This window comes from Thermomonospora catenispora, from assembly GCF_006363815.1.
In the GTDB taxonomy this organism is placed as follows: domain Bacteria; phylum Actinomycetota; class Actinomycetes; order Streptosporangiales; family Streptosporangiaceae; genus Thermomonospora; species Thermomonospora catenispora.
Genome location: NZ_RRYT01000002.1, coordinates 55486 through 113156, shown reverse-complemented (window position 1 = coordinate 113156; position 57671 = coordinate 55486). Strand labels below are relative to the sequence as shown.

Annotated in this window: 47 protein-coding genes (2 of these 47 only partly in view); 28 read left to right on the top strand and 19 right to left on the bottom strand. The window is 73.5% G+C overall.

Annotated features, from left to right (window positions below; translation table 11 throughout):
- The 3 genes in view from EIO00_RS02295 to EIO00_RS02285 are tightly spaced (at most 3 nt apart) and all read left to right on the top strand, a layout consistent with a single transcriptional unit that may run on beyond the window.
- A protein-coding gene (locus tag EIO00_RS02295) for an ATP-grasp domain-containing protein (RefSeq protein WP_140175211.1) crosses the window boundary here: on the top strand, positions 1-917 show its 3' portion. 247 nt of this gene lie to the left of the window's left edge; only the last 917 of its 1164 coding nucleotides appear in the window; its start codon lies beyond the left edge, outside the window; it ends in the stop codon at positions 915-917.
- A complete protein-coding gene (locus EIO00_RS02290; RefSeq protein ID WP_241661062.1) occupies positions 914-2572 on the top strand; it encodes an IucA/IucC family protein in 1659 nt (552 codons plus the stop codon). The genes EIO00_RS02295 and EIO00_RS02290 overlap by 4 nt, the downstream gene beginning before the upstream one ends.
- Before the next feature lie 3 nt (positions 2573-2575).
- Positions 2576-4240, top strand: coding sequence for an IucA/IucC family protein (locus EIO00_RS02285; RefSeq protein WP_140175210.1), 1665 nt, complete (start codon positions 2576-2578; stop codon positions 4238-4240).
- 90 nt (positions 4241-4330) lie between these two features.
- Here EIO00_RS02285 and EIO00_RS02280 read toward each other — a convergent pair whose 3' ends face one another.
- The 7 genes from EIO00_RS02280 to EIO00_RS02250 all read right to left on the bottom strand — a co-directional run bounded on the left by EIO00_RS02280 (position 4331) and on the right by EIO00_RS02250 (position 15331).
- Complete coding sequence (locus EIO00_RS02280; RefSeq protein WP_140175209.1) at positions 4331-5068, bottom strand: class I SAM-dependent methyltransferase; 738 nt, start codon at positions 5066-5068, stop codon at positions 4331-4333.
- A 141-nt stretch (positions 5069-5209) separates the two neighbouring features.
- A complete protein-coding gene (locus EIO00_RS02275) occupies positions 5210-8566 on the bottom strand; it encodes an ATP-dependent helicase (RefSeq protein ID WP_140175208.1) in 3357 nt (1118 codons plus the stop codon).
- Entirely contained in the window at positions 8563-11730 is a 3168-nt protein-coding gene (locus EIO00_RS02270; RefSeq protein WP_140175207.1) for an ATP-dependent helicase, read from the bottom strand. The genes EIO00_RS02275 and EIO00_RS02270 overlap by 4 nt, the downstream gene beginning before the upstream one ends.
- 157 nt (positions 11731-11887) lie before the next feature.
- Entirely contained in the window at positions 11888-12196 is a 309-nt protein-coding gene (locus EIO00_RS02265) for an MGMT family protein (RefSeq protein WP_140175206.1), read from the bottom strand.
- A gap of 99 nt (positions 12197-12295) precedes the next feature.
- On the bottom strand, positions 12296-13867 hold the full coding sequence (locus tag EIO00_RS02260) for a S8 family serine peptidase (RefSeq protein ID WP_140175205.1): 1572 nt from the start codon (positions 13865-13867) through the stop codon (positions 12296-12298).
- Complete coding sequence (locus EIO00_RS02255; protein WP_140175204.1) at positions 13861-14646, bottom strand: vWA domain-containing protein; 786 nt, start codon at positions 14644-14646, stop codon at positions 13861-13863. Before EIO00_RS02255 ends, EIO00_RS02260 begins: the two co-directional genes overlap by 7 nt.
- A gap of 493 nt (positions 14647-15139) precedes the next feature.
- A complete protein-coding gene (locus EIO00_RS02250) occupies positions 15140-15331 on the bottom strand; it encodes a CsbD family protein (protein ID WP_140175203.1) in 192 nt (63 codons plus the stop codon).
- Between the two features lie 395 nt (positions 15332-15726).
- Here EIO00_RS02250 and moeZ point away from each other — a divergent pair, with 395 nt between their 5' ends.
- Positions 15727-16908 carry an adenylyltransferase/sulfurtransferase MoeZ gene (gene moeZ, locus EIO00_RS02245; RefSeq protein WP_140175202.1) on the top strand — a complete coding sequence of 394 codons (1182 nt, stop codon included), beginning with the start codon at positions 15727-15729 and terminating at the stop codon, positions 16906-16908.
- A gap of 265 nt (positions 16909-17173) precedes the next feature.
- On the opposite strand, the gene EIO00_RS02240 is transcribed toward moeZ, so the two are convergent.
- Positions 17174-17887: a TetR/AcrR family transcriptional regulator gene (locus EIO00_RS02240; protein ID WP_140175201.1), complete on the bottom strand. Its 714-nt coding sequence runs from the start codon at positions 17885-17887 to the stop codon at positions 17174-17176.
- A gap of 161 nt (positions 17888-18048) precedes the next feature.
- Between EIO00_RS02240 and EIO00_RS02235 the strand changes: the two genes are divergently transcribed.
- Complete coding sequence (locus EIO00_RS02235; protein ID WP_140175200.1) at positions 18049-20199, top strand: MMPL family transporter; 2151 nt, start codon at positions 18049-18051, stop codon at positions 20197-20199.
- Positions 20200-20298: 99 nt separating this feature from the next.
- On the opposite strand, the gene EIO00_RS02230 is transcribed toward EIO00_RS02235, so the two are convergent.
- On the bottom strand, positions 20299-20439 hold the full coding sequence (locus EIO00_RS02230; RefSeq protein ID WP_206664012.1) for a hypothetical protein: 141 nt from the start codon (positions 20437-20439) through the stop codon (positions 20299-20301).
- Positions 20440-20663: 224 nt separating this feature from the next.
- Here EIO00_RS02230 and EIO00_RS02225 point away from each other — a divergent pair, with 224 nt between their 5' ends.
- From EIO00_RS02225 to EIO00_RS02215, 3 genes are all read left to right on the top strand, one after another.
- Entirely contained in the window at positions 20664-21428 is a 765-nt protein-coding gene (locus tag EIO00_RS02225) for an SDR family oxidoreductase (protein ID WP_140175199.1), read from the top strand.
- 318 nt (positions 21429-21746) lie between these two features.
- Positions 21747-23003, top strand: a complete 1257-nt coding sequence (locus tag EIO00_RS02220) for a cytochrome P450 (protein ID WP_140175198.1) — start codon at positions 21747-21749, stop codon at positions 23001-23003.
- Between the two features lie 446 nt (positions 23004-23449).
- On the top strand, positions 23450-23713 hold the full coding sequence (locus EIO00_RS02215; protein ID WP_175596097.1) for a DUF397 domain-containing protein: 264 nt from the start codon (positions 23450-23452) through the stop codon (positions 23711-23713).
- Positions 23714-23761: 48 nt separating this feature from the next.
- On the opposite strand, the gene EIO00_RS02210 is transcribed toward EIO00_RS02215, so the two are convergent.
- The gene (locus EIO00_RS02210; protein WP_140175196.1) at positions 23762-25465 is read right to left on the bottom strand and encodes a proline--tRNA ligase; all 1704 of its coding nucleotides are present in this window, start codon (positions 25463-25465) and stop codon (positions 23762-23764) included.
- A gap of 129 nt (positions 25466-25594) precedes the next feature.
- Here EIO00_RS02210 and fdh point away from each other — a divergent pair, with 129 nt between their 5' ends.
- The 3 genes from fdh to nrfD are packed head-to-tail and all read left to right on the top strand — an operon-like array spanning position 25595 to position 30710.
- The gene (gene fdh / locus EIO00_RS02200; protein ID WP_175596096.1) at positions 25595-28876 is read left to right on the top strand and encodes a formate dehydrogenase; all 3282 of its coding nucleotides are present in this window, start codon (positions 25595-25597) and stop codon (positions 28874-28876) included.
- 44 nt (positions 28877-28920) lie between these two features.
- Entirely contained in the window at positions 28921-29745 is an 825-nt protein-coding gene (locus EIO00_RS02195) for a 4Fe-4S dicluster domain-containing protein (RefSeq protein ID WP_140175399.1), read from the top strand.
- Complete coding sequence (gene nrfD / locus EIO00_RS02190) at positions 29742-30710, top strand: NrfD/PsrC family molybdoenzyme membrane anchor subunit (RefSeq protein ID WP_140175193.1); 969 nt, start codon at positions 29742-29744, stop codon at positions 30708-30710. Before EIO00_RS02195 ends, nrfD begins: the two co-directional genes overlap by 4 nt.
- Before the next feature lie 82 nt (positions 30711-30792).
- On the opposite strand, the gene EIO00_RS02185 is transcribed toward nrfD, so the two are convergent.
- The 3 genes from EIO00_RS02185 to EIO00_RS02175 are packed head-to-tail and all read right to left on the bottom strand — an operon-like array spanning position 30793 to position 32825.
- On the bottom strand, positions 30793-31347 hold the full coding sequence (locus tag EIO00_RS02185) for a TIGR03086 family metal-binding protein (RefSeq protein WP_140175192.1): 555 nt from the start codon (positions 31345-31347) through the stop codon (positions 30793-30795).
- Positions 31344-32345, bottom strand: coding sequence for a sigma-70 family RNA polymerase sigma factor (locus EIO00_RS02180; RefSeq protein WP_140175191.1), 1002 nt, complete (start codon positions 32343-32345; stop codon positions 31344-31346). The genes EIO00_RS02185 and EIO00_RS02180 overlap by 4 nt, the downstream gene beginning before the upstream one ends.
- Positions 32346-32381: 36 nt before the next feature.
- Positions 32382-32825 carry a helix-hairpin-helix domain-containing protein gene (locus EIO00_RS02175; RefSeq protein ID WP_140175190.1) on the bottom strand — a complete coding sequence of 148 codons (444 nt, stop codon included), beginning with the start codon at positions 32823-32825 and terminating at the stop codon, positions 32382-32384.
- Between the two features lie 254 nt (positions 32826-33079).
- Here EIO00_RS02175 and EIO00_RS02170 point away from each other — a divergent pair, with 254 nt between their 5' ends.
- A complete protein-coding gene (locus EIO00_RS02170; RefSeq protein ID WP_140175189.1) occupies positions 33080-34291 on the top strand; it encodes a PucR-like N-terminal domain-containing protein in 1212 nt (403 codons plus the stop codon).
- A 38-nt stretch (positions 34292-34329) separates the two neighbouring features.
- On the opposite strand, the gene EIO00_RS02165 is transcribed toward EIO00_RS02170, so the two are convergent.
- From EIO00_RS02165 to EIO00_RS02155, 3 genes are all read right to left on the bottom strand, one after another.
- Positions 34330-34863 carry a hypothetical protein gene (locus EIO00_RS02165; RefSeq protein WP_140175188.1) on the bottom strand — a complete coding sequence of 178 codons (534 nt, stop codon included), beginning with the start codon at positions 34861-34863 and terminating at the stop codon, positions 34330-34332.
- 95 nt (positions 34864-34958) lie between these two features.
- Positions 34959-35828 carry an LLM class flavin-dependent oxidoreductase gene (locus EIO00_RS02160; RefSeq protein ID WP_140175187.1) on the bottom strand — a complete coding sequence of 290 codons (870 nt, stop codon included), beginning with the start codon at positions 35826-35828 and terminating at the stop codon, positions 34959-34961.
- A 10-nt stretch (positions 35829-35838) separates the two neighbouring features.
- Positions 35839-36420: a dihydrofolate reductase family protein gene (locus EIO00_RS02155; RefSeq protein WP_140175186.1), complete on the bottom strand. Its 582-nt coding sequence runs from the start codon at positions 36418-36420 to the stop codon at positions 35839-35841.
- 93 nt (positions 36421-36513) lie between these two features.
- Between EIO00_RS02155 and EIO00_RS02150 the strand changes: the two genes are divergently transcribed.
- A complete protein-coding gene (locus EIO00_RS02150; RefSeq protein ID WP_140175185.1) occupies positions 36514-37098 on the top strand; it encodes a TetR/AcrR family transcriptional regulator in 585 nt (194 codons plus the stop codon).
- Positions 37099-37171: 73 nt separating this feature from the next.
- Here the strand turns inward: EIO00_RS02150 and EIO00_RS02145 are convergent, their stop codons facing one another.
- The gene (locus tag EIO00_RS02145; protein ID WP_140175184.1) at positions 37172-38506 is read right to left on the bottom strand and encodes a tetratricopeptide repeat protein; all 1335 of its coding nucleotides are present in this window, start codon (positions 38504-38506) and stop codon (positions 37172-37174) included.
- Between the two features lie 129 nt (positions 38507-38635).
- Here EIO00_RS02145 and EIO00_RS02140 point away from each other — a divergent pair, with 129 nt between their 5' ends.
- From EIO00_RS02140 to EIO00_RS02100, 9 genes are all read left to right on the top strand, one after another.
- Positions 38636-39448, top strand: coding sequence for a DUF4253 domain-containing protein (locus EIO00_RS02140; protein WP_140175183.1), 813 nt, complete (start codon positions 38636-38638; stop codon positions 39446-39448).
- 94 nt (positions 39449-39542) lie between these two features.
- Complete coding sequence (locus EIO00_RS02135) at positions 39543-40118, top strand: TerD family protein (RefSeq protein WP_140175182.1); 576 nt, start codon at positions 39543-39545, stop codon at positions 40116-40118.
- Between the two features lie 941 nt (positions 40119-41059).
- Entirely contained in the window at positions 41060-42415 is a 1356-nt protein-coding gene (locus tag EIO00_RS02130) for a cytochrome P450 (protein ID WP_140175181.1), read from the top strand.
- Positions 42416-42431: 16 nt separating this feature from the next.
- Positions 42432-43331 (top strand): terpene synthase family protein, encoded by a 900-nt coding sequence (locus tag EIO00_RS02125; protein WP_140175180.1) that lies wholly within the window; start codon positions 42432-42434, stop codon positions 43329-43331.
- A complete protein-coding gene (locus EIO00_RS02120) occupies positions 43328-44923 on the top strand; it encodes a prenyltransferase/squalene oxidase repeat-containing protein (protein WP_206664011.1) in 1596 nt (531 codons plus the stop codon). The genes EIO00_RS02125 and EIO00_RS02120 overlap by 4 nt, the downstream gene beginning before the upstream one ends.
- Positions 44924-45192: 269 nt before the next feature.
- Positions 45193-47628: a sensor histidine kinase gene (locus tag EIO00_RS02115; protein ID WP_241661060.1), complete on the top strand. Its 2436-nt coding sequence runs from the start codon at positions 45193-45195 to the stop codon at positions 47626-47628.
- Positions 47629-47678: 50 nt separating this feature from the next.
- A complete protein-coding gene (locus EIO00_RS02110; RefSeq protein WP_140175178.1) occupies positions 47679-48101 on the top strand; it encodes a roadblock/LC7 domain-containing protein in 423 nt (140 codons plus the stop codon).
- A complete protein-coding gene (locus tag EIO00_RS02105; protein ID WP_140175177.1) occupies positions 48098-48481 on the top strand; it encodes a DUF742 domain-containing protein in 384 nt (127 codons plus the stop codon). The genes EIO00_RS02110 and EIO00_RS02105 overlap by 4 nt, the downstream gene beginning before the upstream one ends.
- A complete protein-coding gene (locus EIO00_RS02100; protein ID WP_140175176.1) occupies positions 48462-49058 on the top strand; it encodes a GTP-binding protein in 597 nt (198 codons plus the stop codon). The genes EIO00_RS02105 and EIO00_RS02100 overlap by 20 nt, the downstream gene beginning before the upstream one ends.
- A 132-nt stretch (positions 49059-49190) precedes the next feature.
- On the opposite strand, the gene EIO00_RS02095 is transcribed toward EIO00_RS02100, so the two are convergent.
- Positions 49191-49547, bottom strand: coding sequence for a hypothetical protein (locus EIO00_RS02095; protein ID WP_140175175.1), 357 nt, complete (start codon positions 49545-49547; stop codon positions 49191-49193).
- A gap of 272 nt (positions 49548-49819) precedes the next feature.
- On the opposite strand from EIO00_RS02095, the gene ddaH reads away from it, so the two are divergent.
- From ddaH to EIO00_RS02080, 3 genes are all read left to right on the top strand, one after another.
- Complete coding sequence (gene ddaH / locus EIO00_RS02090) at positions 49820-50698, top strand: dimethylargininase (protein ID WP_140175174.1); 879 nt, start codon at positions 49820-49822, stop codon at positions 50696-50698.
- Positions 50699-50772: 74 nt separating this feature from the next.
- Positions 50773-52179 carry a dihydrolipoyl dehydrogenase gene (lpdA, locus tag EIO00_RS02085; RefSeq protein WP_140175173.1) on the top strand — a complete coding sequence of 469 codons (1407 nt, stop codon included), beginning with the start codon at positions 50773-50775 and terminating at the stop codon, positions 52177-52179.
- Between the two features lie 290 nt (positions 52180-52469).
- Positions 52470-53510 carry a transcriptional regulator gene (locus tag EIO00_RS02080; RefSeq protein ID WP_140175172.1) on the top strand — a complete coding sequence of 347 codons (1041 nt, stop codon included), beginning with the start codon at positions 52470-52472 and terminating at the stop codon, positions 53508-53510.
- On the opposite strand, the gene EIO00_RS02075 is transcribed toward EIO00_RS02080, so the two are convergent.
- A complete protein-coding gene (locus EIO00_RS02075) occupies positions 53479-54927 on the bottom strand; it encodes a WS/DGAT/MGAT family O-acyltransferase (protein WP_140175171.1) in 1449 nt (482 codons plus the stop codon). The two genes, EIO00_RS02080 and EIO00_RS02075, sit on opposite strands and share 32 nt — an antisense overlap.
- A gap of 225 nt (positions 54928-55152) precedes the next feature.
- Between EIO00_RS02075 and EIO00_RS02070 the strand changes: the two genes are divergently transcribed.
- The 3 genes from EIO00_RS02070 to EIO00_RS02060 all read left to right on the top strand — a co-directional run.
- A complete protein-coding gene (locus EIO00_RS02070; RefSeq protein WP_140175170.1) occupies positions 55153-55830 on the top strand; it encodes a uracil-DNA glycosylase in 678 nt (225 codons plus the stop codon).
- A gap of 65 nt (positions 55831-55895) precedes the next feature.
- Positions 55896-57050, top strand: a complete 1155-nt coding sequence (locus EIO00_RS02065; RefSeq protein WP_338325900.1) for a DUF5925 domain-containing protein — start codon at positions 55896-55898, stop codon at positions 57048-57050.
- A gap of 88 nt (positions 57051-57138) precedes the next feature.
- Positions 57139-57671, top strand: the beginning of a protein-coding gene (locus tag EIO00_RS02060) for a trans-sulfuration enzyme family protein (protein ID WP_140175169.1). 655 nt of this gene lie beyond the right edge of the window; only the first 533 of its 1188 coding nucleotides appear in the window; the start codon lies at positions 57139-57141; its stop codon lies off the right edge, out of view.

Genomic DNA, 57671 nt, shown 5'->3' with positions numbered 1-57671 from the left:
TCCTGCAGGCCTCGACCGCGCTCGCCGCGGCGTACTTCGGGCTGCCCGGAAAGGACTGGCGGGCGGCCGTGCGGGCCAAGAACAAGGCGCTGCTGCGGCGGCACCTGGCCGGCATCGACCCGGTGTTCAGCGTGCAGGTCACCGAGGACGGGGTGCCGGAGGGCCCCTATCCGCTGGTGCTCAAGCCCCGGGAGGGGGTGGCCAGCGAGGACGTGTTCCTGGTGCACGACCCGGAGGAGCTGGCCGCTCGTTACAAGGAGATCCGGGAGCGGCGGTCGGACCCGCTGGTGGCCGAGGAGTATCTGCCGGGGCCGCTGCACACGCTGGAGACGCTGGGGGACGGCGAGCGGCTGCACGTGCTGGGGTCGTTCCGCACCCGCGTGGCGCCGCCGCGGTTCGTGGAGGAGCGGCTGGACTGGGCCCCTCCCCCGCCCGAGGCCCGGCAGGTGCTGGAGCAGCTGCGGGCGCTGGGGGTGGGCTTCGGGGCCTGCCACACCGAGTTCGTGGTGCAGCGGGGCCGGGCCCGGATCATCGAGGTCAACTACCGGATCATCGGGGACCACTGCGACTTCCTGCTGGCGGACCTGCTGGGCGTCCCGCTGTTCGAGCAGGTGCTGCGGGTGCATCTGGGCGAGCCGCTGGGACCGCCGCCGCCGCGGCCCGCCGGGCACGCGGCGGTCGACTCGGTGATCGCCGACCGGTCGGGGGTGCTGCGGTCGGCACCCAAGCCCATGGAGCGGAGCCACGGCGGGGTGCGGCTGACCTACCGGCCGGTCCGGCGGGTGGGCGAGACCGTGACGCTGACCGGGACCAACCGCGACTACCTGGGCACCGTGCAGGCCATCGGTCCGGACGAGGAGTCCGTCGACGCCGCGTTGGCCCGCTTCCGCGCCGAGCATCGCTGGGAGATCTCGTGACGACCGGCGCTCCCCCGCCTCCTCGCCGCCCCGCCGACGACCTCGTCGCCGCGGGCCCGCGCCGCCGGGCGCCGTCCCCCCGGCCGCCCGGTCCTCCTCCGGACCCGGAGCCCGCCCTGGCCGCCCGGGTGCTGGACGCCCTGCTCCGCGAGGACTACGCCGGGCTGCGCCGCCGCCTCGAGGGCGACGGGCTGCGCCTGCCCGACGGCCGCCTCGTCCCGCTGCTCCGCGGACGGGACGAGGGGCGGGGCGCGTGGCCGCCGCCGGGGTTCCTGGCCGAGTGGTCGGTGGATCCGGCGGCGGGGCTGCGGCTGGAGGAGGTGTTCGCGACGGTCCGCGCCATCGCCGACCCCCGCGACGACGTGGCGGCGTTCGAACGCGAATGCCGGGAGTGCCTGGCGACGCTGCGGCTCCACCGGGACGCCTGGCCGGCCGTGGCCGAACGGCTGGCGGACGTGCCGGTGACGGGCGCGGGCGTCTTCTACGACACGCTCGCCGCCCACACCGATCATCCGGTGTATCCGACCGGGCGGTGCCGGATCGGGTTGAGCGCCGAGGACCTGCGCCGGTACGCGCCCGAGTTCGCCCCGGTCTTCGCGCTGCGGTGGACGGCCGTGCCGCGGGAGCGGGTGACGCTGGCCGGGCGGCGGCCCGACTGGTGGCCGCGCCCGGCCGACGCGGGCGTGGACGACCGGTACGAGCTGCTGCCCGTGCATCCGCTGAACACCGGCGTCGACGCGCTCCCCTCCCCTCGCGTGCCGGTCCGGCCGACGCTGTCGATGCGGACGCTGGCCGTGGACGGGCGCACCCATCTGAAGGTGCCGCTGCCGACGAGCACCCTCGGGCTGCGCAACCGGCGGACGATCGCGCCCCGCACCCTCCACGACGGGGCGCTGGCCGAACGGATCCTGCGGCGGGTCCTCGCCCGCGAGCCCGGTCTGCCGCTGCTGCTCGCCGACGAGCAGACCTACGGGCATGCGGGCGATCCGCTGCTGGCCTACCTGGTGCGGCGATTCCCGGCCGAGGTCGACGGCGCGCACGTCGTCCCGGTGGCGGCGCTGCTGGCCGACCACCCCGACGGCGGAACGGTCATCGAACGCTGGGACGTGCCGGCGCTGTTCGACGAGTACCTGTCGGCGCTGTTGACGATCGGCGTGACGCTGTTCCGGTACGGGATCGCGCTGGAGGCCCACCAGCAGAACGTGTCGCTGGTCCTCGGCAACGGCCCGGTGCGGCTGCTGATCAAGGACAACGACGGGATGCTGGTGGATCCGCGGCGGCTGGCGGAGACGCTGGGTCCGCTCCGGGAGACGTTCCAGGACCCGCGGATGGCCGAGGGGGACCCCGAGTCGCTGGCGCGGGTCTTCGTCACCATCACCGTGCACCTGTGCGCGGGGGCGCTCGCGTTCGGGCTGGCCGAACGCGGGCTGCTGCCGCTGCGCACCGGGCTGGCGATGGTGCGGGAACGGCTGGAGACGACGCTCGGGCCGGGCGACGGATTCCTCCGCTCGCGGACGGTGGAGGCCGACGCCCTGCCGACCAAGGCGATGCTCACCGCCGGGACCCTCGTCGACAAGGCCCGCACCGGAGCGCGCGACATCAACAAGCACTACGGCCCGGACGGGCCCAACTACCTCGACCGCTTCCGGGACTGACCCGTGCCGCTCACCGGCTCCGCCCATCGCGTCCTGTCCGCCGACGACGCCACCGTCACCGCCCTGCTCAACTGCCTGGTCCGGGAGGTGTGCGCCCCCGAGGACCAGGTGCGGCCGCAGGGGCGGCATCTGCTGATCCGGCTGCCCAGGCTGGGCGTGCTGCTGCGCGCCCGGCTGGCCCGACCGCCGGTGGCGTTCGCCTTCCGGCTGAGGACGCCGTGCGAGGAACGCCGCGACGGCGCGTGGATCGAGGTCGGCTGGCGCCGGCTGGCCGACCTGGTCGCCGGGGAGCTGGAGCTGGCCACCGGCCTGCCCAACCCGGAGTTCTGCGCGCAGGTGGCCGACAGCCGCGCCGCGCTGTCGGCGCTGCTGGCGGCCCGGCGGGACCCGCCGGCGCACGCGACCGGGGTCGAGGGGTACCTGGCCTCGGAGCAGTCGCTGATCGCCGGCCACCGTTTCCACCCGGCCCCCAAGGCCCGGCAGGGACGGCCGCCGGAGTGGCTGCCGTACGCTCCGGAGGCCGGGGCGCGGTTCCGGCTGCGGTGGCTGGGGGTGCGCGCCGACCTGGTGGCCGAGGGCGGCGAGGCGGGGGCGTTCGCGGCGCTGGAGTCGCTGGGACCGGCGCCCCCGCCCGGGCACCGGCTGCTGCCGGTGCACCCCTGGCAGCTCGGGCTGCTGGCCGACCGTCCGGTGCTGCGCCGCGCGCTGGCGTCCGGGCTGGTGACGGATCTGGGGACGGCCGGGCCGCCGGTGGCGCCCACCTCCTCGGTGCGCACCGTGTACGTGCCGGGCGCGGACGTGTTCTGCAAGTTCAGCCTGGATGTGCGGATCACCAACTGCGTCCGCAAGAACTCCTGGTACGAGCTGGTCGGGGCGGTGACGCTGGACCGGCTGCTGCGGCCGGTGTTCGCGAGGCTGGCCGACCGGTTCGACGGGTGCCGGCTGCTGCCGGAGCCCGCCTACCGCAGCGTCCATCTGGCCGACCGGAGGCTGCACGAGGGGCTGGGGGTGATCCTGCGCGGCGGGATCGCGGACCTGCCGGGCACGCCGCTGCTGGCCGCCGCCCTCGCCGACCCCTACGGCGCCGGTCCGGGCTCCCTGGCGGGGCTGGCGTGCATGAGGGGCCCGGACGGGGCGCTGGAGTGGTGGCGGCGGTACGTCCGCCTGGTCGCGCCCCCGGTGCTGGAGGCGTACCTGTCCCACGGGGTGGTGCTGGAGCCGCACCTGCAGAACGTGCTGGTCTCCGTGGACGGGGAGGGCATGCCGCTGCGGGCGGCGTTCCGCGACCTGGAGGGCACCAAGCTGGTCGGCGACCGCTGGGAGGCGGAGCTGGCCGGGCTGCCCGGCCGGGTGCGCGAGGCCCTGACCTACGACGCCGACCGGGGCTGGAACCGCGTCGTGTACTGCCTGCTGGTCAACCATCTGGCCGAGATCGCCGCCGCCGTGGCCGACCTGTACCCGCGGCACGAGGCCGAGCTGTGGCGGATCCTGCGGGACCGCATCGCCGGATACGCCCGCGAGCACGGCGGCGACCCCCGGCTGCGGGCGCTGCTGGCGGGCGCGCCGCTGCCGGCCAAGGCCAATCTGCGGACCCGCTGGTCGCGGTCGCCCGACCGGGCCGCCGGCTACGTGCCCGTCCCCAACCCGCTGCGCTTCCTCCCCGGCTGAGGCCCTCGGGCCCCGGGCTGCCGCCGCCCGCGACAGGCGCCCGCGGCCCCGGGGGGGCGAGGGCCGCCCCCACGGCGTGCCCGGGCGCGTTCAGGAGGCGACGGCGCCCAGATGCGCGACCGGCAGGGTGACGCACAGCTCGTCGGCGGACAGCACCGGCCGCAGCCCGGTGGCGGGCCCGCCGTCCAGCTCGGCGCGCAGCTCGGCGCGGATCCGCTCGGCGGCCTCGGCCGGAGCGTCGGCCAGCCAGGCGTCCACCGGCCGGATCAGGTCGAACCGCTCCGCACGCCGCACATCGGCGCCCGCCTCGGTGATCAGCTCGGCGATCCGCTCGGCGCCGAGCAGGGCCCGGTGGCCGGGGTCGCGCAGCCGCAGCAGCCGGTCCGGCTCGCCGCCGAGCTCGGCGTCCAGCACCAGATCGGCGATCACCAGCCCGGCGCCGGGCCGGCTGACCCGCACCAGCTCGCGCAGCACCGTCGCCGGGTCCTCCTCCCGATGCAGCCCGAACCGGGAGATCAGCAGGGTGAACGAGCGGTCGGCGAAGGACAGGTCGGCGGCGTCCCCTCGGGCGAACGTGACGTTCATGATCGCGTCCTGGTCGGCCTCGCGCTTGCCGCGCCGCAGCGCCTCCCACGACCGGTCCAGCGCGGTGACATGACGTACTCGGCCGGCGATCGCGCGCGATATCCGGCCGGTCCCCGCGCCCACCTCCAGCACCACGTCCTCCAGGTCGAGCTCCGGCTCGATGAAGTCCACCAGCCGCGCCAGACCGGCCGCCTCGGTCACCGCTCCGTCGCGGGTCGCCTTCTCCTCACGCGTCACCGTCACACCGACCTCCTCGTCCGTTGCGGGGATCATCTCCCGGAACCTCGCGCGAAGGCCATAGGGAGTCCCTCACATATCGGACCAAGGTGACGTTCCACCAGGGATCACCCGGGGACGGCGACGCCCGTCCCCGGTCCAAGGCGGTCAGTCCACCGCGCGGACGGACCGGATCAGCGCGGTCAGGCCCTCGGCGTCCAGCAGGTCGGCGGGGCGGATGGTGCGGCCCTCCCGGACGTAGTGGAAGGCGGCGCTGACCTTCTCCAGCGGAACGCCCGCGAGCTCCGCCCAGGCCAGCCGGTAGGCGGCGAGCTGGACGGCGGCGTGACGGGCCTCCTCGTCGGTGGGCGGACGGCCGGTCTTCCAGTCGACGACCTCATAGCCGCCGTCCGGGCGGGCGAACACGGCGTCCATCCGGCCGCGGACGACGCGGTCGGCGATCACGGTCTCGAAGGAGACCTCCACCTCGACGGGTTCGCGCGCGGCCCACTCGGACCGCTCGAAGCACTCCTGCAGGGCGGCCAGCAGGGAATCGTCGGCGGCGTCCTCGTCGGCCGCGCCGGGCAGGTCGTCGGGCCCCAGCAGGGGCTGCTGGCCCCAGCGCGCCTCCAGCCAGCGGTGGAAGGCGGTCCCGCGCCGGGCGTAGGGGGCGGGCGGACGGGGCATGGGACGGCGGATCGCCCGGGCCAGCGCCTCCGGGTCGCGGGACAGCGCGACCAAGGTGGAGACGGTGAGCTTGCCGGGCAGCTCGACCAGCGTGCCGTCGCCGCCGCGGCTGCGGTCGCGCTCGGCGAGCAGCAGCTCCACATCGCGGGCCCAGGCGGTCATGCGGCGCCGGTCGGCCTCGGTCAGCCCCTCGTCCCCGGCCCACCGCCCGGTCCGGCCGGACATGGCGTCGCGGACCATGCGGGCCCCTTCGACGACGGCCTCGTACCGCCGCCCCTGGGGGGCGGTGGGCCACTGGGCCTGGGGCGGGTCGGCGAGCAGGGGGTTGGTCGCGCCCTTCGGCGGCGGGTCGGCCCACGCCGTCACCGGGCCCGCCCCCGCCAGGCACGCCTCGCGGATCTCCGTCAGGAACGGGGAGGGGCCGAGCGGACGGCTGGAGGCGCCCCACCAGTAGCCGGTGGCGACGAGCAGATGGGAGGCGCGGGTCACCGCGACATAGGCCAGGCGGCGCTCCTCGCGCAGCTCCCGATCGTCGCAGGCCTTCTCGAACGCGGCCAGGTCCTCTGCGGCCAGGCTGCGCAGCACCGGCAGGTCGGCGCGGTCGCCGCGGAGCGGGAACGGCAGCAGCCGGGGATTGTCGGTCCAGCGGGTGGGGCTCTGCGGCGGGGCGGGGAAGATCGAGCCCTTGGCGGGACGGCGGCCGTCCTTGAGCGGCGCGCACGACAGGCCGGGGACGAACACCACCGGCCACTCCAGGCCCTTGGCGGCGTGGACGGTGAGCAGCTTGACGCTGTCGCTCTCCCCCACCCGGCCGGTCTCCAGCCCGAACTCCTCGCTCTCGGCGGCCTTGAGGTAGGCCAGGAACGCCCCCAGGGTGGGGTCCTCGGCGTCGCCGGCGAAGGAGGCGGCGGCGTCGATGAAGGCGTCCAGGTCGGCGCGGGCGGTCACCGGGTCCAGCCCGGACCGGGCGGCGACCTCGATGTCCAGATTGAGGGTCCGTTCCACCTCGGCGACCAGCTCGGGCAGCGGCAGCCCGGCCTGGGCGCGCAGCGACCGCAGCTCGGCGGCCAGCCGCCGCAGCCGCTGATAGCCCTCCGGGGAGTAGGCGGACGGGTCGCCCAGGTCGTCGAGGGCGTCGATGAGGCTGCCGGTCTCCTCGTTCAGCTCGATGAGCACCTGCCGCAGCGGGTCGTCGTCCCCGGCCGGGGCGGACGAGGCGTCCGGGTCGGGCGGCCGCCCGTCCTCGGGCGGGACGGCGTCCTCGGGCGGGGTGATGTCGCGCCGCGCCTCCCGGGCCAGCTCACGTGCCCGACGGCCGAGGGCGAGCAGGTCGTGCGGACCGATCCGCCAGCGGGGGCCGGTCAGCAGCCGGGCCAGCGACGCCCCGGCGGTGGGGTCGTGCATCACCCGCAGGGTGGCGACCACGTCCTGCACCTCGGGCACGGTGAGCAGCCCGCCCAGCCCGACGACCTCGACGGGTACGCCGCGCTCCTCCAGGGCGCGGCGCAGCAGCGGGAACTGGGACCGTTTGCGGGCCAGCACCGCGATGTCGGAGTACCGCAGCGGCCCCTCGCCGTCCCACGGCCCCCCGTCGGGGGCGGTCTCGGCGGCCGTCAGCCTCAGGATCCGCTCGGCGATCCGGTCGGCCTCCTCCTCCACGGTGGCGTACAGGGCGCACTCGACCCGGCCCCGGCCACGGCGGCCCTCCCCCGCGCGCAGCCGCGGCACGACCTCGGCCTCGGCGCGCAGCTCGGCCTGGACCCGGGCGGCGGCGTCCAGGATCCGCTCGCCGTTGCGCCAGCTCACCGAGAGCTGGACGACGGGCGCGGGCGTCGCGGGGCGACCGCCGGCGGGCGGATGCAGGGGGAAGTCGTGGGCGAACCGCAGCAGGTTGCCCGCGCTCGCCCCGCGCCAGCCGTAGATGGACTGGCAGGGGTCGCCGACCGCGGTCACCGGATGCCCGCCGGAGAACAGCGAGCGCAGCAGCACCAGCTGGGCGTGGCTGGTGTCCTGGTACTCGTCCAGCAGGACGACCGAGTAGCGGGAGCGCTCGATCATCCCCACCTCGGGATGGCGGTGGGCGATCCGGGCGGCCAGCGCCATCTGGTCGCCGTGGTCGATCACCTCCCGTTCCCGTTTGGCCTGCCGGTACCGCTCGACCAGCGGCAGCAGCTCCTCGCGGACGGCGTGCCGGGCCAGGACGTCGCGCTGCCGCTTGTGCGCCTTGGGCAGCTCGGCGAGCCGCTCGCGCAGCCATCGGCCGACCCTGCGGACGTCCTCGGGGGTCCGCAGGTGCTCGTCGAGGTCGCCGGCCAGCTCCAGCACGGCCCGCACCACCGTGTCGGGCCGCCAGTCGATGTGCTCCATCGGGCCGTCGTAGTCGTCCACCACCCGGGAGGCCAGCTGCCAGGCGACGGCGGGGCCGATCAGCCGCATGGTGGGCTCCAGGGCCTCGCGCAGCGCGTGGTCGCCGAACAGCCGGGCGGCGTAGGAGTGGTAGGTCGACACGACCGGCTCGCCGTCGAAGAGCGCCTCGCCGCCGAGCCGGTCCAGCTCCTCCTGCGGCAGCCGCTCCCGCAGCCGGTCCAGACGGCGGCGCACCCGCGAGGCCAGCTCGGCGGCGGCCTTGCGGGTGAACGTCAGGCCGAGCACCCGTTCGGGGCGCACCAGCCCGTTGGCGACCAGCCACACCACGCGGGCGGCCATCGTCTCGCTCTTGCCCGACCCGGCCCCGGCCACCACCGCCATCGGGGCCAGCGGCGCGCCGATGACCCTGGCCTGTTCGGCGGTGGGCTCGGGGAGCTCCAGCAGCCGCGCCAGTTCGGCCGGGGAGATCATGGGCCCACCTGCCCGCCCTCTTCGTGGACCGGGCAGCAGGAGCGGACCGGGCAGGTGCGGCACTTGGCGTTGGCGCGCGCGGCGAAGACCTCGCCGCTCATCCCGGTCGCGACGGTCTCGACCAGTTTCTTGGGCCAGTCGGGGTCGGCGTCCTCGGCGGGCGGCGGCTGCTCCTGCTCGCGCGCCCCGCCGGCCAGCGCGGCCTTGCCCACCTGCACCAGCTTGGCGCCGCCCGGCTCGATCAGGCCGTGCCGCTCGAACGCCCCGAGCATCACCGCGTACTGGTAGACCCCCAGCTGGGGGTGGCGGGCCAGCTCGTCCTTGGGCACCGGAGCGGAGGAGGTCTTGATGTCGACGATCACGGCGCGGCCGTGCTCGTCGCGTTCGGCCCGGTCGATGCGGCCCTTGATGACGACCCGGCCCAGGTCGACCTGGAACTCCTCCTCCAGCGCGACGACCTCGTTGGGGTTGGCGCGATGCCAGGCCAGGAACCGGTCGACCATCTTCGCGGCCTGTTCCCGCTGCTTGCCGGAGTACCAGGCGCTGCCGAAGTCCAGTTCCTCCCAGATGTCGTCGAGCCGCCGCGCCACGTCCCCGTCGTCCAGGTCGCCCGCCGTCCCGGCCATCTCGGCGATCGCGTGGATCACCTTGCCCATCGCGGCGAACTCGGGCGCGTCGCCCTCCTGGGCGCCGACCGCCGAGGCCAGCAGCCAGCGCAGCCCGCAGGTGGTGAACGTCTCGACCTGCGAGGGGGAGATGGTGATCGGCTCGTCTTCGGTGAACGCCGGACCGGGGCCCGACATGGCGGTGACGGCGTACCAGGAGTCGGGGTGGGCGCCGCGCACCCCGGCGCGGGCGAGCCGGGCCAGATGCCCGGCGGCGGCGCGGCGCAGCGGCTCGGGCCGGGACGGGTCGGTCACCACCGCGCGCAGGTCGGCGACCAGCGCGGGCAGGGACAGCCAGCGGGTCTTCTCATCCAGCTGGGAGCGTTCGAGCGCGCCGGGCGACAGCTCGTTGAGGAACCGGGAGGGGCGTTCCTCGGTGTCGTCGCCGCCGACCGCGGTGACGACGAGGCGGCGGCGGGCCCGGGTGACGGCGACGTAGAACAGCCGGCGCTCCTCGTCCAGCAGCTTGGCCGCCACCGACGCGCCCGCCGACGGGCCGTCCAGGTCGTTGCCGGCGTGGTGCTCGATCAGCTCCTCGACGCCCAGCAGCGAACCGCGCAGCCGCAGATCGGGCCACAGGCCCTCCTGCACCCCGGCGACCACGACGACGTCCCACTCCAGGCCCTTGGCGCGGTGCGCGGTCAGGATCCGCACCGCCTCGCCCGAGGGGGCCTGCTCGGCGAGGGTGTCCCCGGCGATCTCCTGGCCGGCGATGTCGTCCACGAACAGCTCGGGTCCGGCGTGCGGCATCCGGTCCGCGAATCGGGCGGCGTGGTCGAACAACGCCACCACGGCGTCCAGGTCCCGGTCGGCGGCGGCGCCGCGGGGGCCGCCCTTGGCGGACTGCTCCAGCAGAGCGTCGGCCAACCCGCTCTCCTGCCAGACCGCCCACAGCACCTCCTCCGCGGTGCCGCCCTCCTCGGCCGCCCGGCGGGCGGTGCCGATGAGGCGGGCGACGCGCTCGGCCGGGGCGCGGACCTTGGGGTGGATGAGCAGCAGCTCGCGCGGGTCCTGCACGGCGGCGGTCAGCAGCTCGCCGAGCGGGCGGCCGCCGCCGGAGACGGCCTCCGCGTCCCGCAGCGCCCGCTTGAGCCGCCGCAGCGCCAGCGCGTCGGCCCCGCCGAGCGGGCCGGTCAACAGCTCCTCGGCGACCTCCCCGGTGAGGAAGTCCTTGGTGAGGGCGACGCGCAGCAGCGTCAGCAGGGGACGCACGGCCGGTTCGCCGGCCAGCGGCAGCTCGTCGCCGGCGACCGTCACCGGCACCCCGGCCTGGGCGAGGGCGCGGCGCAGCACCGGCACCTGCCGCACCGCGCTGCGCACCAGCACCGCCATCCGCGACCAGGGCACCCCGTCCAGCAGGTGGGCGCGCCGCAGCTCGTCGGCGATCAGCGCGGACTCCTGGCTGGCGCTGTCGGCGATGACGACGTGCACCTCGCCGTCCTCGGCCCCGGCCCGCGGGCGCAGCGTCCGATGCTCGGCGGCCAGCGGCCCGGCGGGCAGGCGACGGGCGATCCGGCGGGAGGCCTCCAGGATCACCGGCCCCATCCGGCGGCACTCCTGCAGCGCCACCACCGGGGCGGGCTCTCCCGCGAGGGTGCGGAACCGCTGCGGGAACTCCATGATCCCCCGCACGTCCGCGCCCCGGAACCCGTAGATCGACTGGTCCGGGTCCCCCACCGCGATCAGGTCCCGGCCGTCGCCGGCCAGCCGCTGCAGCAGCGCCTCCTGGGCGGGGTCGACGTCCTGGTACTCGTCGACGAACACCGCGTCGTAGGCGTCGCGTTCGCGGATCCTCACCTCGTCCTCGGCCAGCATGTGCGCGGCCACCCCGATGAGGTCGGCGTAGTCGTAGGTGGGCACCGGGTCGACGGCGAACCGCCGGTCGTAGCGCTCCATGAACCGGGCGACCGCCACCCAGTCGTCCCGGCCGCGGGCGCGGCCCAGCTCCTCCAGCTCCCGCGGGCCGTAGCCGCGCTCGATCGCCCGCAGCATGAAGTCCCGCAGCTCCTCGGCGAATCCGCGGGTGGTCAGCGCGGGGCGCAGCCGCTCGGGCCATTCGGCCGCGCCGTCGGCGAACTCGCCCTCCAGCAGGCGGCGCACCTCCAGCAGCTGCTCCGGGCTCGACAGCAGTCGCGGCGGCTCCTCCCCGTTGGCGACCGCGTCCCGGTGCAGCAGCGCGTAGGCGTATCCGTGGAACGTCAGCGCCAGCGGGGAGCGGGTGGTGCGCCGCAACCGGCCGGTGATGCGGTCCCGCAGCTCCTCGGCGGCCTTGCGGCTGAAGGTGAGGACCAGCACCCGCTGCGGGTCCACCCCGCGCCGCTCGATCCGGTCGACCACCGCCTCCACGATCGTGGTCGTCTTGCCGGTGCCCGGACCGGCCAGCACCAGCAGCGGCCCGCCCTCGTGCTCCACCACCCGCCGCTGCCGCTCGTCCAGGACGGGCGGGGCCGCCCGGACGGGGCCGGCGCGACGGACGAGACGGTAGGACGCTGGTGGCACGGCAAATGATTCCAGCAGATCATCGGGGCTGATCTGGCGCCAACACCCAGATGTCGCACATGCGACATCAGGTGTTGCCGTGACGACGGGTCAGGGCATCGGATCCTACCGGCCGCCTCGGACGCCGGCCCGCCGCCCGGGGCGTCAGCCGATCCCGTCAGCCGACCCCGTCCCAGCGGGCCCGGGCCATGTCCACGCGCGTCCCGTCCGCCCGCAGCGGAGTCCCCTCGGCCCGGTAGCGCTCCAGCGCCCGCGCCTCGTGCCCCGGCGGAGGGCCGCCGTCGGCGCGGATCACCCGCCACCACGGCACCCCGCCGCCCCACAGCGCCATGACCCGCCCGACCTGCCGGGGGCCGCCGCGGCCCAGCAGCTCGGCCACGTCCCCGTACGACATCACCCGGCCGGGCGGGATCCGTTCCACCACGTCCAGCACCAGCTCGGCGAACTCGTCAGGCTCCAGCAGCATCCGCCGATTCTCCCGCGGCGGGCCCCGGCGCAGGGGGCCTTCGCCCGAATCCGCTCCTCCGCCGTTCCACGGGCGTCCTCCGCTCGCCCGGGCGCGCCCCTAGGCCGGCGGCTGGACCGGCGGCATGAAGTGCGGCCGGGCCGATCGCGACGGCGGTCCCGCCCGCTGCGGGGCGGGCGGCGGGGGCGGCATCAGCCCGGACGGCCCCGACGGCCGGGTCGGGTGCTCGAATCTCGGCGCGGGCATCCGGGCGCCGGGCGGGGCCGTGGGGACGGCCGGGACGGCGGGGCCTTCGGGGACCGGCATCTCGGCGGCGGTGGGGGCCTCGGGGCGTTCGAACACCGGCCGTCCCGCAGGGCGGTCCGCCGCGGCGGGCCCGGCGTCGTCGAAGATCAGCGGAGGCGGGACCGGGCGCGGCGGGGGGCCGGCGACGGCGACCGGCCGCACCCCCCACGGGAGGGAACGGGTGCGCCGCCACAGGGTCATGGTCAGCGCGCCGCTCCCGGCGACGCCGCCCAGGCACAGCACGATGGCGGCGATCGCGGCCGGCTCCAGCCAGGCGGGTCGGTCGATCACCTTCACCGGGCCGGGAGCCTCGCGGCCGAACCGCTCCTCGGGAGGCAGTCCGCCGGAGTCGTCGGCGGAGGCCAGCCGGGCCGCCGCGCGCAACGCGGCCTCGGCGTGCACCTGGCCGAACCCCACCGAGGCGTCGTACTCGCCGGCCGGGCGGTGCCGGGTGCTGTCCAGCAGGGCCTGCCTGACCAGCGCCGGCCGCAGGCCGGGGTGGCGGGAGCGGATCAACGCGGCGATCCCGGCGACCAGGGCGCTGGCGTCGCTGGTGCCCTCGGTGAGGTAGTAGGCCGAGCCGGGTCCGGCGACCGGGATCCCCACCCCGGGCGCCGACACCACCACCGAGTGGTTGCGGTTGGAGAACGGGGCCCGGGTGTTGCCGCGGCCGGTGGCGGCGACCCCGATCACTCCCGGATAGGAGGCCGGGTAGGAGTAGGGGGCGAAACCGTTCTCATCGAGCCGGTCGCGCCGGTCGCCGTCGTTGCCCACCGCCGCGACCACCACCGCGCCCTTGGCGATGGCGTGCGCGATCGCCTCGCGCTCCTGCGGGTCGGGCCGGTCGTTGCCGATCGACAGGTTGATCACGTCGGCGCCGTGGTCGGCGGCGTAGCGGATGCCGCGGGCCACCGAGTCGGACGCCCGGCCGGACCGGTACAGCGCATAGGAGGGGTCGCCGGGCTCGGCGATCACCCGCAGCGACAGGATCCGCGCCCGGGGGGCGACGCCGATGACGCCGTCCCGGCCGCCGGGGCCGTGCCCGTGCCCGGCGATCAGCGAGGCCATCCCGGTGCCGTGCCGGCCCACCGGGGGGCGGCGGCCGTCGATGTCGGCGAGCATGTTGGGGCCGACCGTCACCGAGCCGCGCAGGTCGGCCTGGTCGGGGTCCACTCCGGAGTCCACGACCGCGACGGTCACCCCGGCCCCCTGAGTGATCTTCCAGGCCTCCGGGACGCCGAGGGCGCGCAGGATCGGCTGCTGCCGTTCGCGGATCTCATCGGCGTGCGCGGGAGCGGCGGCCGGCGCGACCGCCAGGCCGACCGCGGCCAGCGCCGCCCCCACCCGGGCCGGGAGCCGCCCGGCGCGCCCCGATCGCCTCAGCATCGCCAGTCGCGGTCGCTGCAGTCGGGCAGGGCCCGGGTGGACAGGGTCTGGGCCAGCGTGTGGCCGAGCTGCGGGACCAGCCCGAACAGGTCGCCGGGCGGCTCCTTGCCGGCCACCGCGCGGGCGGGACGGCCGTCGGACTGCCCGGCGGTGGTCAGCACCAGGTAGGGGCCGCCGCGCTCGGCGGTGCCGGCCTGCCGGGCCTTGTCGGTGAAGCGGGCGGCGGCGGTGCCCGGGAACGGCACCGCCCGCAGCGCGGTGGCCGAGCCGGGGATCTCCTGCCGGGCCCGATAGGCGGCCTGCTGGTCGGGGAAGGCCACCACCCCGATCGTCACCACGACCCCCTCCAGCTGGTCGGTGTACGTGGCGCGAAGCACCGCGCGGCAGCCGTGCCGGCGCAGCACCTCGGCGACGGGCGGCTCCACCGCGGCGGTGCAGTCGGTCTGCGGAGAGATGCCGACCCGGGTGGCGTACTCGGTCTCCTCATCGCCGGTCCGGTAGGCCAGCCGCTCCGGGAAGATCCGTCCCGCGGGCCAGGCGCGCCAGCGCCTGGCGACCTCGACGTCGGCGGCCCGACGCAGCTCGGCGGCGGTCGGCTCGCGGTTCAGCTCCCGCACGACGCCGATCACCGACACCGCGCTCAGCAGCAGATAACCGATCGCCGCCGCCAGGGCCACCCAGGTCCACTGCCGGGCGCGCAGCCCCAGGGCCCTGCGGGCTCCGGGCGGCGCCGGCGCCGGCGAGGACTCGGCCGGGTAACGAAAGGGCTGGAAGGCCACGTCTCACAACATAATGCCCACGGGCTCGCGGCGCGCGGGCCGTCGAGCGACAACGCATCCTGCTGCGCATCGGACGCTCATTGCGCCTCCCGTGTTCTCCGTCCTTCGCCCCCGGCGTCCGACGCGGACGCGATCCGGTCATCGATCGGCCTTATCGCGTGACGGACAACGAACGACCGCTCGGCACCGTTCCCAAATAATGGCCGAAATACCCCATTTCGCCGTGTCCCAGCATGCTGGCCGTCCCGAGGGATGACGCCTCGCCGGCCCCGGACGGACCGCCGAAGCGACGGGCCGTCCGGGGCCGCGGGCCCGTCGCCGACGGGGACCGGCCCTCCCCGCCCCCGAAACGGACGGGGAGCGGAGGAGGAACGGACGGGCCGAACGGGAACGGGCGAGAACGAGCGGGAACGAGCGGGAACGAGCGGGAAGACGCACAAGGGACGAGCACGGAACGCATCTCGCGGTCATGCGCGAAAAACGGCCATCGGGGTCATTCGAACGAGCGCTTGATATCGCGGGCGGCGTCCTTGGCGCGCTCGCCCGCCTGTTTGACCCCTCCGGCGGCCCGGTCGGCCTTTCCCTCGCCTTCCAGGCGCGGATCGTCGGCGGCCCGGCCGGCCTCTTCCTTGCCCCGGCCCTTGAGCTGCCGGGTCCGGTTCTTGAGCTTGTCGAGCAGTCCCATCACGTGCCTCCTCGGCGTCCGCGCGCCGCCGCGCGCGGCCCGCCCGTCGATCCGACGACCGGACCGGCCGCGGATGCGGGCGGCCTCGTGCGATGCGGATCTCCGGGCCTCCCGGTGTCCGGCGGGCGCCCCGCGGCCCGCCCGGCGCGCGGCCGGCGCCGGCTCGGCGCGCCCGTCGGTCCCGGGCGGCGGCTCCGGGGAGCCGTACGCCGTTGCCGCATCGATCCGTTTCCTCTTGTCGAGCCCTCGGTCGATGCCCGCAATCGGCCGCTTCATGCTCGCAACACCCCGCGTTCGGGAATGGCGAAGGCCATGGCAAGGTTGTGCAGTGACGGGTCGCCTCAGTGGGGCGTCCCGGTCAGTCAGCCACCGAGGCCGAGCACAGGAGCACCACCGTGTCGTTGCCCCCTCTGGTCGAGCCCGCTGCGGAGCTCACCCGTGAAGAGGTCAACCGCTACTCGCGGCATCTGATCATCCCGGACGTCGGGATGGCCGGTCAGAAGCGCCTCAAGAACGCCAAGGTGCTGTGCGTGGGCGCCGGCGGCCTGGGGTCCCCCGCCCTGATGTACCTGGCCGCCGCCGGGGTGGGGACGCTGGGCATCATCGACTTCGACGTGGTCGACGAGTCCAACCTGCAGCGCCAGGTGATCCACCGGCAGTCCTCGCTGGGCAAGCCCAAGGCGGAGTCCGCCGCCGACACCGTGCGCGAGATCAACCCGTTGATCAACGTGGTGGTGCACAACGTCGCGCTGGACCGCGACAACGTGATGGAGATCTTCTCCGGTTACGACCTGATCGTGGACGGCACCGACAACTTCGCCACCCGGTACATGGTCAACGACGCCGCGGTGCTGCTCGGCAAGCCGTACGTGTGGGGGTCGATCTACCGGTTCGACGGCCAGGCCAGCGTGTTCTGGGCCGAGCACGGTCCCTGCTACCGCTGCCTGTACCCCGAGCCGCCGCCGCCGGGCATGGTGCCCTCCTGCGCCGAGGGCGGGGTGCTGGGCGTGCTGTGCGCCTCCATCGGCTCCATCCAGGTCAACGAGGCCATCAAGGTCATCACCGGGATCGGCGAGCCGCTGGTCGGCCGGTTGATGATCTACGACGCCCTGGAGATGACCTACCGCTCGGTCAAGGTCCGCAAGGACCCCGAGTGCGCGCTGTGCGGCAAGAACCCCACCATCACCGAGCTGCTGCCGGACTACCAGGCCTTCTGCGGCACCCTCTCGGACGAGGCCAGCGAGGCCGTCAAGGACTCCACCATCTCGGTGCACGACCTGAAGGCCATGCAGGACCGCGGCGAGGACATCTTCCTGGTGGACGTGCGGGAGCCCAACGAGCACGAGATCGTCTCCATCCCGGGCGCCACGCTGATCCCCAAGGGCGAGTTCCTCGACGGCTCGGCGCTGGAGAAGCTCCCGCAGGACAAGAAGATCGTCCTGCACTGCAAGTCGGGCGCCCGCTCGGCGGAGGCCCTGGCGGTGGTCAAGAAGGCCGGCTTCAGCGACGCGGTCCACGTCGGCGGCGGCATCCTGGCCTGGATCAACCAGATCGACCCGAGCCTGCCCACCTACTGATCCGCGTCACACGGCGGACCGATCCGCGCCGTCCGGCGGCGGCCCCGCGCCCTGCGGGGCCGCCGCCGTCGCATGTCGGCCCCGGGCCCGTCCTCGGGAACGGGCGGGGACGCCGTCGCCGGGTCGGCCCCGCTCCCGCCCGACGACGGTCAGGGGATCCGGCCGATCCCGCCCGGCAGGAAGGCGTGCCGCACTCGGGGGCGCGGTCCTCCCGCCGGCCGTCGCCGCGCCGCCGGGCCTCCGTCGGGACGACGACGGGCCCCGGCTACCGCTCGGGCGGGCTGTAGCGCAGGCCCAGCTGGGGCGCCAGGTCGGCGAGCATCAGTTCGAACAACGGGGCGGGGTCGTCCAGGGCGAAGCCCAGATGCCCCAGGACCTCCAGGCTGACGCTGCCCTGCAGCCGCACCCAGCACTGGATGAAGACGAGTATCGCCCCCAGCGGCAGCGAGACGCTCATCGCGTCGCGATAGCGCGCCAGCTGCCGCCGCAGGCTCGGGTCGATCTCCTCATCGGAGCGGACCGGGAAGGGGCTCTTGCTCCACAGCTCCAGGAACAGCGTCATGAACACCCGGCCGAACCGCCGTCCGCACTCGGCGACGAAGTCGTCCCGGTCGATGTCCAGCCCGGGCACCGGATTGCCGAACAGCAGGGCGTATTCGCGCTCATGCGCCAGCGCCCAGCGGCGGAACTCCCGGGCGACGACCAGGAACTTGCCGGCCAGGTCGTCGGGCGACACCGTGCACAGGGCCTCCCCCAGCACGTCGGTCAGCTCGTTGAACAGATCGCCGACGAGCCGGGTGAGCAGCTCCTGGTGGCTGTCGAAGTAGCGGTAGAGGGCGGGGGCGGTCATGCCCATCTCGCGGGCGATCGCCCGCAGGGTCACCGCGTCCTGACCCTGCTCGACCAGCAGCCTGCGAGCGGTCCGGATGATCTCCTCGACGGTCGCCGCCCGCAGTCGATCGCGCCTGGTCTCGGCCATGGCGTCCCCCTCCCTTCCGGCCCGGCTCCCTGCATGATTCCGCACAAACACCGTTGACGGAAGTTAACGCCGTATGCGAAGGTTTACATGCATAGCAGTTAACGCTTTTCACCGTAGCGACCATCGTTAACCGTCCAGCGGGGCGGGGACTGGAGAAGGCGATGCTGGAACGCTGGGGCCGCTTCACCTATCGGCGGCGATGGCTCGTACTGGCGACGGCGCTGGCCGCGGTGATCTTCTCGATGGTCTGGGGCACCGGCGTGTTCGGGGCCATGACCTCCGCCGACGGCTTCGCCACCCCCGACAGCGAAAGCGCCCGGGCGATCGAGGTGGCCGAACGGGCGCTGCCCCGCGGCGAGGCCGACGTCGTGGTGCTCTACACCGACCGGGCCGGCCGCACCGTCGACGATCCGGCCGTGCGGAAGGCCGTCACCGACGCCGTGGCCGCGCTGCCGCCCGACCGGGTCGCCTCGTCCCTGACCTACTACTCCACCGGCTCCCCGCAGTTCGTCAGCGCCGACCGCACCACCACCTACGCCGTGCTGCGGCTGGCCGGGGAGGACACCGCGCAGCGGGAGGAGAACTACAAGGCGATCAGGGACGACCTGACCCGCGCCGAAGGGTTGAAGGTCACGGTCGGCGGCGCGGTGCCCACCACGGTCACCGTCAACGAGCGGGTCTCAGAGGACATCGCCCGGGCCGAGATGCTGTCCCTGCCGATCCTGCTGGTGCTGCTGGTGGTGATCTTCGGCGGGCTGGCCGCCGCCGCGCTGCCGCTGCTGACCGGGATGACGGCCATCCTCGGCACCTTCACCGTGCTGCACGCCATCGCGCTGGCCACCGACCTGTCGATCTTCGCGGTCAACGTCGCCACGTTCCTGGGGCTGGGACTGGCCATCGACTACGGGCTGTTCATGGTCGCCAGATTCCGTGAGGAGCTGCGGCGCGCCCCGACGGTCGAGGACGCGCTGGGCGCGACCATGGCCACCGCCGGACGCACCGTGCTGATCTCCGGGATCACGGTGGCCATCTCCATGGGCGGCCTGATCCTGTTCCCGCAGATCTTCCTGAAGTCGATGGGCTACGGCGGAGTGGCCACCGTGCTGGTCGACATGGTGGTCGCGCTCACCGTGCTGCCCGCGACGCTGGCCGTGCTCGGCCCGCGCGTCAACGCCCTGTCGCTGCGCCGCCGCGTCGCCGACCCCGCCGTGGAGCCGGCCCGCGGCGGCTGGCACCGGGCGGCGAACGCGGTGATGCGGCGCCCGGTGCTGTCCGCGGCGGCCGCCGTCGCCCTGCTGCTGGCCATCGGGGCGCCCTTCCTGCACATCAGCTGGGGCGGAGTCGACACCCGGGTGCTGCCGGAGGGCGCCGAGGTCAGGGTCGCCGGCCAGATCCTGGAACGCGACTTCCCCGGTAACGCCACCAGCCCCATCGACGTGGTGGTCGAGGGCCGCACCGACCCGGCCGCCCTCGCCGAGCGGCTGCGTCAGGTGCCCGGGGTGACCGGCGCGACCGTCACCGGCCAGAGCGCCGAGGTCTCCCGCATCGCGCTGACCTTCGAAGGGGACGTGCAGTCCGACGCCGCCCGCGACCTGGTCGAACGGATCCGGCAGATGCCCGCCCCGCCCGGCACCACGATCTACGTCGGCGGCGCCACCGCCACGGTGATCGACCAGCTCGACAGCCTCGCCGACACGCTGCCCCGGGTGGCGCTGGCGGTGGGGACGGCCATCTTCGTGCTGCTGTTCCTGGCGTTCGGCTCGGTGGTGCTGCCCGTCAAGGCGATCGCGGTCAACCTGCTGTCGCTGGCCGCCGCGTTCGGCGCGGTGGTGTGGATCTTCCAGGACGGCCACCTGTCGGGACTGCTGGACTTCACCGCGACCGGCACCATCGCCCCCGCCATGCCGATCCTGATGCTGTTGCTGCTGTTCGGGGTGTCGATGGACTACGAGGTGTTCCTGCTGTCGCGGGTCCGCGAACAGTACGACCTGACCGGCGACAACACCGCCGCCGTGGCCGCCGGGGTGCAGCGCACCGGCGCCGTCATCACCGGGGCCGCGCTGCTGCTGATGGTGGCGATCGGGGCGATGGCCACCTCCGGCGTGTCCTTCATCAAGCTGATCGGCGTGGGCATGGCGATCGCCATCGCCCTGGACGCCACCGTGGTGCGCCTGCTGCTGGTGCCCGCCGCGATGCGCCTGCTGGGCAGGGCCAACTGGTGGGCGCCCGGCCCGCTGGCCCGCCTCTACCGCCGCTACGGCATCCGCGAGGAGGAGGACCCCCGGCGGGAACGCGACCTCATCCCCGCCTGACCGCGGAACCGCCCTCCGTGCGGGGCTCCGGAGCCGACCGGCTTCGGAGCCCCGTCGCGTTCCGCCCCGTCCCGGCGGCGAGATCGCGCTCCGCTCGGTTCAGTCGAACACCTGCCCGGCCGACTCCACCACCGCCGCCCGGCCGATCCACCGCTCCAACAGATCAAGGTCGGTGCAGCCCCTGATCCGCTCCCGGACCTCCGCAGAGACCTCCAGGCCCCGAGCCTCCGGGAACCTCACCAGAGCCTTGGCCTCCCGGCCTCGCCTTCGGCCTCGCCCTCGTTGAAGGCCTTGCCGAGGAAGGTCCCCGTGCAGTCGTACGCCCCGGCGCGCCCATGATCTCCTCCAGAGCCGCCCGGGCGGCCTCGAACGGCCGCGGCAGTACGTCTCAGAGGCCGTCGACACCGCGCACCCCCTCTGCGACCATGACCACCGGGTCACCCGATTTCCCCGGCAGGAGGACCATGCGCAGCATCCTCGTCACCGGTGCCGCCCGCGGCATCGGCCGGGCGATCGCCGAGCTGTTCCTGGCCCGCGGCTGGCGGGTCGGCATGTACGACGTGGACGTCGACGCCGTGGCCGAGGCCGCGGGCGGACGGCCCCACGCGGTCTCGGGACGGCTGGACGTCCGGGACGAAGCGCACTGGCGCGCGGCGCTCGGCGACTTCTGCGGCGACGGCGGACTGGACGTCCTGGTCAACAACGCGGGAGTGCTGTCCTCCGGACCGTTCTCCGAGATCGACGCCGCCGCCCACCGCCGCATGGTGGAGGTGAACGTGCTGGGCGTGGTGCACGGGGCCCTGGCGGGTCACGCCCACCTCAAGCGCTCCCGGGGCATGCTGCTCAACCTGTGCTCGGCCTCGGCCCTGTACGGTCAGCCCGCGCTCGCCACCTACGGCGCCACCAAGTCGGCGGTCAAGTCGCTCACCGAGGCCCTGGAGCTGGAGTGGCGCGCGGAGGGCATCCGGGTGCGGAGCCTGATCCCGCTGTTCGTGGCCACCGACATGGGCCTGCGGGACGTGCGGGGCGCATCGAGCGTCAGGCGCCTGGGGGTGCGGCTCACCCCCGAGCAGGTCGCCGCCGCGGCCTGGCGCGTGGTCCATGAACGCGGCTTTCCGTTGCGTTCCCCGCATCGCGTCGTCGGCGCCCAGACCAGGCTGCTGGCCGCCGCCTCGGCCGTCTCCCCGCTGTGGCTGGCCCGTCTGGCCGCCTGGCGCATCGCCCGCTGACCGGAGGCCTCCCGCCCGGCCGCGCACGGTCGACCGGCGCCCGGCGGAGCCGGCGGACCCGCCCGCGGCCTGCGGCTTCACTCGACGTCCGCCCTCGTCCGCCACAGCCGCTTTGACAGGGGGACGAAGGTCCCTTGACATCGGCCGAATCGAATTCCACTGTCCCGTTGGCGACGGATTCCGTCATCGACGGGGCCGGGACCGACCGCTCCGCCCCGAGCGGTCGGTCCCGGCCCCGTCCCGATCCCCTTGCCCCCGGCCGCGTTCCGCGCCACGGCCCGGCGTCCGGCACGCGGTCCTTCTCCGGAAAGGCGGCCGATGAGCACGACCATGACGGTCCAGGAGGCGGGACGGGCACTGGCCGACCCGACCGCCTATACCGACGAGGCGAGGCTGCACGAGGCGCTCGCCCTGCTGCGCCGGGAGGATCCGGTGCACTGGGTCGAGGCGCCGGGTTACCGCCCGTTCTGGGCGATCACCAAGCACGAGGACGTGCTGGAGATCGAACGCGACAACGAGCTGTTCCTCAGCGCGCCCCGCCCCATGCTGATGACGGCCGAGCTGGAGGAGCTGCAGCGGCGGCAGCGCGAGCAGGGCATGGAGCTGCGGACGCTGGTCCACATGGACGACCCCGAGCACAAGAAGATGCGGGCGATCACCGCCGACTGGTTCAAGCCCCGCTCGCTGCGACGGCTGGAGGGGCGCATCCGGGAACTGGCCAGGCGCCATGTCGACCGGATGGCCGAGCTCGGCGGCGAGTGCGACTTCGTCACCGACATCGCGGCGCAGTTCCCGCTGTATGTGATCCTGTCGGTGCTCGGGCTGCCCGAGTCCGACTACGGCCGGATGCTCACGCTCACCCAGGAGCTGTTCGGCGGCGCCGACGCCGAGCTGCAGCGGGGCGACACCCCCGCGGACACGGCGGCGGCGATCGTGGACTTCTTCGAGTACTTCAACGCCCTGACCGCATCGCGCCGCGCCAACCCGACCGAGGACCTGGCCTCGGTGATCGCCAACGCGCGGGTGGACGGGAAGCCGCTGTCGACCGTCCACACCGCCTCCTACTACACGATCATCGCCACCGCCGGGCACGACACCACCGGTTCGGCCATCGCGGGCGGGCTGCACGCGCTCATCGAGCATCCCGACCAGCTCGCCCGCCTGAAGGCCGACCCGTCGCTGATGCCGTCGGCCGTGGAGGAGATGATCCGCTGGGTCACCCCGGTCAAGCAGTTCACCCGCACCGCGGCCGCCGACACCGAGATCCGCGGCGTGCGCATCGCCGAGGGCCAGTCGGTGCTGCTGTCCTATCCGTCGGCCAACCGGGACGAGGAGGTCTTCGACGATCCGTTCCGCTTCGACGTGGGCCGCGACCCCAACAAGCACCTGGCGTTCGGTTTCGGCGTGCACTACTGCCTGGGCGTCCGCCTGGCCAAGATGGAGGTCCGCATCTTCTTCGAGGAACTGCTCCCCCGGCTGGAGTCGATCGAGCTCGCCGGCGAACCTCGGCTGATCGCCACGACCTTCGTGGGCGGGCTCAAGCACCTGCCCATCCGCTACGCCCTCAAGGGCTGACCCGGCTCCCGCCGGGCCCGGGCGCCCCCTCGCCCGGCTCATCGAGGGCGTCTTCCGCGACCGGCCCGAGGCGTCCCGCCTCGGGCCGCCGTCGTCCCTCCGACGACAGACCGGGTGAAGCGGAGTGCCGTGCCCAGGGGAGCGCGTCGGGCACGGCGAGCACCGGCGCTCGTGCGCTCGGGTCACGCTTCATGAGCGCCGGAAGATCCGTGAGGCGGTCGCCGGGCTCCCGTCGCGACGTTCTGACGTTCGGCTCTGACGTTCGGCAGCGGTGAGGGAGAAGTCGGGGCGTCGCGATGGGCGACGCGCAACCGCCCCGGGCGCGCGGCGCATCGGCGGCCGAGTCGGCCATCGACCTCGGTCGAGGGGCCGTGACGTCAAAAGGAGGCGGCGACCGACACCACGCCCTAGCATGGCGTGTGCACCGTTCGTGATGAAGGGAAGGCATGCGCGTGAGTGAGCAGGAAGCCGCCGACAGGGTGATCATCGAGTTCATCGACGCCGCCGATGTCCCCGACGAGCACCGCAAGGACAACAAGATCTTCCCTCCCGGCTCCCAGGCGGTCACGATGCGGAACGCCGCCGATCCGGACGGTCCCACGCTGTACTTCACCGAGGCCGAGTGGGAGGCGTTCGTCGCCGGCGTGAAGGACGGCGAGTTCGACGACCTGCTGGAGGACCTCCCGCCCGAGGACGGGCAGCGGAGCTGACCCCCGCCGGCGGGGCGAGGGCCGCCCGTCCCGCCTCCGCCGAGGGGATCAGGGACGGAGCGCGGCCAGGCGGTCGGCCGCCTCCTCGATCGGGACCGTGGCGGTCTCTCCGGTGGCGCGGTCCTTGATCTCCACCGTTCCGGCGTTCACGCCCCGCTTGCCGACGGTGACCCGGTAGGGGATCCCGACCAGCTCGGCGTCGGTGAACTTGGCGCCCGGCCGTTCGTCGCGGTCGTCCAGGATCGACTCCGGTCCGAGCGCCTCGTGGAGGCGTTCGGCGACCCGGCGGACCCGCTCGTCGCGGGGGTCGAGCAGGACCACCGCGAAGCGGAACGGAGCGACCTCGGCGGGCCAGACGATCCCGGCGTCGTCGTGGTGCGTCTCCACGATCGCGGCCATCGTCTGGTCGATCCCGATCCGGTAGGCGCCCATGACCGGCACCGTCTGCCCGCCGTCGGCCCGGAGGACCTTCACCCCCAGCGCCTCGGTGACGCGCCGGCCGACCCTGACGAGGCGGCCGACCTCGATCGCGGCCCGCACCTCCAGCGCCGCACCGCAGCGGGGGCACGGCTCCCCCGCCGTCACCTCCCGCAGATCCGCCCACCGGGTCACGGCGATGTCCCGTTCGACGTCCACCCCGCGCACATGGACGCCGTCGACGTTGGCGCCGGTGGTCATGTCGCGTCGGCCGCGCAGCGCCTCGTCCGCCAGCACCGGGAGGGGCTCGCCGGACGGCAGCGTGGAGGCGACCGCGCCGAGGCTGCCGGGGTTCGCGCCGAGCGCCGCGACGATCTCCTCGGGCCGGGCGGGGCGGATCGTCCGCGCGCCGCTCGCGATGCCGAGCTTGCGCTCCGCCAGGGCGTGGTCGCCGCGGGTCAGCACCAGGGTGAGCCGGTCGTCCAGCACGTACACCAGGGTCTTGATCTGGCGTTCGGCGGGCACGCCGTGCCGGACGGCGAGCTCGTCGATGGTGCGGACGTGCGGGGTGTCGAACCGTTCGGGGGCCGGCAGGCCGGGCCCGTCCGGCACCGGGTCCAGACGCGAGGTCGCCTTCGCGGGGTCGGCGGCGTACTCGCAGGAGGGGCACCGCACCATCCGGTCCTCGCCGGCCGGGGTCGGGCACAGGAACGCCGTCGCCTCGTCCTCGCCGATCGCGCCGTCGACGGCCTCCACGGCGACGACGGGGACGCCGAGCCGGTCGAAGATCCGCAGATACGCCAGATCGTGCACCGCGAACGTCCGGTCCAGCCCGGCGAAGTCCACATCCAGGCTGTAGGAGTCGTGCAGGGTGAACTCACGGGGCCGGATCAGCCCGCCCCTGGGCCGCGGCTCGTCGCGGAACGCCGTCCGGAACTGGTACCAGATCTGCGGCAGCCGCCGGTAGGAGCCCAGCTCGTCGGCCAGCCGGGCGGCGACCTCCTCGTGGGTCGCGCCCAACGCCAGCTCCGCTCCCCGGCGGTCGGCGAGGCGGAACGTCTCCTCCCCCGTCGTCTCCCACCGTCCGCTCCGCCGCCACAGCTCGGCCGGGTGCATCGCGGGCAGCGCGAGCTCCTGCCCGCCGATCCGGGTCATCTCCTCCCGGATCACCTCGATGATCTTGCTTCTGACCCGGACGGCGGGCGGCAGCAGGGCATGATGGCCCGCCGCCAGCCGGCGCACGAAGCCGGCGCGCAGCAGCAGCCGGTGGCTCGCCGCGTCCGCGTCGGCCGGGTCCTGCCGCAGTGTCGGCGCGAAAAGCTGGGACCAGCGCATATACCCCGGACTCCATTCGATGATCGAACGGGTCCGCAGTCTACGGTCCTTCCGCGGCGCGCGCCCGGCGTCCGGAGGCGAGGCCGGGGAGGAGGCATAGGAGACGGCGCGGCGGGTAGAGCGGCGGACATGGGGTGGGGCGACCTTCTCGGCCGGTGGCCGGTGTGGCGTCAGCTCACCGGCGCCGACCGGACGGGGCGCGGGGCGGCCGCGCGCAGCGCGGCCACCGACCGGCTGCGCCCGCGCACCGCCGACGCCGACCGGGTCGTCAAGTCGATCTGCCCGTACTGCGCGGTGGGCTGCGGGCAGAACGTCTACGTCCGCGACGGCAAGGTCGTCCAGATCGAGGGCGATCCCGATTCGCCGATCTCACGGGGCCGGCTGTGCCCCAAGGGGTCGGCCACCCTCCAGCTCACCACCGGCCCGGCCCGGGAGACGCGGGTGCTGTACCGCAGGCCGCACGGCACCGAGTGGGAGCGCCTGGATCTCGACACCGCGATGGACATGATCGCCGACCGGGTGATCAAGGCGCGGCGGGACGGCTGGCAGTGGACCGACGACGAGGGCCGCCGAGTGCGGCGCACCCTCGGGTTCGCCAGCCTGGGCGGGGCCACGCTGGACAACGAGGAGAACTACCTCATCAAGAAGCTGTTCACCGCGCTGGGCGCCATCCAGATCGAGAACCAGGCGCGGATATGACACTCCTCCACCGTCCCCGGTCTGGGGACCAGCTTCGGACGCGGCGGCGCCACGACGTTCCAGCAGGACCTGCGCAACGCCGACTGCATCGTCATCGAGGGCTCGAACATGGCCGAGTGCCATCCGGTCGGGTTCCAGTGGGTGATGGAGGCCAAGGCCCGCGGCGCGACGGTGATCCACGTGGATCCGCGGTTCACCCGCACCAGCGCCATGGCCGACCTGCACGTGCCGCTGCGGGCCGGGTCCGACATCGCGTTCCTGGGCGGGCTGATCCGCCACGTGCTGGAGAACGAGAAGTACTTCCGCGAGTACGTGCTGGCCTACACCAACGCCGCCACCATCGTCAGTGAGGAGTTCCGCGACACCGAGGACCTGGACGGGGTGTTCTCCGGGCTGGATCCCCGACGCCGGGCCTATGACTTCAGCAGCTGGCGGTACGAGGACGCGGAGGTGTCCGCCCCGTCCGGACTGCAGGAGATGCGGCCGGAGGAACGGGACCGGGTCCGCGGGGCGGCGCGCGGCGAGAAGCACGGCTCGGGCGGGGCGGAGGTGTCCGCCGGGCCGATGCGCATCCGCACCGACGAGACGCTGCGGCATCCGCGCTGCGTGTTCCAGATCCTCCGGCGGCACTTCGCCCGGTACACGCCGGAGACGGTGGAGCGGATCTGCGGCATCCCTCAGGAGACGTTCGCGAAGGTCTGCGAGCTGATCACGGAGAACTCCGGCCGGGAGCGCACCACCGCGTTCGTCTACTCGGTGGGCTGGACGCAGCACACGGTCGGCGTGCAGTACATCCGCACGGCCGCGATCCTGCAGACGCTGCTGGGCAACATCGGGCGGCCGGGCGGCGGCATCCTCGCGCTGCGCGGCCACGCCTCCATCCAGGGGTCGACGGACATCCCCACGCTGTTCAACCTGCTGCCGGGCTATCTGCCGATGCCGCACGCGGACCGCGGCCGGGACCTGGAGGAGTACCTGCGGGCCGAGACCGTCCGCAAGGGCCACTGGGGCAACATGCGCTCCTACCTGGTGAGCCTGCTGAAGGCCTGGTGGGGCGAGGCGGCGAACGCCGACAACGACTTCTGCTTCGACCACCTGCCCCGGCTGACCGGCGACCACGGCACGTACCGGACGGTGCTGGCGCAGCTCGACGGGGTCTGCAAGGGCTACTTCCTGCTGGGCGAGAACCCGGCGGTCGGGTCGGCCAACGCCCGGCTGCAGCGGCTGGGGATGGCGAAGCTGGACTGGCTGGTGGTGCGGGACTTCTCGCTGATCGAGTCGGCGACCTGGTGGAAGGACGGGCCGGAGATCGAGACCGGTGAGCTGCGCACCGAGGACATCGGCACCGAGGTGTTCTTCCTGCCCGCCGCCGCGCACACCGAGAAGTCCGGCAGCTTCACCAACACCCAGCGGCTGCTGCAGTGGCACCGGCAGGCGGTCGAGCCCGCCGGGGACGCGCGCAGCGACCTGTGGTTCGCCTTCGAGCTGGGGCGGCGGATCCGGGCCAAGCTCGCCGACCCCGCCTACCGGGAGCGGCACGGCCTGGACGATGTGGAGATGGACCGGCCGGTCCTGGAGTTGACCTGGGACTATCCCACCGAGGGTCGGCACGGGGAGCCGGACGCGGAGGCGGTGCTCGCCGAGATCAACGGGCGGGACGCCGCGGGCCGGCCGCTGTCGTCCTACCTGGAGCTCAGGCCGGACGGGTCCACCTCCTGCGGATGCTGGATCTACTGCGGGGTCTACGCGGACGGGGTCAACCAGGCCGACCGCCGGCGGCCCGGGAGCGAGCAGGACTGGGTGGCGGCCGAATGGGGCTGGGCGTGGCCGATGAACCGCCGCATCCTCTACAACCGGGCCTCGGCCGACCCGGCCGGACGTCCGTGGAGCGAACGCAAGGCCTATCTGCGCTGGGACGAGTCGCGGCGCCGCTGGGTCGGGCCGGACGTGCCCGACTTCGATCCCGCCACCCCGCCGGACCACGAGCCCCCGCCCGACGCCACCGGCCCGGAGGCGTTGTCGGGGACGGACGCGTTCATCATGCAGGCCGACGGGAAAGCATGGCTGTATGCACCGTCGGGACTGGTGGACGGGCCGCTGCCCGCGCACTACGAGCCACAGGAGTCGCCGTTCGCCAACCCGTTGTACGGGCAGCGGCGCAATCCCGTCCGGTCGCTGCCGCCTCCGGGGCGGGAGCACTTCCAGCCATCCGACGGGGAGCGGGGCGCGCAGGTGTTCCCTTACGTGGCGACGACGTACCGGCTGACCGAGCATCACACGGCGGGCGGGATGTCGCGCTGGCTGCCCCGTCTGTCGGAGCTGCAGCCGGAGTTCTTCTGCGAGGTGTCGCCGGAGCTGGCGCGGGAGCGCGGGCTGGAGCATCTGGGCTGGGCGACCGTCATCACCGCCCGCAGCGCCATCGAGGCCCGGGTCCTGGTGACCGAGCGGATGAAGCCCCTGAGGGTGCAGGGGCGGTGGCTGCACCAGATCGGGCTGCCCTACCACTGGGGGCCCAACGGCCTCACCACCGGGGACGCCGCCAACGAGCTGGCCCACATCGCGCTGGACCCCAACGTCCACATTCAGGAGGTCAAGGCGCTGGCGTGCGACATCCGTCCGGGCCGCCGCCCGCGCGGGCGCGCGCTGCGGGAGCTGGTGGAGGAGTACCGGCGGCGCGCCGGGATCGACGAGCAGACCGGGAGGCAGATGTGAGCGACCCCGCCGCCGACACCGGGTATGCGGATCCGCCGCCGCGGATGGGCTTCTTCACCGACACCTCGGTGTGCATCGGCTGCAAGGCGTGCGAGGTGGCGTGCAAGGAGTGGAACGCCATCCCCGAGGACGGCATGGAGCTCACCGGCATGTCGTACGACAACACGGCGGGGCTGGGGGCGTCCACCTGGCGGCATGTGGCGTTCGTCGAGCGGCGCGGGCCGGTCCCGGCGGGTCCGGGCGGCGAGGGGGGCGAGCCCTCCCCGCAGGGCGCCGCGACGCCGGGCCGGGAGGAGGGCGAGCTGCGCTGGCTGATGGCCTCGGACGTGTGCAAGCACTGCACGCACGCCGCCTGCCTGGACGTGTGCCCCACCGGCGCGCTGTTCCGGACGGAGTTCGGCACGGTGGTGGTGCAGGAGGACGTCTGCAACGGCTGCGGCTACTGCATCCCCGCCTGCCCGTACGGGGTGATCGACCAGCGCAGGGGCGACGGGCGGGCCTGGAAGTGCACGCTGTGCTACGACCGCATCTCCACCGGGCTGGAGCCGGCCTGCGCCAAGGCCTGCCCCACCGAGTCCATCCAGTACGGGCCGGTGGAGGAGCTGCGGGAGCGCGCCGCCTCCCGGCTGGCGGCCCTGCAGGAGGCCGGGGTGCGGCAGGCCCGGCTGTACGGGGCCGACCCCGACGACGGGGTGGGCGGGGCGGGCGCGTTCTTCCTGCTGCTGGACGAGCCCGAGGTGTACGGGTTGCCGCCGGACCCGGTGGTGACCACCCGTGATCTGCCGTCGATGTGGCGGCATGCGGCCGTCGCCGCCGCGGGGCTGCTGGGGGCGGCCGTCCTCGCCTGTCTGACGGGGCGGCGCCGATGAGCCCGCGACGGCGCCGCGAGGCGGGCGGGGAGCGTCCGACGGTCCCCGCCGCGGAGTTCGCCTCCTACTACGGCAGGCCCGTCCTCAAGCCGCCGGTGTGGCGGTCGCTGGACATCGCGGGCTATTTCTTCCTCGGCGGGCTGGCGGGGGCGTCGTCGGCGCTGGCGGCGGGCGCCTCGTGGACCGGCCGCCCGGTGCTGGCCCGCAACGCCCAGGTCGCCGCCGTGGGGGCGGTGGGCCTGTCGACGGCCGCCCTCGTCCACGATCTGGGGCGTCCCGCCCGGTTCGGCAACATGCTCCGCGTCGCCAAGCCCACCTCCCCCATGAGCGTCGGCTCGTGGCTGCTGGCGGCCTACGGCCCCCTGGCGGGCGCGGCGGCGCTGTCCACCCTCACCGGCCGTCTCCCCCGGCTGGGCCGGGCGGCCGGCACGGCCGCCGCCGTCCTGGGCCCGGCCGTCGCCGCCTACACCGCCGTGCTGATCGCCGACACCGCCGTCCCCGCCTGGCACGAGGCCCACCGCGAGCTGCCGTTCCTGTTCGCCGGCTCCGCCGCCGCGGCCGCCGGAGGGCTGGGCCTGCTGACCGTCCCGCCCGCCGAGAGCGGTCCCGCCCGCCTGCTGTCGCTCGCCGGCGCCGCGACGGAGCTGACCGCCGCGACGCTGATCCGCCGCCGGCTGGGCCTGGTCGCCCGTCCCTACCGGGCCGGGAGGGGCGGCCGGCTCCTGCGAGCCGCCGAGGGGCTGACCCTCGCCGCCACCGCCGCCGCGGCGGCCGCTCCCCGGCGCCGTCTGCCGAGCGCGCTGGCGGGCGTCGCGTTGTTGACCGGTTCGGCGCTGACCCGGTTCGGGGTCTTCCACGCCGGCGTGGACTCCGCCCGCGACCCGGTCTACACCGTGCGGCCCCAGCGAGAGCGTCTCCGGGCCCGCCGGCGGGCGGAGCGTCCCGCCTCCGCCCCGGGCGGATGAGGGCGCGTCCTTCTCCGGCTCCCCGGCCGTCCCGGCCTCCTCGGCCTCCCCGTCCTTCCGACGCTCCGGGACGGATCGCCGGTCAGGAGGGGGCGCGGCCGAGGAAGGCCAGCAGCCGGTCGGCCGCGGTGGCGTCGGGCGGCGGGGGCAGCGGCGGGGCGAACCGGCCGGGACGGTCCTCCTCGGCGACCAGGATCGAGGCCAGCGGGAGGAGGTCCGCGGCCAGGGAGACGGGGATGGGGTGGTCGGCCCCGCAGGCCCGGGCCACGTCCCAGCCGTGCACGGTGATCTCCAGGGCCCCGGCGACGGCGACGAGAGGCGCGGCCAGCGACAGGCCGGCGATGGCGATGTCGTCGCGGGCGGGAGCGGCGGTCCAGGCGCCGAGGAGGCGGGAGGCCCGCTCGCGGAGGGCGGTCACCGGATCGCCCGCGAGGTCGGCGGTCGGGGCGAGGTCCACCCGGCCCAGGTCGGCGGCCTCGCACAGGGCCTGCAGGGAGTCGTTCATATGGGCGAGCAGGGTGCGCAGGCTCCAGCCGCGGCAGGGGGTCGGGCGGGACAGGGCCTCGGGCGTCACCGCGCGGAGGCCGCCGAGGGCGTAGCCGACCGCCCGTTCCAGCAGGGACAGTCCGGTGCTCATCGGGACCGCGCGGGCAGGGTCTGCGGCAGGTCGAAGATCGCGAACAGGCGGGTGTCCAGGAACGTCGCGCAGTGGCCGATGCGGCCCGCGGGGGTGAGGGTCAGCACCTGCAGGTTGAACGGGCGGAAGACGCCGGCGGCGGGGTCGCGCAGGTACTGGGCCACGCCGGGCTGGCCGTTCGCCGAGATCCGCAGCAGCCGCAGGTCGCCGGGGCGGGCCGGGCACACCCGGGCGAGGTGGCGGGCGATGGCGTCGCGGCCGGCGTACCAGGTGAGGAAGGGCGGCATCTCCCATATCGCGTCGTCGGTGAACAGCGCGACGATGGCCGCGACGTCCTTGGCCTCGAACGCCGCCATGTACCGGTCGAGCAGATCGCGCTGTTCGGCGGTCGACGGGCCGGTGACGTCCTCCTCGCGCGGGGCGGCCGTGGCGATCCGGTCGCGGGCGCGCTGCAGGAGGCTGTTGACGGCGGCGGTGCTGACGCCCACGGTCTCGGCGACCTCGGCGGCCCGCCAGCCGAGCACGTCCCGCAGGATCAGCACGGCCTGCTGCCGGGGCGGCAGGTGCTGCAGGGCGGCCACGAACGCCAGCCGGATGCTCTCCCGGGAGAGCACGACCGCGGCGGGGTCGTCCTCCCCGGCCTCCACCAGCGCGTCCGGCGCCGGTTCCAGCCAGGGCGTCTCGTGCCGTCTCACCGGCCCCTCGTCGGGGTCGCCGGGACCGCCCAGGCCGGTGGGCATCGGTCGTCGCGCCCTGCCCTCCAGGGCGGTCAGGCACACGCGGGTGGCGATCCGATGCAGCCAGGCGCGCAGCGAGGAGCGCCCTTCGAACCGGTCATAGGCCCGCCAGGCGCGCAGGTAGGTCTCCTGAACCAGGTCCTCGGCGTCGTGCACCGAACCGAGCATTCGGTAGCAGTGCGCCGTCAGCTCCCGGCGGAACGGGTCCGCCAGCCGGGCGAAGTCCTCGGCGCCCGGGTCCTCGGTCGGGGTCATGGGCATGGCGGATGTCGCTGATCGTTTCGGCGGTGCACGCCGTCACAGGGCGGCGATGGCCTCCAGCAGGTCCCGGCGGGTCTTGGGTCCGAACCCGCGCACGCCGTCCAGGCGGCCCTGTTCGATGGCGGCGGCCAGGGCGCGGGGGGAGTCGACGCCCAGTTCGGCATGGAGGCGGAGGGCCCGTCGAGGGCCGAGTCCGGGGACGGCCAGGAGACTGCGGGCGCCTGCGGGGATCTTGGCGCGCAGCTCCTCGAGCCGGCGGAACGTGCCGTGGCGCAGCGCCTCTTCGACCTTGGCGGCGATGGCCTCGCCGACGCCGGGGATGGTGCGCACGTCGACGGCGGCCAGATCGCCGGGGTGGGCGGCGATGGCCTCGGCGGCCTTCCGGTAGCTGCGGACCCGTATGGCGTCGCCCCCGTCCATGGCGAACAGGTCGGCATACTCCAGCAGCAGTTCCGCCACCTCGGCATTGCTCCGTCCCATGTGAGGACCCTAACCGACGGACCGGACATTCCACTGCATCGTTGACCGCTCCCGGTCAACGGCAATACCGGGCAGGCGAGTATGGAGCAACCATGCCCGAAGATTCCGGAATTCACATTCTTGTGAGGTAATGAACAACGACGCTCCCGATCGGGCTCACTTCAGACACTTACCTCGTCATGACTCGTTGTGTGAACTGCGAACGCTGAGCGCTATCGGCGCCACATGCGACTCACGTCACCAGGAGGGTCCGCATGGGCAAAGTCCCCGCCGCCGTAGATCCGCCGCTCGCCGAGGTCCCGGCCGAGCTCGCCGACCCGCTGCGCCCCTACCTGGAGGCCGCGGCCGAGGAGATGGTGCAGGAGATCCGAGGCCAGGTCCCCGAGTACGCCCGCCCGGCCGACAGCACGTACGGCCGGCGGATGAAGTGGACGGTGCGGGAGACCGTCCGGCAGTTCGTGGACGCCATGGGGCGTCCCGACTTCGACTGGACGGAGCTGACGGAGATCTACGCCGGCATCGGCGCCTATGAGGCGCGCAAGGGCCGCAGCCTGGACGGGCTGCAGACGGCCATCCGGGTGAGCGGCCAGGTCGCCTGCCGCCGCTTCATCCGGGACGCCCGGCGGCTGAACTGGTCGCTGGACGTGCTCGGGCAGCTCACCGAGTCGTTGTTCGTGTTCCTGGAGAAGCTGGCCGGGGCCGCGGCGCAGGGGTACGCCGCCGCGCAGGAGCAGGTCGTCACCGAGCGGGAGCGGTCCCGCTGGCGGCTGCGCGACCTGCTGATCGTGGACCCGCCGGCCAGCCGGGAGGCGATCGCCGAGCTGGCCCGCTCGGCGCGCTGGGAGCCGCCGCGCACGATCGCCCTGGTGGCGGTGCGCCCGCCGCTGGGGCATCCGGCGCCGGTGATGCCGCCGTCGATCCTGGCCGACTGGCACGGCCCCGCCCCGTTCCTGGTCGTCCCGGATCCGGACGGCCCGGGCCAGGACCGGATGATCGCGTCGCTGGTCCGCGGGTGCGCCGCCGCCATCGGCCCGACCGTGCCGATCACCCGGGGGGCGTTGTCGCTGCGGTGGGCCCGGCACGCCCTGAACCTGGTGGAGCGCGGCGTCATCCGGGAGAGGGGACCGGTGCGCTGCCTGGACCACATCCCCACGCTGGTGGCCGCGATGAGCGAGGAGCTGATCAACGTGGCGCTGGAGGAACGGCTGGCGCCGCTGATGGAGCTGCCCCCGCACCGCCGCGAGCCGCTGGCGCTCACCCTGCTCACCTACATGGAGAACCGCGACAACGCGGTGGCCGCGGCCGAACGGCTGCTGGTGCACGAGCAGACGGTCCGTTACCGGATCCGGCGGCTGGAGGAGATGTTCGGGGACGCGCTGACCGACCCCGCGCGCCGGATCGAGATGCTGCTCCTGCTGCACACCTGGGTGCGCTTCGGGGGCCGCGGAACCGAGTCGGACCTTTGACATCCGGCGGCGGACGCCGGAGGGCCGACCGTGCGGCGTCAGGTGTGCTCGGCCAGGGTCCCGGTGCGGACCAGGGCGCACGTGGGGGTGCTCTGGTAATAGGCGTCCTTCCGGGGGGTGAAATGACGGAGCGTCTTGGGATGGCGGAAATCGGCCCGGGGCAGGAAGACGCGGACCCTGGTCAATTTCTTGCCGCGGGTCAGCAGGCCGATCCGGGTCTTGCGGTCCTGCAGCAGGACCACGGCGTTCCGGGTGGGGAGGGGGGTGCGGCCGCCCCGTTCCACCTCCAGGTAGGGGCGGGTGCGGCGGGTGCCGTGGTGGGCGCTCCAGACGCAGTAGTCGTCGCCCTTCCCGACCGGGTCCAGGACCCGCAGGGAACCGAGGGGGCCCCACCCGATGCGGGTGCCGTTGGGGGTGGTGTAGAACTCGCCCCGCCGGATCTCGACCGTCCCATAAGAGGTGGGCCTGGGCCGGGTCGCCCGGACGGCCGCCGCGTCCGCCGCGGCGGCCGATGACAGGGCGGTGATCGAGACGGCGATCACGACCAGGATCCGTTGCGCGGCGGACCGCATCGGCACCCCTCCATCCCACTCGATACGGGCCTGGGCCCGCAGGTGTTCCGGGGGGCTTGCGTTCCGTCGGATTATCGGCGGGCGCGGGGAACGCGTTACGCGGGGACGCGAGGACGGACCTCTTCGGCGATGAAACGGGCGAATCCCTCCGGATCGGGCTCGTCGGGGGTGGGCTGGAGGATCACGGCGTCGGCGCCCGCGTCGGCCAGGCGCCGGACGGCCTCGGCGATCGTCTCGGCGTCCCCGGCGGCGGAGACGTCGAGCGCGGACGGGTACCCCTCGGCCGAGAGCTCGGCGCGGAGGCGGGCGGCCGCATCGGGACCGGTGGCCGCATGGAAGTAGACGACCAGCCGGTGCGCTCCGGTCGAGGCGCCGCGGCCCTCGTCGATGAGCCTGCGGGCCCGGCGCACGCCCTCGGGCGAGGTGCCCGCGGTGAGGATGGTGCCCTCGGCGGCCTCGCCGCTCAGCCGGAGGGTGCGCGGGCCGGTCGCGCCGGCGAGCACCGCCGGGACCGCGGTCGGGGGCCAGTCCAGGGCCACCTCCTCCAGCGTCACGTAGCGGCCGCGGACGGTGACGCGCTCGCCGCGCAGCAGCGCGCGCAGGGCGGTCAGGTGCTCGCGCAGCAGCGTCAGCGGGGACTCGACCCGCGCGCCGACCTGGCCCATCCACTCCTGCACGCCGTGGCCGACGCCGAGGGTCAGCCGGCCGGGGAACATCCGCGCCACGGTGGCGGTCTCCATGGCGGTGAGGGCGACGTTCCGCAGCGGCACGGGGAGGATCCCGATGCCCACGTGCAGGCGTTCGGTCCAGGCGAGGGCCGCCGCGGCGCTGGCGACGCCGCTCTCCAGGAAACAGTCCTCCCACAGCCACAGCTCCTCCAGGCCCGCCTCGTCGGCGGCGCGGGCGACGGCGCGCAGCCGTTCGGGCGGGAACTGGGGACGGAAGATCATGCCGAGCGCGGTCATGACGACCTTCCTACCGCATTGATCGCTTCTTCCGGTAGGTCAGGACGACCATGCCGCTCTCCAGCGGACGGACGCCGGTCAGCTCGAAGTGGACGGGTGAGAAGTCCGCGCCGAACAGCGGGATCCCCGTCCCGACGACCACCGGGTAGAGCTTGACGACCAGGTCGTCGATCTCCGGCAGCAGCGCACCGGCCAGGCGGGCGCCGCCGGCCAGGTAGATGTCGCGGCCCTCCTCCGCCTTCAGCTCCCGGATCTTGGCCAGCGGGTCGCCGGAGACGATCTCCACCGCCGGGTCGGGGCTCTCGCCGAGGCTCCCGGACGCCACGTACTGGCGCAGGTGGGCGTACGGGCTGGTCACCCCGATCTCCAGGGCCGGCTCGTAGGTGCGGCGCCCTTGGATCACCGTGTCGAAGCGCCGGTTGTCGGCGTCGACGCCGAGCTGCTCCCGGACGTGGGTCGGCAACGCGTCCGGATAGTCCTCGCGGATGAACTCCACCACGTCGGGCGTCACCGGGAAGAAGTCCACCTCCCCGCCCGGCCCGGCGATGAATCCGTCGATGGACATGCCGACGTAGTAGACGAGCCTGCGCATGCGCCCCCCATTCACTTCAACCAAAGCGCTTCAGATGTAGTGGTTTGAACGTAGTACTACAGTTGGAGTGGTGTCAATCAGAGGAGGGCGATCATGCGGCAGAACCCGGCGCGACGGGCCGCGCTGCTGGACGCCGCCATCGAGGTGCTGGCCCGCGAGGGCTCACGCGGCCTGACGTTCCGCGCGGTCGACGAGGCCGCCGGCGTGCCGAGGGGGACGGCGTCGAACTACTTCGCCAACCGTGACGAGCTGCTCACCCAGGCGGGCGCCCGCGTGCACGAACGGTTCCGGCCCGCTCCCGCCACCGTCGCCATGGCGCTGGAGGGTCCGCGGGACCGCGCCCGGCTGACCGCCCTGATGCGCGACCTGGTCGAACGCATCTCGGCGTTCCCCTCGGGGCAGCTGGCCCTGCTGGAGCTGCGGCTGGAGGCCACCCGCCGTCCCCGGCTGCGGGAGATCCTGACCCGGCAGATCCGCGATGACCTGGAGGCGAACGTCGACTTCCACCTCAAGACGGGCCTCCCGGGCGACGCGACCACCGTGGTCCTGCTCTATCTGGCCATCAACTGGCTCATCCTGGACCGCCTCACCCTCCCCGAGGTCATCCCCGAGGACCGCGTTCCCGAGCTGGTCGAGGCCTTGGTCGAACGGCTCGCCCCCGCCGAGGGGGCGCGGTGACCGCGGGCGGACGCGGCATCGCCCGCGGTCGCGGCGTGAGAGGGTCCGCCGGGCCGATCGAGGGGCCGGCCGTTCAGGAGGCGGGCTCGGCCCTGGCGTAGCCGTGCCGGATCAGCCACTGCACCCACGGGGCGGCCTCGTCGTTGCGGCCGGTCTCCACCAGCAGCCGGGTCAGCCGGACGATGCCCTCGATGTCCGCGGCGTCGGCGGCGCGGCACAGCCACGGTTCGGCCTCCTGGAGCCGGCCGGTCTCCAGCAGCAGCCGGCCCAGGTTGCGGCAGGCGGCGATCATCCCGGAGTCGGCCGCCCCGCGCAGCAGCGGCTCGGCCTCCTCGTACCGCCGATGGTCGAGGTGGTCGCGGCCGAGGGCGTTCATCGAGTCGGGATGGCCCGCGCGGGCGGCCTTCTCCAGGTACGGCACCGCCTCCGGGTAGCGGTGCTGGGAGTTGAGCAGGCGGCACAGGTTCCACATGGCCTCGACCATCCCGGCGTCGGCGGCGCGGCGCAGCCAGGTCTCCGCCTGGGCGGGGTCGCGGTCGACGAGGTCGTTGCCGAGGTTGAACATCGCGGCCGCGTTGCCGTGCTCGGCGGCCCGCAGATACCAGTCGCGGCCCTCGACGGAACGGCCGGCCTCGATGAGCAGGCTGCCGAGGTTGAACATCCCCTGGTCGTCGCCGGCCTCGGCGGCGGCGCGCAGCCACCGCTCGGCCTCGGCGCGCCTGCCGGAGACGGCGCAGAACACCCCCAGGGCCGCCATGGAACGCGGACGGCCGGTCTCGGCGGCGGCCCGGTGCCAACGTTCGGCCTCCTCGTGGCGTCCGGCGCTTTGATGCCGCAGGGCGAGGTCCGTCATGGCGCGGGGCTCGCCCGCCTCCGCCGCCCGCCGTGTCCAGTCGAGCTCCTCCTCCTCGCGGCCCGCGGCGCGCGCCCGTGCCGCCAGGACCAGCATGGCCTCGGCGTCCCCCGCCCGGGCGGCCTGGACGAACCACCGGTCCGCCTCCTCCCGCCGCCCGTCCTCCTCGCACATGATCGCCAGGTTGACCATGGCGTGCACGGTGCCGCCCTCCGCCGCCCGGCGGAACAGCCGCTCGGCCTCCGGGCGCCGGCCCGGGAGGCGCAGCAGCAGCGCGCCCAGGTTGACGACGGCCTGCGGCTCGCCGGCGTCGGCGGCGGCGCGCAGCCACCGCTCGGCCTCCTCCAGCCGTTCCCCACCGTTCATGAGCAGGGTGCCGAGGTACTTCATCGCCATCACGTGGCCGGCCCGGGCCGCCGCCGCGTACCAGCGCTCGGCGTCCGCCGCCCGCCCGTCCTGCTCATAGGCCTGTCCGAGCCGCGCCATCGCCTCGGCGTCCCCGGATCGGGCCGCCCGGCCGTGGATCCGCTCGGCCTCCGCCGCGTGCCCGCTCATCACGCCCCCTCCGCGCCGACGATCGCCATGGCCGGTACGACGCGCAGAGGAGATGAGGGGTTCCGAGTGATGCGCGAGCCGTGGGCGGGGTCGCAGGGAATGTCATATCCGCCCGCTATGTTGCCGGGCATGGCCGAGTTCCGTGACACGCCCTTCGACGCGCTGCCCTCGGGGTTGCCGCCGGGACGCTTGATCGTTCCCGACGAGGGGGACTGGCCCGGAGGGCCCGTGATGTGGGTGTCGGACAAACCGGTGCCGGACGCCGCCGTGCTGTGGATGCGGCTGCATGAGAGCCATCCGGAGACCGGCTTCTATCCGCTGCTGCTGGAGCCGCTGTGCAGGGAGCCCGACCGGCCCTGGCACTCCGGTGAGCTGTTCCCGCCCCTGTCGGTCGGCGCGATCGACGTGCTGAGGGCCGACGGGGTGCTACAGCGTTTCTGGGAGATGGTGAGCGAGGAACTGCCCGAGGACGCCGACGAGAGCGAGCGGGTCGACCACAACGGGGTGCCGCGCGGCCCCTGGCCCGGCCTGGCCCCGGCGACCCCGCCCGGCGATGATCCGGACCAGACGGTGCGCGAGCACGTCCTGGCCCGCTACGCCGGTGATGATGTGCTGCTCGGGCTGGTGCCGGCCGCTCGGGGCGCCGACGCCCTCACCCGGATGGGCTGGTCGGGGCCGTGCAACCACACCGATCACCCTCAAGAGATCTCCGCCGTGGTGCGGTCGTGGGAGGACAGGTTCGGGGCCCGGGTGATGTCGGTGGGCTTCGACACCCTGGACCTGTCGGTGGCCGCTCCCCCGACGACCCTCGACCAGGCGATCGACATCGCCGTCGAGCACCACGCGTTCTGTCCCGACAACATCTCGCAGGGCTGCGGCGACTTCCTGCAGTACGCCGAGTCCTTGGTCGGCGCGGTGCGCTGGTCGTTTTGGTGGGACTGAACACGCGCTTTGGGGCGCGGCGATCCGGCCGGGAAACCATCCTCGCGCCTGCCCCGTTGGACGGGGCGTACGTCACGACGAACGAGGGGATCCCATGGGCGTCAGCCTGACCAAGGGCGGCAACGTGTCGCTGAGCAAGGAGGCTCCGGGGCTGCGGGCGGTCACCATCGGCCTGGGGTGGGACGTGCGCACCACCACCGGCGCCGACTTCGATCTCGACGCCAGCGCCCTGCTGCTGAACGAGTCCGGCCGGGTGCTGTCGGACCGGCACTTCGTGTTCTACAACAACCTGCGCAGTCCGGACGGCTCGGTCGAGCACACCGGGGACAACCTCACCGGCGAGGGTGAGGGCGACGACGAGCAGATCAAGGTCGACCTGGCCGCGGTGCCCGCCGAGGTCGCCCGGATCGTGTTCCCCGTCTCCATCCACGAGGCCGAGCAGCGCGGACAGACCTTCGGCCAAGTCCGCAACGCCTTCATCCGGGTGGTCAACCAGGCCGACGGCGCCGAGATCGCCCGCTTCGACCTCACTGAGGACGCCTCCACCGAGACCGCGATGGTCTTCGGCGAGCTGTACCGGCACGGCAGCGAGTGGAAGTTCCGCGCCATCGGCCAGGGGTACGCCTCCGGGCTGGCCGGCGTCGCCCGGGACTTCGGCGTCAACGTCTGATCCCGGGGCAGGCCCGCCAGGGGTCCGTCCGGCGGTTCGGACGGACCCCTGGCGGGCCCGGCGGAGCACCGCTCCGTCCGCCCCGTTCCGCACCGAGGCCACGGCCGACCGGCCGTGGCCTTCGGCCTTTCGGTGAGGGGAGAACCCTGCACCGTCCGCCCCCTCACCGGCGCGACCGCCGGCGGGCAAGCGGACCGCGTCACCCGAAAAACCCCGACACCACCGCCTTCACCAGCGAAAACAGAACGAGAAAAGAGCGACGGTCGGACATTGGAACACCGGCCGCGCCCCGGGCTCACGCGGTGAATTCCCGCGCCGCCGAACGAATCGGCGAATCGGCGAGTCGACGGACCGTCGAAGAGCAAGGGAATTCCCCTCCGGCAGCCGTCTCGGCGGAACGGCTCGGCGCGCCGTGACCGTGCCGCCGAGCGGCGGCAATGCGGGGCGGCGCACCGCGCCCCCGACGCCGGGCGTCGGACCGCCTGCGGGCGGGCGGGGCGCCTGCGGGCGGGCGGGGCGTCGACGACGGGCGCCGCGGCGGGCACGCTCTCCGGGTGGCCCATGCCGCAGGCCCCTGAAGTCCGCGAACGCCCTGAGCGGCGGGCGGCGCGTCAGTCCCGGCGCACGGCCGTCGGACGCCGGCGGAGGGCCAGGTCAGCGTGGATGCGGATGCATGGGCGAGGGCTCCGGCGGCCGCCTGCGCACTGACAATTCGTGATGCACCTCACAGCTCGGACTGGTGATTCGTTGCCAAAGCGAACCTTGTTCCGGAAAGTTGATCATGTGATAATTCCGCCAAATGAGCCGCATAAGACAGTAATGGGATAGACCACCCGAAGTGACCGACGATCCCCTCGAACCCGGGGACCGAGGCCGCCGATTCGTCTCGGTCCCGGAACGCTTCACCCCTCGTCCGGCCTGCGACGCGAGAGAGTTCCGTGATGCCCACTGACACCCACAGCTCCACGATTCGACGCGCCCGGACATTCCCGGTACGCCAGGTCCTGCCCCCGCTGCTGCGCTCACCGCTGCAGGCGCTGGAGGACCTGTCCCGCGCGGCCAACGGTGAGATCACCCGGCTCAGCCTGGGCGTCTTCCGGCCGTACCTGGTCACCCACCCCGACCACCTGCAGTACATCCTGCGCGACAACGCCGAGAACTACCGGCGCGAAGGGCTGATGTGGAAGCCGCTCAGCCGGCTGGTGGGCGAACCCTCCGGCGCCGACCCGGTCTGGCCCGTCAAGCGCGACGTCTTCATGCACCTGATGTCGGGTCCCAATATCGCCTCCTACACCAACGAGATGGCCAAGGCGATCACCGACGCCGTCGAGGACCTGGGCCGTCGCGTCAAGCCCGGCGAACCGGTCGACGCCATGACCGAGATCACCCGGATCGTCTACCGGGCCATCCTGCAGCTGTTCGTCGGCGACCGGCTCACCCGGGACGACGTGGAGAGGCTGGGCAACGCGATCCTGACGGCCACCACCTCCTCCTTCCGCGCCCGGATGCTGCTGCCGTTCGTGCCGCACTCGATCCCCCTCCCCGGCGACCGGGCGTTCCACCGCGCCGTCCGGGAGGTGGACGAGATCGTGTACCCGCTGGTGCACCAGGCGCGCCGCGAGGGCGCCGGCGACGGCATCCTGTCGCTGCTGTTGCAGGCCAAGGGACCCGACGGCGAAGGGCTGTCGGACAAGGACATCCGCGACGGCGTCGTCTCCATCTTCGTGGCCGGCACCGAGACCACGGTCACCGCGCTGACCTGGCTGTGGGTCGTGCTGGCCGAGCATCCGCAGGTGATGGAGCGGATGCGGGAGGAGATCGAACAGGTGGTCGGGCTGGACGTGCCCCAGCGCGAGCACCTGCCCCGGCTCAGCTACACCAAGATGGTCACCCAGGAGCTGCTGCGGATGTACCCGATCGGGTGGATCATCCCGCGCGTGGTGGCCGAGGACGACGTCATCGACGGCGTCCGGATGAAGCGCGGCGCGACCGTCATCGTCAGCCCCTACCTCACCCACCGGCTGCCGCAGGTCTGGCCGAACCCGCACGTCTTCGACCCCGAGCGGTTCGCCCCCGGCCAGCGCCGTCACCGCTTCGCCTACCTGGCCTTCGGCGCCGGCCCGCACAAGTGCGTGGGCACCCAGTTCTTCACCGTCGAGGCGCAGATCATCCTGTCCGCGATGATCCCCCGGCTGCGGCCCGCCCTGTACGGCCCGCCCACCGCCAGGCTCCAGGCCGGGCTGACCCTCAAGCCCGACAAGCCGATCCAGCTCACCCTCCAGCCGGTCGTCTCCTAGCGGACGGGGATCGCACGTGCACATCACCGATTCCGATTCCGACCTGCTCCGGATCGCCGCCGAGCAGGGAAGGATCAGCGCCCTGGCCGCCGACTGCCAGCGCGACCTGATCAAGTGCGAGCAGGAGTACCCGGGACTGTTCCCCCGGGCCTTCGACGCACGGCTCTACAGCTCCGTCACGCTGGCCAACGCGTTCGGCGCGCCGTGGGCGACGGCGGACGAGCTGCGCATGGCCAACCGCGCCACGCTGTGGATCTTCGCGATCGACTGGGTCATCGACTACGTCGCCTCGTCCCGGGAGGAGATCGACGCCACGGCCGAGCGGTGCATGGACATCGTGGGCGGGGCGCCGCCCGCCGACGACGACATGCTCGGGCGCTTCCTCGCCGACATCCGGGACGAGCTGGCCGAGGTCCCGGCGTTCCCGCGACTGCGCGAGCGCTGGGGCGGCCAGGTCGAGCTCTACCTGCGCGGGGTCACCCGGGAGTGGGAGTGGAAGACGGCGCACTCCCGAAGCGGCGCGCCGCTCCCCTCCTTCGAGGAGTACCTCGCCAACGCCGACAACTTCGGCTCCACGTTCGTCAACCTCTCGCACTGGATCGCCACCGGCGACCGGTGGACCCACGACAACCTCGACGAGCTGTGGGTGATCAGCGAGGAGATCCAGCGCATCCTGCGCCTGCTCAACGACCTGGCCACCTATCAGCGCGACGTGGAGTGGGGCGATCTCAACGCGCTGATGCTCGGGGTCGACCGCGACCACGTCACCCGGCGGATCGCCGATCTGGTCGAGAACTGCCGCAGGCTGATCGCGCCGGTGCGCGAGCGCAACCCCCTCCAGGCCGAATACCTGGAACGCCAGATCGGCTGGAGCACCGGTTTCTACGGGATGACCGACTTCTGGGGGCCGCTGTGACCACGGACTTCTCCCTCCCGGCCGCCGCGGCCCCGGACGCCGGGCGCGGCCTGGTGCCCGCGGACCTGCGCGAGCAGGCGCAGAAGCTGCTCGACGGGCTGCTGCACGAGCCGTGGGGCCAGACCTCGCCCTCGGTCTATGAGACGGGACGGGTGGTCTCCCTGGCCCCCTGGCTGACCGGACACGAGCAGCGGCTGGCCTATCTGCTCGACAGCCAGCGGCCGGACGGCGGCTGGGGGGCGCCCGGTGGCTATGCGCTGGTCCCCACGCTCAGCGCCGTCGAGGCGCTCCTGGCCTCCCTGCACGAGGCGGGACCGGACCGTCCCCGGCTGGCCGCGGCGGCCGGCCGGGGCCTGCGCCTGCTGGCCGATCTGCTGACCCGGCCCGATCTGGACATCCCGGACATGCCCGCCGCCGACGTGATCGCGCACTCCCTCATCGAGGCGATCAACCGGCACCTGGACCGCTCGCCCCAGCCGCCGCCCGGCTGGCCCGCCGAGCGGCGGCTGGCGGCGCCGTCCGGGCTGCCGGCCGACCGGTTCGTCGCGCTCCGCCGCGTTCTGGGGGAGGGCGCCGATCTGCCGGAGAAGCTGCTGCACGCACTGGAGATCATCGAGCTCTCCGAGCCCGCGCTGGCGCGCGTCCGGCCCGATGCGTCCGGTTCGGTGGGCGCCGCCCCGGCGGCGACCGCGGCCTGGCTGGCCCGGACCGGGCGCCGCAGCCCCGACGAGCCGGCCCTGCGCTTCCTGGAGGCGGTGGTGAGCCGGCACCGCGGGCCGGTGCCGTGCGGCCTGCCCATCACCGTGTTCGAGCGGGCCTGGGTGGTGTCCATCCTGGGCCGGGCGGGCATCGCCGTGGACCCGCCGGCCGAGGTGGTCGCCAGCCTGCGGGAGGCGCTGGCCGAGGGGGGCACCCCCGCCGGAGGCGGGCTGCCCAAGGACGCCGACACCACCTCCGCCGCCCTGTACGCCCTCGGCTTCCATCAGCCGCCGCCCGCGCCGGATCCGCTGCGGCCGTTCGATCTGGGCACCCACTTTTGCACCTGGCCGGGGGAGGACGGGTTCTCCGTCACCGTCAACGCGCACGTGCTGGAGGCGTTCGGCCACTACGCGGCCGCCGCGCCCGAGGCGCCGCCCCGGTACGCCGAGACGGTGCGCCGGCTCTCCGCGCTGCTGTTGGAGCATCAGCGGGAGGACGGGAGCTGGGACGACCGCTGGCACGCCTCCCCGTATTACGCGACCGCCTGCTGCGTGCTCGCGCTGCGCGGGTTCGGCGGCGCGATCGCGGCCGCCGCGGTGGAGGCGGCGACCCGGTGGGTGCTGGACACCCAACGGCCGGACGGATCCTGGGGACGCTGGGAGGGGACCGCGGAGGAGACCGCGTACGCGCTGCAGATCCTGGCCTCCGGCGACCGGCCGAGAGAGGAACGTCACATGCGCGCGATCGCCCGAGGCCGCGCCCGGTTGCTGACGGAGATCGACGGCTCGGCGGGATTCCCGCCGCTGTGGCACGACAAGGACTTGTACGCGCCCACCGCGATCGTGCAGGCGAACATCTTGGCAGCTCTGCACGTGTCCGGACCGCTGGAGTGACGATGTCGTCCGTCCCGCCCAACCGACCCCATAAATTGTGACAAACACCCCAAAAGGCGACGACGTCTTACTTGTAAGAAGTTGCCTTGAGCGCCCTAGATGGCGTTGCTAGGATCCCCGCCATGCGGCGCAGCGTGTTGCCTTATGTCGCGCTATCGTGTCCTACGCTTCGCAACCTTGGCTTTAAGTAAGAACAGGTTGCAGTGTCATTACCTGTATCTCTTTGGGCGGGTGTAATGCGTTTCCGCAACTCGCGTGTGCGAGCCAAGGTGACAGCACTGCTGGCCTCGCTCGCCGCGCTCTGGGCGTTCGCCGCGTGGGTCACCGTGCAGGACGGCCTCAGCCTGCTGTGGGCCAACACACTGGACCAAAAGGTCAGCCGTCCCGGCGTCGAGCTGGTGACCGCCCTCCAGGAGGAGCGCCGGCTCACCATGGTCTACCTCGGCGGCGCCGGCCGGCAGCCGCGGCAGCCGCTGGACGCTCAGCGGGCGCGCACCGACCAGGCCGTGGCCAAGTTCAGCGAGTCGGTCAAGGGCGACGACGTGGCCCGCGCGGCCAGCGACACCCTGGAGGCCCGCATCGATGAGCTGCTCAAGGGGCTGAACACCCTCAAGGTCGTCCGCGGCCAGGTCAACACGCTGCGGCCGAGCCGCACCGCGGCGGCGGCGAGCTACAACTCGATCATCGACTCCGCCTTCTCGGTGTTCGGCGCGACCGGTGCCAGCCTCGACGACGAGCAGATCGTCAAGGACAGCCGCACCCTCAACGCGCTGGTCCGGGCCAAGGAGATGCTCTCCAGGGAGGACGCGCACCTGGCCGGGGTGTTGACCGCCGGTCGCCCCACCGAGGCCGACCTGGTCGAGTTCACCCAGCTGGTCGGCGCTCAGCGGACCCTGCACGATGAGGCCGCGGCGGAACTGCCGCCCGCCGACCGGGCCCGTTACGAGGAGTTCACCAAGAGCTCCGAGTTCCGGCGGCTGCAGACGCTGGAGAATCTGATGATCTCCAAGGGGCGGGCCCGCACCCGTCCCCCGGTGGAGGCCGGCGAGTGGCACGCCGCCACCCAGCCCGCCCTGGAGGGCGTGGAGCGGATCGTGCGGGCCGGCGGTGACGACCTGCTCGAACGTTCCAAGCCGGTGGCCGCCGGCATCATCGTCCGGCTGATCCTGGCCGGCGGTCTGGGCATGGTGGCCGTCATCGCCTCGATCGTGCTGTCGATCACCACCGCCCGGACCCTGCTCCGTCAGCTGGAGCTGCTCCGCACCGCCGCGTGGGAGCTGGCCAACAAGCGTCTGCCCAGCGTGGTCGAGCGGCTCGGTCACGGGGAGACCGTGGACGTGTCGGCCGAGGCCCCGCCGCTGCAGTTCGGCGACGACGTGATCGGGCAGGTGGGCAAGGCGTTCAACGCGGTGCAGGAGACCGCCATTCGGACCGCGGTCGAGCAGGCCGAGCTGCGCCGCAACTTCCGCGACATGCTGCTCAGCCTAGCCCGCCGTTCGCAGACGCTGCTGCACCGGCAGCTGTCCCTGCTGGACGAGATGGAGCGCAGGGACATGCCGGACCGGGACATGGAGGATCTGTTCCGGCTCGACCACCTGGCCACCCGCATGCGGCGCAACGCCGAGAACCTCATCGTGCTGTCCGGCTCCGTCCCGGCGCGCGGCTGGCGACGGGCGGTGCCGATGGTGGACGTGGTCCGCGCCGCGGTCGCCGAGATCGAGGACTACACCCGAGTCACGGTGCTGCCGTTCGGCCAGGTCGGTCTGGTCGGACGGGCCGTGGGCGACATCACCCACCTGCTGGCGGAGCTGATCGAGAACGCCGTGTCGTTCTCTCCGCCCTACACCACCGTCCAGGTCGGTGGACAGCCGGTGGCCAGCGGGTTCGCGATCGAGATCGAGGACCGCGGGCTCGGCATGACCGACGAGAAGCTGGCGGAGATCAACGACCGGATCGCCAACCCGCCGGAGTTCAACCCCTCCGGGTCCGTCCAGCTCGGGCTGTACGTGGTCGGCCGGCTGGCCGAGCGCTACCACGTCCGGGTGCAGCTCAAGCGTTCGGCCTACGGCGGCACCACCGCGGTGGTGGTCATCCCGCACGACCTGGTGGTGGAGAACGTCGAGGACGAGCTGACCCGCCGGGTGGGCGGCGCGCCGGCGATGGCCGCGGCCCCCGCCGGGGCGCAGCAGGGCGAGATCGCACGCGGCGAGCGGCCGGACGCCCCGGCGGAGGGCGCGGCGGCCGCATCCGCGGACGGGCGGCAGGAGCCGCTGCCCGCCCCGGTGCCGCTGCCGATCGACCGGGCCGCCGGGCCGGACCTCCTGCCGGCGCCCGGCTCCACACCGTCCCCTGACGCGTCCGCCGACCGGCCGCAGGCCGCAAGCGGCGGGTCGCCCACCGCCACCACCGAGACCTCCGGGAGCCCGATGCCCGAGAATCCACCCCCCGTACCGGAGACCGCGCACACGCCGGGCGGCCTGCCCATGCGGGTTCCGCAGGCCAACCTGGTCCCGCAACTGCGCACCGAGGCACCGATCACCGCGGCGGAGAGCGACGAGGAGGACGAGGAGCTCCTGCGCTCGCCCGAGGAGATCCGCCGCATCGTAGGCGCCTACCAGTCGGGCACCCGCCGGGGTCGTTCGGACGCCGCCAAGAAGGCCGCGTCCCAGGCGGTCTCGGACGAGGACGACGAGCCCGAGTCCTAGAGCGAACCGAAGCCGCGCCGACGAACTCATCGACACAAGGACGGTTAGAGGTGCAGAAGACAGGTTCCTCCGTTGACCTGGCCTGGTTGCTGGACGACCTGGTCGACCGGGTGGCCGAGGCCCAGCACGCCGTCGTGCTCAGCGCCGACGGCCTGCTGATGGCCGCCTCCAAGGGCATGAGCCAGGACGACGCCGAGCATCTGTCGGCGGTGGCCGCCGGGATCCAGAGCCTGGCGCGCGGCGCCGGGGAGCGGTTCGGCGGCGGAGCGGTACGCCAGACCATCATCGAGATGAAGACGGCGTTCCTGCTGGTGACGGTGGCCGGCAAGGGCGCCTGCCTGGCGGTGCTGACCAGCGAGGACGCCGACGTGGGCCTGGTGGCCTATGAGATGGCGATGCTGGTCACCAGCGTGGGCCACCACCTGAGCACATCGGCACGGACAGAGGTGACGGAGAGCCCGACACGGTCATGACCACACCCGAGGACACGCCCGAGCGGCTCCTGGACGACCACGCCGGGCCGCTGGTGCGCCCCTATGTGATGACCCGAGGCCGGATCCAACCGGTGCGGGGCAAATTCGACCTGATCACCCAGGTGATCGCGACCGGCCCGGTGCCGACGGCGGAGGTCGGCCTGGGGCCGGAGCACCTGGCCATCATGCGGTTGTGCCAGGACGTGATGTCCGTGGCGGAGATCACCGGCCACCTGAACCTGCCCGTCAGCACCGTCCGGGTGCTGCTCGGCGACCTGCTGGAGCGCGGTTACGTAGCGATCCAGGAACCCGAGCCGGAAGCCGACATTACCGACATCAGGATTTACGAGGCGGTGTTGAATGGACTCCGTGCGCTCTGACCGGGCCGCCGGGCGCCCCAAGCTGCCCACCGCGGTCAAGATCGTGATCGCGGGCGGCTTCGGAGTGGGCAAGACCACGATGGTGGGCACCGTCTCGGAGACCACCCCGCTGCGCACCGAGGAGATCCTGACCGACCGCGGCGTGGGGGTGGACGACACCTCCGGGGTGGAGGCCAAGGACACCACCACCGTCGCGATGGACTTCGGGCGCATCACCATTCGCAAGGACCTGGTGCTCTACCTGTTCGGGACACCCGGTCAGGAGCGCTTCTGGTTCATGTGGGACGAGGTCTCGCGCGGCGCGCTGGGGGCGGTGGTGCTGGCCGACACCCGGCGGCTGGCCGACTGCTTCCCCTCGGTGGACTACTTCGAGCGCCGCAAGGTCCCGTTCGTGGTGGCGGTCAACTGCTTCGACGGCGCCAAGCGCTACTCGCTGGACGAGATCAAGATGGCGCTGAACCTCCACGGCGACGTGCCGGTCATGCTCTGCGACGCGCGCGATCTGAAGTCCTGCAAGCAGGTGCTGATCGAGATGGTGCAGCACGCCATGTCCCAGCGGATGCTGGTCAAGTCCTGACCGTCCGCGGACGCGCCACCGGCACCGGGCGACGTCCCGGCGCCGGTCGGGCGGGACGTCCCGGCCGGCTCGGCCCACCGGGCCGACCTGGACGTCCCGTCACGGTCGTGCGGCGCCTCGGGCGATCCGCCCTCAGGCGGTCTTGCGCTCGGACTCGGCGTACTCGTTGAGTTCGGGGATGCTCAGCAGCTTCTGCGTGGCCGCGCTCTCGGCCTGCACGATCCCGCTGGCCAGCATGGTGTTGCGCTGCCGCAGCCGGCCGGTCTCGCGCAACAGCTCGTCCACCTCCGCCCGCAGCCGGGCGATCCGCCGAGCGAGCCGCAGGTAGGTCACCACCCCGGCGCCGAGGGCGCCCAAGGCGAACGCGGCGAGCACCGGCGACCACAGCGCCCCCACGGCCAGAATCGGCGTCAGCGCGATCAGCGCCGTCACGCGGCCGTGGCTCTCCGCCCAGTCCCAGGCGTCGTTGACGCGCTTGGGGATGCGCACTGTGCTCTCCCTCCTGACTCACTCGCGCCAGTTCCCTTTCGACGGTATGTCAGGCCGGGACGGTCCCGGCCCGGCGGCTCCGAGGAACACGACGTGACATAGACCGCATTCCTCCACGTCGCGCAACGAATCGACTGCGACAGCCGCCGCAGACGCAATGTTCGACCATCATTTCGCAAGATCGGCGCCTTGGGGGGCGGGCTTACCGGTTCTTAGGCTTACGGATCGTAAGCCCGTGCTGTATCGGCCAGATTCAGTGGACAGGAGCCCGTATGACCGTTTCGCCGGCGATGGAGCCGACGACCGGCCCCGCCGCATCCGCCGGCGTCGCCTCCGAGCCCACCGCGCGGAAGGCGTCGCCTCGTCGCTTCCTGATGTGTCCTCCCGAGCACTTCGCGGTCACCTACGCGATCAACCCGTGGATGGACCCGGAGGCCGGCGCCGACCGGGACCGGGCGGCGGCCCAGTGGGAGGCGCTGCGCGAGACCTATCTGGAGCTCGGGCACCGGGTCGAGCTGATCGAGCCGGTCGAGGGCCTGCCGGACATGGTGTTCGCCGCCAACGGCGCGCTGGTGGTCGACGGACGGGTGTACGGGGCGCGGTTCCGGCACGCCGAGCGGGCGGCCGAAGGCCCCGCCTATGCCGCATGGTTCCGCGACAACGGGTTCACCGAGGTGCTGGAGGCGGAGCACGTCAACGAGGGCGAGGGCGACTTCCTGGTGCTGGACGAGCTGATCCTGGCCGGGACCGGGTTCCGCACCGAGGTCGCCGCGCACCAGGAGGCGCAGGAGTTCCTGGGCCGCCCGGTGGTGACGCTGCGGCTGGTGGACCCGCGGTTCTACCACCTGGACACCGCGCTGTTCCCCCTGGACGGCCGGAACGTCGCCTACTACCCCGGGGCGTTCTCCCCCGGCAGCCGAGCGGTGTTGGAACGGCTGTTCCCGGACGCGCTGATCGCCGACGAGGACGACGCGGCGGTGCTGGGGCTGAACGCGGTCTGCGACGGCCGGCACGTGGTGATCAACGCCGAGGCGCAGCGGCTGATCGCACAGCTGCGGCGGCATGGCTACGAGCCCGTTCCCGTGGATCTGTCGGAGCTGCGCAAGGCCGGGGGCGGCCCGAAGTGCTGCACCCTGGAGATCCGGGTGTGATCTCGCCCCTCTTCCCCGGGGCCGGGCGGACCTCCGAGATGCGGGGGCCCGCCCGGGCGCATATCGTCCGAAGAATGAGCACTCACTTTGACGTTGTGGTCCTGGGCGCGGGCCCGGGTGGGTATGTCGCCGCGATCCGGTCGGCACAGCTCGGGCTCAAGACGGCGATCATCGAGGAGCGCTACTGGGGCGGGGTCTGCCTGAACGTGGGCTGCATCCCCTCCAAGGCCCTGCTGCGCAACGCCGAGCTGGCGCACATCTTCACCAACGAACGCAAACTGTTCGGCATCGAGGTGGACGGGGAGGTCCGGTTCGACTACGGGGCGGCGTTCCAGCGCAGCCGCCAGGTCGCCGAAGGCCGGGTCAAGGGCGTCCACTACCTGATGAAGAAGAACGGGATCACCGAGTTCGAGGGCCGGGGGACGTTCCTCGACCCGCACACCGTCCAGGTGGCGCCCTCCGGCGGCGGCGCACCCCAGACGGTCACCTTCGACCACTGCATCATCGCCACCGGCGCGCACCCCCGGCTGCTGCCGGGCACCTCGCTGTCGGAGCGGGTGGTGACCTACGAGCAGCAGATCCTCGACGAGAAGCTGCCGGAGAGCATCGTCATCGTCGGCGCCGGCGCGATCGGCATCGAGTTCGGCTACGTGCTGCACAACTACGGCGTCAAGGTCACCATCGTCGAGTTCCTGGACCGGGCGCTGCCGGGCGAGGACGCCGAGGTGTCCAAGGAGCTGGCCCGCCGCTACCGCAAGATGGGCATCGAGGTGCTCACCTCCACCCGGGTGGAAGGCATCGACGACTCCGGCGACCGGGTCAAGGTCACCGTGGCCGGCAAGGACGGCGCGCAGCGGACGCTGGAGGCCGACAAGGTCCTGCAGGCCATCGGGTTCGCTCCGAACGTGGAGGGCTACGGCCTGGAGAAGACCGGGGTCAGGCTGACCGAGCGCGGCGCGATCGACGTGGACGCCCGGGGACGCACCAGCGTGCCGCACATCTTCGCGATCGGCGACGTGACCGCCAAGCTGATGCTGGCGCACGCCGCCGAGTCGATGGGCATCATCGCGGCCGAGACCATCGCCGACGCCGAGACGATGGAGCTGGACTTCGTGATGATCCCGCGGGCCACCTACTGCCAGCCGCAGGTGGCCAGCTTCGGCTACACCGAGGCGCAGGCCCGCGAGAAGGGCTTCGACGTCAAGGTGGCCAAGTTCCCGTTCACCGCCAACGGCAAGTCGCACGGCCTGGGCGACCCCAACGGCTTCGTGAAGGTCATCTGCGACGCCAAGTACGGCGAGCTGCTGGGCGCCCACATGATCGGCCCGGACGTGACCGAGCTGCTGCCGGAGCTGACGCTGGCCCAGCAGTGGGACCTGACCGTGCACGAGGTGGCCCGCAACGTGCACGCCCACCCCACGCTGAGCGAGGCGGTCAAGGAGGCGATCCACGGCCTGGCCGGCCACATGATCAACTTCTGATCGCCTGACCCCGGCATCCGGCGCCCGGACCCCGCCGGAAGAACGACGATGCGCGGGGAGGGGGGCGGATCATCGGAGCGAGGCGCCGGCCGAGCGAGGATGATCCGCCCCTACAAGGGGGGCGTGGGGGTCCTCCCCCACACCCAACACCCCCACCGGAGCGAGGCGCCGGCCGAGCGAGGACGATCCGCCCCCCTCCCCCGGTTCCGTCGGCCCTCGTCGCCGCCCTCCTCCGGCCCGGCGGGCCGACGCGACAGGATGGGGCGGGCGCGGCGGAGGGGAGGCGGCCGATGACGACGGCGGAGGAGCGGTGCTGGCTCGAGCGGCGCCGGAGGCTCGACGAGCGGCGGGCGGAGCTGGGCGAGGTCGCCGCTCGGCTCTACCCCGGCGCGCACCGCGTCGCGGGCACGGCACTGCTGACCCGTCCGGAGTGGATCGCCGCGGAGCCGATGCCGCTGGAGTCGGTGCGGCTCGTCTGGGAGGACCGCGCGCCGGCCCCGGCGGTGACGGGGGCGGAGGCCGAGCTGCCCGCGGGACATCGCACCTACAGCGCGGCCCTGGAGGCGCTGGCCCCGCCGGCCGTGTTCGAGGACCGGCCCGCCTACCGGCTGCTGTCCGCCGCTCTCGCCGGGTTCGCCGAGCTGCGGCTGACGATGGCGTCCTATTTCCAGGGCGTGGACGTCGGCGAGGCCGTCGCGCACGAGCTGGCCGCCGGGACGCCCGGGCTGCCGCTGCGGTCGGCGATCGGGGATCCGTGCGACCTGTCCCGGCGGGCGGCGCTGCCGGCGATCACGACCGTCACCATCCGGCGCGGGGCCGGCGACTATGTGCTGCACTGGCGGGATCCGGCGAAGGTGGCGCACGCGGGCGGGCTGCACCAGGTGATGCCGGTGGGGGTGTTCCAGCCCGCGACCGGCGACCCCCACGAGGACCTGGACCTGTGGCACTGCATGGCGCGGGAGTACGCCGAGGAGTTCCTGGGCGCGGCGGAGGAGTACGGCCCGGGTTTCTCGCACGCCCGATGGCCGTTCTTCCGGCGCCTGGAGGAGGCACGGCGGAGCGGGGCGGTGCGGGTCCGGCTCCTCGGGCTGGGGGTCGACCCGTTGACGCTCGCGGTGGATCTGCTGACCGCGGTGGTGGTCGAGGACGAGGCGTTCGCCGAGCTGTTCGGCGCCCTGGTCGGGGAGAACGCCGAGGGCCGGGTGACGTTCGCCCGGTTCGACGGCTCGGTGCCGCGGCCCATGCAGCCGGCCGGCGCCGCCGCGCTCCGCCTGGCCTGGCGGCACCGCGACGCCCTGCTCAGTCCCGGAGGAGGCTCTTCAGCTCGCTGAGCGCGTCGTCGAGGAGGTCGACGATCTCCCACGGGTCGGGGATCATCGACCGGCAGGCGACGACGCCCACGTCCAGCCTGCCGTCGTAGGACAGCACGGTGATGTTGAGCCCGCCGGTCAGGTCGCTGATCACCGAGATCGGGAAGTAGCCCAGCACGCGCGCCCTGCACAGGTAGAGCGGGAAGTTCGGGCCGGGCACGTTCGACACCATCAGGTTGACCGGCCGCAGGTGGTCGGTGGGCAGCGCCTGCACGGCCAGCCGCAGCACCGGGCCGGCCAGCGGGGCGGGCAGCAGCTCGCTGAGACCCTCCAGCCAGCCGCCCGAGGACTGGGCGAACCTGCGTTTGGCCGCCGCCAGGTCGGCGCGCACGGCGGCGAACCGTTCGGCGGGGTCGAACACGTGGGTGGCCAGCGGCGCGACCATCGCCGAGAGCCGGTTGCCGGCCTCACAGTCCCCGGACTCCCCGCGCCGCAGCGACACCGGCACCGCCACCACCAGCGGCTGGTCGGGCAGTTCTCCGCGTTTGTCCAGCCAGCGGTTCAAGGCGCCGGCGACCAGCGCCATCACCACGTCGTTGACGCTGCCGCCCAGCTCTCGGCGGATCCGTTTGACCTCCTCCAGCGGCAGCTCGCCGAACGCCACCGACCGGCGCGCGCTGATCGTCCCGTTGAACGGGGTGGGCGGGGCGGTGACCCTGGGCAGCGGCGCCACGTCCTCGCGGCCCAGCATCCCCTGCAGCGCCCGCGCCATCGACGGCACGCCGGGGAGCTGCGCCACCCCGGGGATCTCGTCGAGGTACGGGGCGGTGCGCGCCAGCATCCGCAGCCCGTGGACCGGGTGGAGGGCGGTGCGCAGCAGGCCGGTGCCGAGCCGTTCGGCCAGGCCGGGCGCGGGCCGCGGCTCGGAGTCGTCGGGGGGCAGTTCGCGCGGCCGCGGCGACAGGTCCAGCAGCGCGGCCAGCGTCTCGGCGGCCAGCACCCCGTCCACGGCGGCGTGGTGGACCTTGATGTAGACGGCGGTGCGGCCGCCGGCCAGCCCTTGGATGAGGACCAGCTCCCACAGCGGGCGGGTGCGGTCCAGCGGGCGTTCGTGCAGCATCGCCACCACGTCGGCGAGCTGGGCGGCGGTGCCGGGGGCGGGCAGGCCGATCTCGAACACGTGCCGGGCCGGGTCGAAGTCGGGGTCGTCCTCCCAGTAGGGGCGGTCCAGCCCGAGCGGCACCTGGACCAGCCGCATCCGCAGCGGGCGGGCGGCCAGGTGGGCGCGCTCGCGGATCAGCTCCACCAGGTCCTCGACGGTGATCCGGCCGTCCGGGCAGGTGGCCGTGTCCAGGATCCCCAGCCCGGCGATGTGGGCGTGGGTGGTGTTGGTCTCCACGTTCAGGAAGTTGGCGTCCACCGCCGTCAGCTGCCGCATACGTCGTCCCCGCAGTGCTCGAATCCAGGCCCTGTTCTCTGGGCTAAGCGGTACCGGGCGGTAAATCAACCGGGGAGAACAGGAAGTAACCTCGACTTAACGCGTCCGTGAGAACACTTAACGTATTCGGGGGTCTTGCGGGAGTCGCCGCGGTCGTCCGCCCGTGTCCCCGTCCCGGCGGGATCGGGCTGCGCCGACCATGATCATGGCACTAGGGTGGCCGGTATGACGCGACGGCCGCTTTCGGAGATCGTCGAGGCGGGATGGGCACGGGCGCTGGAGCCGGTGGCCGGACGCATCGCGGCGATGGGGGACTTCCTGCGCGCCGAGGTCGCGGCCGGACGCAGCTATCTGCCCGCCGGGGAGCACATCCTGCGGGCGTTCCAGCAGCCCTTCGCCGATGTGCGGGTGCTGATCGTCGGCCAGGACCCCTATCCGACGCCCGGCCACCCGGTGGGGTTGAGCTTCTCGGTCGCCCCGCACGTGCGCCCGCTCCCGGCCAGCCTGGTCAACATCTTCCGCGAGTACCAGGCCGATCTGGGTCATCCCGAGCCGAGCACCGGTGATCTGACCCCGTGGACGCGGCAGGGCGTGCTGCTGCTCAACAGGGTGCTGACGGTGCGGCCCGGCAAGCCCGCCTCCCACCAGGGCAAGGGCTGGGAGGAGGTCACCGAGCAGGCCATCCGCGCGCTGGCGGCCCGAGGCGGGCCGCTGGTGGCGATCCTGTGGGGGCGGCAGGCCCGCAGCCTCAAGCCGCTGCTGGGGCAGGTGCCGTGCATCGAGTCGGCGCATCCCAGCCCGATGTCGGCCGATCGGGGGTTCTTCGGCTCGCGCCCGTTCAGCCGCGCCAACCGGCTGCTGGAGCAGCAGGGCGGGCAGCCGGTCGACTGGAAACTTCCCTGAGGGCCAGACATCAGGGACCGGAATTCGGTGGACGTCCTTGCGGGCGACACCTGATCATCGAAGGCATGGCCATGTCCCAGGAAGGTCCGCAGGAGATCTTGCACCTCGTCGAGACCGCCGGGGCCGAGCCCGATCCGGGGACGTCCCTCGCCCTCAATCTGGACGACACCAACTCCCCCGCCGATGTGATGGACGTGCTGTCGCTGCGTCCGTTCGTCAGCGGCGAGCACCCGTGGTCCAAGTCCACCCGGTTGGAGCACGTCAAGCCGAACGCGCTGCTGCGTCCCGCCGGCAGCCGGGTGCTGCGGGAGGCCAGCGAGGACAACAAGCACTCGGTGCTGGCGGCCGGCGACGGCTGGATGCTGCTGTCCAACCGGTGGTCCGAGGGCACCGCGTACGTGGCGGTGTCGGCGGTCACCAAGGAGCTGGCCGCCTCGGTGCTGGAGGAGGCGGTGCGGGACGCCACGGCTCCGCCGGTCACCGACGACACCAAGGTGGAGATGGGGTTCTGGCACCACTCCCAGCCCATGCCGCGCCGCCGCCAGCGGGTGATCTCCGCGGACGCCTGGGCCGACATCCGGGGCAACTACACCGCCCCGGTCGCCGAGGCGCTGGACGCGGTGATGGCGTTGGAGCCCGGCAGGATCACCGGCCGGCTGTTGCTGCTGCACGGTCCTCCGGGCACCGGCAAGACCACCGCGCTGCGGGCGCTGGCCCGCGCCTGGGCGGGCTGGTGCCAGGCGGACTGCGTGCTGGATCCGGAGGTGCTGTTCAGCGACCCCGGCTACTTGATGCACGTGGCGGTCGGCGCCGATGAGGAGAGCTCCTCCCGGCGGTGGCGGCTGCTGATCCTGGAGGACTGCGACGAGCTGATCCGGGGGGAGGCCAAGCAGTCCGCCGGGCAGGGCCTGTCCCGGCTGCTCAACCTGACCGACGGGATGCTCGGCCAGGGCCGGGACGTGCTGGTGGCGATCACCACCAACGAGAACCTGGCCCAGCTGCACCCGGCGGTGGTGCGTCCCGGCCGCTGCCTGGCGCAGATCGAGGTGGGCCCGCTGACGCGCGCCGAGGCGATGCGCTGGCTGGGTGAGGACGCCGATCCGGCGCGGATCGGCCCGCACGGGGCCACGTTGGCCGAGCTGATCGCGATCCGCAACGGGGAGCGGCTCCCCGGCGCGACGGCCCGCTCCACCGGCGCCGAGGGCGGCTTCTACCTGTGATCCGCGGGGCGGCCCGGCGCCGGCCGGGCGGGCCACTGGCGGCGATTGGCCGTGCACGGCACCGGCGGCGGGGCGGCACCCTGAGGGCATGAAGGAGTTGCACCAGCAGACCCGCGCCGCGCATCCGCCGATCATCCGGCCCACCGGTGGCCGCCCGCTGACGACCCCGATCTACCATGGCCACCTGTTCGCCTACGAGGACGGGGAGGCGTTGGCGGCGGCCTTCGCGGAGCCCGCGCAGGAGTCGGGGTATTTCTACGGCCGGTACGGCAACCCCACGGTCCGCACGTTCGAGCGGGCGCTGGCCGACCTGGAGGGCGGCTGCGACGGGCTGGCCACCGGGTCGGGCATGGCGGCGATCGCCACGGTGCTGATGGCGATGCTGCGGACCGGCGACCATGTGATCGCGCAGTCCTCGCTGTACGGGGGGACGTACGCGCTGTTGCACGACCTGGCCGATCGGTGGGGCCTGGAGCTGACCCATGTGTCCGGCGAGGACCCCGAGCAGGTGCGGGCGGCGCTGCGGCCGCGGACCCGGATGCTGTACCTGGAGACGATCACCAACCCGGTCACCCAGGTGGCGGACCTTCCGGCGCTGGCCGCGGTGGCCCGGCAGGCCGG

Coding starts and splice junctions, on each gene's coding strand:
- EIO00_RS02135 (WP_140175182.1), top strand. CDS start 39,543: ATGGGCGTCAGCCTGACCAAGGGCGGCAACGTGTCGCTGAGCAAGGAG.
- lpdA (WP_140175173.1), top strand. CDS start 50,773: ATGAGCACTCACTTTGACGTTGTGGTCCTGGGCGCGGGCCCGGGTGGG.
- ddaH (WP_140175174.1), top strand. CDS start 49,820: ATGACCGTTTCGCCGGCGATGGAGCCGACGACCGGCCCCGCCGCATCC.
- EIO00_RS02105 (WP_140175177.1), top strand. CDS start 48,098: ATGACCACACCCGAGGACACGCCCGAGCGGCTCCTGGACGACCACGCC.
- EIO00_RS02165 (WP_140175188.1), bottom strand. CDS start 34,863: ATGCGGTCCGCCGCGCAACGGATCCTGGTCGTGATCGCCGTCTCGATC.
- EIO00_RS02235 (WP_140175200.1), top strand. CDS start 18,049: ATGCTGGAACGCTGGGGCCGCTTCACCTATCGGCGGCGATGGCTCGTA.
- EIO00_RS02275 (WP_140175208.1), bottom strand. CDS start 8,566: ATGATCTCCCCGGCCGAACTGGCGCGGCTGCTGGAGCTCCCCGAGCCC.
- EIO00_RS02250 (WP_140175203.1), bottom strand. CDS start 15,331: ATGGGACTGCTCGACAAGCTCAAGAACCGGACCCGGCAGCTCAAGGGC.
- EIO00_RS02265 (WP_140175206.1), bottom strand. CDS start 12,196: ATGCTGCTGGAGCCTGACGAGTTCGCCGAGCTGGTGCTGGACGTGGTG.
- EIO00_RS02150 (WP_140175185.1), top strand. CDS start 36,514: ATGCGGCAGAACCCGGCGCGACGGGCCGCGCTGCTGGACGCCGCCATC.
- EIO00_RS02100 (WP_140175176.1), top strand. CDS start 48,462: ATGGACTCCGTGCGCTCTGACCGGGCCGCCGGGCGCCCCAAGCTGCCC.
- EIO00_RS02215 (WP_175596097.1), top strand. CDS start 23,450: ATGCGCGTGAGTGAGCAGGAAGCCGCCGACAGGGTGATCATCGAGTTC.
- EIO00_RS02130 (WP_140175181.1), top strand. CDS start 41,060: ATGCCCACTGACACCCACAGCTCCACGATTCGACGCGCCCGGACATTC.
- EIO00_RS02225 (WP_140175199.1), top strand. CDS start 20,664: ATGCGCAGCATCCTCGTCACCGGTGCCGCCCGCGGCATCGGCCGGGCG.
- EIO00_RS02075 (WP_140175171.1), bottom strand. CDS start 54,927: ATGCGGCAGCTGACGGCGGTGGACGCCAACTTCCTGAACGTGGAGACC.
- EIO00_RS02260 (WP_140175205.1), bottom strand. CDS start 13,867: ATGCTGAGGCGATCGGGGCGCGCCGGGCGGCTCCCGGCCCGGGTGGGG.
- EIO00_RS02155 (WP_140175186.1), bottom strand. CDS start 36,420: ATGCGCAGGCTCGTCTACTACGTCGGCATGTCCATCGACGGATTCATC.
- EIO00_RS02080 (WP_140175172.1), top strand. CDS start 52,470: ATGACGACGGCGGAGGAGCGGTGCTGGCTCGAGCGGCGCCGGAGGCTC.
- nrfD (WP_140175193.1), top strand. CDS start 29,742: ATGAGCCCGCGACGGCGCCGCGAGGCGGGCGGGGAGCGTCCGACGGTC.
- EIO00_RS02170 (WP_140175189.1), top strand. CDS start 33,080: ATGGGCAAAGTCCCCGCCGCCGTAGATCCGCCGCTCGCCGAGGTCCCG.
- EIO00_RS02220 (WP_140175198.1), top strand. CDS start 21,747: ATGAGCACGACCATGACGGTCCAGGAGGCGGGACGGGCACTGGCCGAC.
- EIO00_RS02195 (WP_140175399.1), top strand. CDS start 28,921: ATGGGCTTCTTCACCGACACCTCGGTGTGCATCGGCTGCAAGGCGTGC.
- EIO00_RS02240 (WP_140175201.1), bottom strand. CDS start 17,887: ATGGCCGAGACCAGGCGCGATCGACTGCGGGCGGCGACCGTCGAGGAG.
- EIO00_RS02185 (WP_140175192.1), bottom strand. CDS start 31,347: ATGAGCACCGGACTGTCCCTGCTGGAACGGGCGGTCGGCTACGCCCTC.
- EIO00_RS02145 (WP_140175184.1), bottom strand. CDS start 38,506: ATGAGCGGGCACGCGGCGGAGGCCGAGCGGATCCACGGCCGGGCGGCC.
- EIO00_RS02180 (WP_140175191.1), bottom strand. CDS start 32,345: ATGCCCATGACCCCGACCGAGGACCCGGGCGCCGAGGACTTCGCCCGG.
- EIO00_RS02160 (WP_140175187.1), bottom strand. CDS start 35,828: ATGACCGCGCTCGGCATGATCTTCCGTCCCCAGTTCCCGCCCGAACGG.
- EIO00_RS02210 (WP_140175196.1), bottom strand. CDS start 25,465: ATGCGCTGGTCCCAGCTTTTCGCGCCGACACTGCGGCAGGACCCGGCC.
- EIO00_RS02140 (WP_140175183.1), top strand. CDS start 38,636: ATGGCCGAGTTCCGTGACACGCCCTTCGACGCGCTGCCCTCGGGGTTG.
- EIO00_RS02070 (WP_140175170.1), top strand. CDS start 55,153: ATGACGCGACGGCCGCTTTCGGAGATCGTCGAGGCGGGATGGGCACGG.
- EIO00_RS02175 (WP_140175190.1), bottom strand. CDS start 32,825: ATGGGACGGAGCAATGCCGAGGTGGCGGAACTGCTGCTGGAGTATGCC.
- EIO00_RS02065 (WP_338325900.1), top strand. CDS start 55,896: ATGGCCATGTCCCAGGAAGGTCCGCAGGAGATCTTGCACCTCGTCGAG.